General features: G+C 72.3%; 54 protein-coding genes and 1 pseudogene (2 of these 55 only partly in view). 30 read left to right on the top strand and 25 right to left on the bottom strand.

The window, feature by feature from the left end; genetic code table 11:
• Positions 1-430 carry the 3' portion of a MarR family winged helix-turn-helix transcriptional regulator gene (locus tag ABS735_RS19760; RefSeq protein WP_373903088.1) on the top strand. 53 nt of this gene lie to the left of the window's left edge, so 430 of the gene's 483 nt are visible here — the last part of the coding sequence; the start codon falls outside the window, past its left edge; its stop codon occupies positions 428-430.
• Entirely contained in the window at positions 427-2,148 is a 1,722-nt protein-coding gene (locus ABS735_RS19755) for an MFS transporter (protein ID WP_373903089.1), read from the top strand. The genes ABS735_RS19760 and ABS735_RS19755 overlap by 4 nt, the downstream gene beginning before the upstream one ends.
• Positions 2,149-2,165: 17 nt before the next feature.
• Here ABS735_RS19755 and ABS735_RS19750 read toward each other — a convergent pair whose 3' ends face one another.
• Positions 2,166-2,612: a hypothetical protein gene (locus ABS735_RS19750; protein WP_373903090.1), complete on the bottom strand. Its 447-nt coding sequence runs from the start codon at positions 2,610-2,612 to the stop codon at positions 2,166-2,168.
• Between the two features lie 151 nt (positions 2,613-2,763).
• Between ABS735_RS19750 and nsrR the strand changes: the two genes are divergently transcribed.
• Positions 2,764-3,210: a nitric oxide-sensing transcriptional repressor NsrR gene (nsrR, locus tag ABS735_RS19745; RefSeq protein WP_373903091.1), complete on the top strand. Its 447-nt coding sequence runs from the start codon at positions 2,764-2,766 to the stop codon at positions 3,208-3,210.
• 73 nt (positions 3,211-3,283) lie between these two features.
• Positions 3,284-4,480 (top strand): globin domain-containing protein, encoded by a 1,197-nt coding sequence (locus ABS735_RS19740; RefSeq protein ID WP_373903092.1) that lies wholly within the window; start codon positions 3,284-3,286, stop codon positions 4,478-4,480.
• Positions 4,481-4,553: 73 nt separating this feature from the next.
• On the opposite strand, the gene ABS735_RS19735 is transcribed toward ABS735_RS19740, so the two are convergent.
• Positions 4,554-4,904 carry a hypothetical protein gene (locus ABS735_RS19735; RefSeq protein ID WP_373903093.1) on the bottom strand — a complete coding sequence of 117 codons (351 nt, stop codon included), beginning with the start codon at positions 4,902-4,904 and terminating at the stop codon, positions 4,554-4,556.
• A 176-nt stretch (positions 4,905-5,080) separates the two neighbouring features.
• Here ABS735_RS19735 and ABS735_RS19730 point away from each other — a divergent pair, with 176 nt between their 5' ends.
• A complete protein-coding gene (locus ABS735_RS19730; protein WP_373903094.1) occupies positions 5,081-5,773 on the top strand; it encodes an adenosylcobinamide amidohydrolase in 693 nt (230 codons plus the stop codon).
• A gap of 73 nt (positions 5,774-5,846) precedes the next feature.
• On the opposite strand, the gene snpA is transcribed toward ABS735_RS19730, so the two are convergent.
• Complete coding sequence (gene snpA, locus ABS735_RS19725; RefSeq protein WP_373903095.1) at positions 5,847-6,536, bottom strand: snapalysin; 690 nt, start codon at positions 6,534-6,536, stop codon at positions 5,847-5,849.
• A gap of 215 nt (positions 6,537-6,751) precedes the next feature.
• On the opposite strand from snpA, the gene ABS735_RS19720 reads away from it, so the two are divergent.
• Positions 6,752-7,738 (top strand): LysR family transcriptional regulator, encoded by a 987-nt coding sequence (locus ABS735_RS19720; protein ID WP_373903096.1) that lies wholly within the window; start codon positions 6,752-6,754, stop codon positions 7,736-7,738.
• A 108-nt stretch (positions 7,739-7,846) separates the two neighbouring features.
• Entirely contained in the window at positions 7,847-8,614 is a 768-nt protein-coding gene (locus tag ABS735_RS19715; protein WP_373903097.1) for a PepSY domain-containing protein, read from the top strand.
• Between the two features lie 85 nt (positions 8,615-8,699).
• Here the strand turns inward: ABS735_RS19715 and ABS735_RS19710 are convergent, their stop codons facing one another.
• The 3 genes from ABS735_RS19710 to mdlC form a co-directional block, all read right to left on the bottom strand.
• Complete coding sequence (locus tag ABS735_RS19710) at positions 8,700-9,971, bottom strand: MFS transporter (protein ID WP_373903098.1); 1,272 nt, start codon at positions 9,969-9,971, stop codon at positions 8,700-8,702.
• A gap of 90 nt (positions 9,972-10,061) precedes the next feature.
• Positions 10,062-11,516 (bottom strand): benzaldehyde dehydrogenase, encoded by a 1,455-nt coding sequence (locus ABS735_RS19705; RefSeq protein WP_373903099.1) that lies wholly within the window; start codon positions 11,514-11,516, stop codon positions 10,062-10,064.
• 56 nt (positions 11,517-11,572) lie between these two features.
• Entirely contained in the window at positions 11,573-13,153 is a 1,581-nt protein-coding gene (mdlC, locus tag ABS735_RS19700; RefSeq protein ID WP_373903100.1) for a benzoylformate decarboxylase, read from the bottom strand.
• Between the two features lie 94 nt (positions 13,154-13,247).
• On the opposite strand from mdlC, the gene ABS735_RS19695 reads away from it, so the two are divergent.
• On the top strand, positions 13,248-14,186 hold the full coding sequence (locus ABS735_RS19695; protein WP_373903101.1) for a LysR family transcriptional regulator: 939 nt from the start codon (positions 13,248-13,250) through the stop codon (positions 14,184-14,186).
• 244 nt (positions 14,187-14,430) lie between these two features.
• Here the strand turns inward: ABS735_RS19695 and ABS735_RS19690 are convergent, their stop codons facing one another.
• Both ABS735_RS19690 and ABS735_RS19685 read right to left on the bottom strand, forming a co-directional pair.
• A complete protein-coding gene (locus tag ABS735_RS19690) occupies positions 14,431-15,402 on the bottom strand; it encodes a sugar ABC transporter substrate-binding protein (RefSeq protein WP_373903102.1) in 972 nt (323 codons plus the stop codon).
• A 61-nt stretch (positions 15,403-15,463) separates the two neighbouring features.
• Positions 15,464-16,603 (bottom strand): FAD-dependent monooxygenase, encoded by a 1,140-nt coding sequence (locus ABS735_RS19685; protein WP_373903103.1) that lies wholly within the window; start codon positions 16,601-16,603, stop codon positions 15,464-15,466.
• A gap of 362 nt (positions 16,604-16,965) precedes the next feature.
• On the opposite strand from ABS735_RS19685, the gene ABS735_RS19680 reads away from it, so the two are divergent.
• The 3 genes from ABS735_RS19680 to pgm all read left to right on the top strand — a co-directional run bounded on the left by ABS735_RS19680 (position 16,966) and on the right by pgm (position 20,274).
• Positions 16,966-18,030, top strand: coding sequence for an Lrp/AsnC family transcriptional regulator (locus ABS735_RS19680; protein ID WP_373903104.1), 1,065 nt, complete (start codon positions 16,966-16,968; stop codon positions 18,028-18,030).
• A 74-nt stretch (positions 18,031-18,104) separates the two neighbouring features.
• On the top strand, positions 18,105-18,533 hold the full coding sequence (locus ABS735_RS19675; RefSeq protein ID WP_373903105.1) for a hypothetical protein: 429 nt from the start codon (positions 18,105-18,107) through the stop codon (positions 18,531-18,533).
• A gap of 100 nt (positions 18,534-18,633) precedes the next feature.
• A complete protein-coding gene (gene pgm / locus ABS735_RS19670) occupies positions 18,634-20,274 on the top strand; it encodes a phosphoglucomutase (alpha-D-glucose-1,6-bisphosphate-dependent) (RefSeq protein ID WP_373903106.1) in 1,641 nt (546 codons plus the stop codon).
• 39 nt (positions 20,275-20,313) lie between these two features.
• Here pgm and ABS735_RS19665 read toward each other — a convergent pair whose 3' ends face one another.
• Complete coding sequence (locus ABS735_RS19665) at positions 20,314-21,510, bottom strand: cytochrome P450 (protein WP_373903421.1); 1,197 nt, start codon at positions 21,508-21,510, stop codon at positions 20,314-20,316.
• Positions 21,511-21,967: 457 nt separating this feature from the next.
• Here ABS735_RS19665 and ABS735_RS19660 point away from each other — a divergent pair, with 457 nt between their 5' ends.
• Positions 21,968-22,441: an ATP-binding protein gene (locus ABS735_RS19660; RefSeq protein WP_373903107.1), complete on the top strand. Its 474-nt coding sequence runs from the start codon at positions 21,968-21,970 to the stop codon at positions 22,439-22,441.
• Between the two features lie 763 nt (positions 22,442-23,204).
• Here ABS735_RS19660 and ABS735_RS19655 read toward each other — a convergent pair.
• Positions 23,205-23,756: a GNAT family N-acetyltransferase gene (locus ABS735_RS19655; RefSeq protein ID WP_373903108.1), complete on the bottom strand. Its 552-nt coding sequence runs from the start codon at positions 23,754-23,756 to the stop codon at positions 23,205-23,207.
• A 143-nt stretch (positions 23,757-23,899) separates the two neighbouring features.
• On the opposite strand from ABS735_RS19655, the gene ABS735_RS19650 reads away from it, so the two are divergent.
• From ABS735_RS19650 to ABS735_RS19635, 4 genes are all read left to right on the top strand, one after another.
• The gene (locus ABS735_RS19650; RefSeq protein ID WP_373903109.1) at positions 23,900-25,804 is read left to right on the top strand and encodes a SpoIIE family protein phosphatase; all 1,905 of its coding nucleotides are present in this window, start codon (positions 23,900-23,902) and stop codon (positions 25,802-25,804) included.
• Positions 25,805-26,067: 263 nt separating this feature from the next.
• On the top strand, positions 26,068-26,745 hold the full coding sequence (locus ABS735_RS19645; RefSeq protein WP_476755843.1) for a hypothetical protein: 678 nt from the start codon (positions 26,068-26,070) through the stop codon (positions 26,743-26,745).
• 112 nt (positions 26,746-26,857) lie between these two features.
• Positions 26,858-27,538, top strand: coding sequence for a class F sortase (locus ABS735_RS19640; protein WP_373903110.1), 681 nt, complete (start codon positions 26,858-26,860; stop codon positions 27,536-27,538).
• Between the two features lie 180 nt (positions 27,539-27,718).
• Positions 27,719-28,870 (top strand): SchA/CurD-like domain-containing protein, encoded by a 1,152-nt coding sequence (locus ABS735_RS19635; RefSeq protein ID WP_373903111.1) that lies wholly within the window; start codon positions 27,719-27,721, stop codon positions 28,868-28,870.
• Positions 28,871-28,951: 81 nt separating this feature from the next.
• Here ABS735_RS19635 and ABS735_RS19630 read toward each other — a convergent pair whose 3' ends face one another.
• Positions 28,952-29,980 (bottom strand): methyltransferase, encoded by a 1,029-nt coding sequence (locus ABS735_RS19630; protein WP_373903112.1) that lies wholly within the window; start codon positions 29,978-29,980, stop codon positions 28,952-28,954.
• A gap of 46 nt (positions 29,981-30,026) precedes the next feature.
• Positions 30,027-31,097: a right-handed parallel beta-helix repeat-containing protein gene (locus ABS735_RS19625; protein WP_373903113.1), complete on the bottom strand. Its 1,071-nt coding sequence runs from the start codon at positions 31,095-31,097 to the stop codon at positions 30,027-30,029.
• 144 nt (positions 31,098-31,241) lie between these two features.
• On the opposite strand from ABS735_RS19625, the gene ABS735_RS19620 reads away from it, so the two are divergent.
• Both ABS735_RS19620 and ABS735_RS19615 read left to right on the top strand, forming a co-directional pair.
• Entirely contained in the window at positions 31,242-32,036 is a 795-nt protein-coding gene (locus ABS735_RS19620) for a restriction endonuclease (protein WP_373903114.1), read from the top strand.
• Between the two features lie 74 nt (positions 32,037-32,110).
• Complete coding sequence (locus tag ABS735_RS19615) at positions 32,111-32,647, top strand: cysteine hydrolase family protein (protein WP_373903115.1); 537 nt, start codon at positions 32,111-32,113, stop codon at positions 32,645-32,647.
• A gap of 42 nt (positions 32,648-32,689) precedes the next feature.
• On the opposite strand, the gene ABS735_RS19610 is transcribed toward ABS735_RS19615, so the two are convergent.
• Both ABS735_RS19610 and ABS735_RS19605 read right to left on the bottom strand, forming a co-directional pair.
• Positions 32,690-33,181: a DUF5949 family protein gene (locus tag ABS735_RS19610; protein ID WP_373903116.1), complete on the bottom strand. Its 492-nt coding sequence runs from the start codon at positions 33,179-33,181 to the stop codon at positions 32,690-32,692.
• Between the two features lie 103 nt (positions 33,182-33,284).
• The gene (locus ABS735_RS19605) at positions 33,285-34,001 is read right to left on the bottom strand and encodes a FadR/GntR family transcriptional regulator (RefSeq protein WP_373903117.1); all 717 of its coding nucleotides are present in this window, start codon (positions 33,999-34,001) and stop codon (positions 33,285-33,287) included.
• Positions 34,002-34,138: 137 nt separating this feature from the next.
• On the opposite strand from ABS735_RS19605, the gene ABS735_RS19600 reads away from it, so the two are divergent.
• The 3 genes from ABS735_RS19600 (at position 34,139) to ABS735_RS19590 (ending at position 37,100) form a co-directional block, all read left to right on the top strand.
• Positions 34,139-35,068 carry a dihydrodipicolinate synthase family protein gene (locus ABS735_RS19600; RefSeq protein ID WP_373903118.1) on the top strand — a complete coding sequence of 310 codons (930 nt, stop codon included), beginning with the start codon at positions 34,139-34,141 and terminating at the stop codon, positions 35,066-35,068.
• A gap of 92 nt (positions 35,069-35,160) precedes the next feature.
• Positions 35,161-36,654, top strand: a complete 1,494-nt coding sequence (locus ABS735_RS19595) for a sialate:H+ symport family MFS transporter (RefSeq protein WP_373903119.1) — start codon at positions 35,161-35,163, stop codon at positions 36,652-36,654.
• A gap of 74 nt (positions 36,655-36,728) precedes the next feature.
• Complete coding sequence (locus ABS735_RS19590; protein ID WP_373903120.1) at positions 36,729-37,100, top strand: transglycosylase family protein; 372 nt, start codon at positions 36,729-36,731, stop codon at positions 37,098-37,100.
• 178 nt (positions 37,101-37,278) lie between these two features.
• Here ABS735_RS19590 and ABS735_RS19585 read toward each other — a convergent pair whose 3' ends face one another.
• The 6 genes from ABS735_RS19585 to ABS735_RS19560 form a co-directional block, all read right to left on the bottom strand.
• A complete protein-coding gene (locus ABS735_RS19585; RefSeq protein ID WP_373903121.1) occupies positions 37,279-38,601 on the bottom strand; it encodes an LLM class flavin-dependent oxidoreductase in 1,323 nt (440 codons plus the stop codon).
• Entirely contained in the window at positions 38,598-39,392 is a 795-nt protein-coding gene (locus ABS735_RS19580) for an ABC transporter ATP-binding protein (protein ID WP_373903122.1), read from the bottom strand. The genes ABS735_RS19585 and ABS735_RS19580 overlap by 4 nt, the downstream gene beginning before the upstream one ends.
• Positions 39,368-40,225, bottom strand: coding sequence for an ABC transporter permease (locus ABS735_RS19575; RefSeq protein WP_373903123.1), 858 nt, complete (start codon positions 40,223-40,225; stop codon positions 39,368-39,370). Before ABS735_RS19575 ends, ABS735_RS19580 begins: the two co-directional genes overlap by 25 nt.
• The gene (locus ABS735_RS19570) at positions 40,222-41,298 is read right to left on the bottom strand and encodes an ABC transporter substrate-binding protein (protein WP_373903124.1); all 1,077 of its coding nucleotides are present in this window, start codon (positions 41,296-41,298) and stop codon (positions 40,222-40,224) included. The genes ABS735_RS19575 and ABS735_RS19570 overlap by 4 nt, the downstream gene beginning before the upstream one ends.
• A 50-nt stretch (positions 41,299-41,348) precedes the next feature.
• On the bottom strand, positions 41,349-41,423 hold the full coding sequence (locus tag ABS735_RS19565) for a putative leader peptide (protein ID WP_352157278.1): 75 nt from the start codon (positions 41,421-41,423) through the stop codon (positions 41,349-41,351).
• An 86-nt stretch (positions 41,424-41,509) separates the two neighbouring features.
• On the bottom strand, positions 41,510-42,349 hold the full coding sequence (locus tag ABS735_RS19560) for an ABC transporter ATP-binding protein (RefSeq protein WP_373903126.1): 840 nt from the start codon (positions 42,347-42,349) through the stop codon (positions 41,510-41,512).
• Between the two features lie 199 nt (positions 42,350-42,548).
• Between ABS735_RS19560 and ABS735_RS19555 the strand changes: the two genes are divergently transcribed.
• Entirely contained in the window at positions 42,549-43,619 is a 1,071-nt protein-coding gene (locus tag ABS735_RS19555) for an SCO7460 family lipoprotein (protein WP_373903127.1), read from the top strand.
• Positions 43,620-43,654: 35 nt separating this feature from the next.
• On the opposite strand, the gene ABS735_RS19550 is transcribed toward ABS735_RS19555, so the two are convergent.
• Entirely contained in the window at positions 43,655-44,383 is a 729-nt protein-coding gene (locus tag ABS735_RS19550) for a S1 family peptidase (RefSeq protein WP_373903128.1), read from the bottom strand.
• Between the two features lie 172 nt (positions 44,384-44,555).
• The gene (locus ABS735_RS19545; RefSeq protein WP_373903130.1) at positions 44,556-45,308 is read right to left on the bottom strand and encodes a sulfite exporter TauE/SafE family protein; all 753 of its coding nucleotides are present in this window, start codon (positions 45,306-45,308) and stop codon (positions 44,556-44,558) included.
• A gap of 332 nt (positions 45,309-45,640) precedes the next feature.
• Here ABS735_RS19545 and ABS735_RS19540 point away from each other — a divergent pair, with 332 nt between their 5' ends.
• From ABS735_RS19540 to ABS735_RS19515, 6 genes are all read left to right on the top strand, one after another.
• A complete protein-coding gene (locus ABS735_RS19540; protein ID WP_373903131.1) occupies positions 45,641-46,828 on the top strand; it encodes an ATP-binding protein in 1,188 nt (395 codons plus the stop codon).
• Positions 46,825-47,226 (top strand): roadblock/LC7 domain-containing protein, encoded by a 402-nt coding sequence (locus ABS735_RS19535; protein ID WP_003971678.1) that lies wholly within the window; start codon positions 46,825-46,827, stop codon positions 47,224-47,226. The genes ABS735_RS19540 and ABS735_RS19535 overlap by 4 nt, the downstream gene beginning before the upstream one ends.
• Positions 47,223-47,600 (top strand): DUF742 domain-containing protein, encoded by a 378-nt coding sequence (locus ABS735_RS19530; protein ID WP_373903132.1) that lies wholly within the window; start codon positions 47,223-47,225, stop codon positions 47,598-47,600. The genes ABS735_RS19535 and ABS735_RS19530 overlap by 4 nt, the downstream gene beginning before the upstream one ends.
• Entirely contained in the window at positions 47,575-48,186 is a 612-nt protein-coding gene (locus ABS735_RS19525; RefSeq protein WP_373903133.1) for a GTP-binding protein, read from the top strand. Before ABS735_RS19530 ends, ABS735_RS19525 begins: the two co-directional genes overlap by 26 nt.
• Positions 48,183-49,532: a cytochrome P450 gene (locus tag ABS735_RS19520; RefSeq protein ID WP_373903134.1), complete on the top strand. Its 1,350-nt coding sequence runs from the start codon at positions 48,183-48,185 to the stop codon at positions 49,530-49,532. Before ABS735_RS19525 ends, ABS735_RS19520 begins: the two co-directional genes overlap by 4 nt.
• 342 nt (positions 49,533-49,874) lie before the next feature.
• Positions 49,875-50,948, top strand: coding sequence for a tryptophan dimethylallyltransferase family protein (locus tag ABS735_RS19515; protein ID WP_373903423.1), 1,074 nt, complete (start codon positions 49,875-49,877; stop codon positions 50,946-50,948).
• A gap of 107 nt (positions 50,949-51,055) precedes the next feature.
• Here ABS735_RS19515 and ABS735_RS19510 read toward each other — a convergent pair whose 3' ends face one another.
• The 3 genes and pseudogenes from ABS735_RS19510 to paaI all read right to left on the bottom strand — a co-directional run.
• Complete coding sequence (locus tag ABS735_RS19510; protein ID WP_373903135.1) at positions 51,056-52,354, bottom strand: flavin-containing monooxygenase; 1,299 nt, start codon at positions 52,352-52,354, stop codon at positions 51,056-51,058.
• Positions 52,355-52,465: 111 nt separating this feature from the next.
• The gene (paaK, locus tag ABS735_RS19505) at positions 52,466-53,812 is read right to left on the bottom strand and encodes a phenylacetate--CoA ligase PaaK (RefSeq protein WP_373903136.1); all 1,347 of its coding nucleotides are present in this window, start codon (positions 53,810-53,812) and stop codon (positions 52,466-52,468) included.
• 152 nt (positions 53,813-53,964) lie between these two features.
• A pseudogene (gene paaI / locus ABS735_RS19500) lies at positions 53,965-54,330 on the bottom strand (hydroxyphenylacetyl-CoA thioesterase PaaI); the annotation flags it as partial.
• Positions 54,331-54,542: 212 nt separating this feature from the next.
• Between paaI and paaA the strand changes: the two are divergent.
• Positions 54,543-55,529: a 1,2-phenylacetyl-CoA epoxidase subunit PaaA gene (paaA, locus tag ABS735_RS19495; protein WP_373903137.1), complete on the top strand. Its 987-nt coding sequence runs from the start codon at positions 54,543-54,545 to the stop codon at positions 55,527-55,529.
• On the top strand, positions 55,526-55,530 hold the 5' portion of the coding sequence (paaB, locus tag ABS735_RS19490; RefSeq protein ID WP_373903138.1) for a 1,2-phenylacetyl-CoA epoxidase subunit PaaB. The gene runs 289 nt beyond the window's last position; the window shows 5 of its 294 coding nt (coding positions 1-5); its start codon is at positions 55,526-55,528; its stop codon lies off the right edge, out of view. Before paaA ends, paaB begins: the two co-directional genes overlap by 4 nt.

Below are 55,530 nucleotides of genomic sequence, written 5' to 3'. Positions count from 1 at the left end.
GACCCCGGACGACCTGATCATCGCCATGGAGCAGATGATCCGGTACGTGCGGCAGAGCGCCCGGACCGGCGGTCTGAGCACCGCCGCCTCCTCGACGCTGGCCAGGCTGAGCCGCGAGGGCCCGCAGCGGCTGACCGAGCTGGCCAGGGCCGAGGGCGTCTCCCAGCCGAACATGACCCAGCTCGTCACGCGCCTGGAACGCGCCGGACTGGCCCGGCGCACCGCCGACGCGAGCGACGGGCGTGGCGTGCTCGTGGCGGTGACGTCCACCGGCCTCGAGGTCCTGGCCCGGCGGCGCGCCGAACGTGCCGGGGCCCTCCAGCAGCTCATGGAGGACATGACCGGGCCGGAACAGCAGGCCACCACCACCGCGCTCCTGGCCCTGGCCCGGGTCATCCACAACCAAACCTCGGAGGAAGACCGCACATGAGTGCACCAAGTGGAAAGGCCGCCAGTCCCTTCCGGCAGCCCAAGGCCGTCTGGGCCGTCGCCTTCGCCTGTGTCATCTCGTTCATGGGCATCGGCCTGGTCGACCCGATCCTGCCGGCGCTGGCCGACAGCCTCGACGCCACCCCCAGCCAGGTCTCCCTGCTGTTCAGCAGCTATCTGATCGTCACCGCCGTCGCCATGCTCTTCGTCGGCTGGGTCTCCAGCCGCATCGGCGCGAAGCGCACCCTGGTCACGGGCCTCGCCGTCATCGTCGTCTTCGCCGCCCTGGCGGGCGCCACCGGCTCCATCAACGGCATCGTCGGCTTCCGCGCCGGCTGGGGTCTGGGCAACGCCCTGTTCATCGCCACCTCACTCGCGGTCATCGTGGCCTCCGCCAGCGGCGGCTTCAGCGGCGCGATCATCCTCTACGAGACCGCCCTGGGCCTCGGCATCGCCGTCGGCCCCCTGCTCGGCGGCGAACTGGGCGGCATCAGCTGGCGCGGCCCCTTCTTCGGCGTCGCCGCCCTGATGGCCGTCGCCCTGATCGCCACCCTCGCGTTCGTGCCCGACCTGCCCAAGCCGAAACGGGTCACCTCACCACTGGCCCCCCTGAAGGCCCTGCGTCATCGAGGCCTGCTGACCATGGGCATCATGGCCCTGCTGTACAACTGGGGCTTCTTCACCATGCTCGGCTACGCCCCGTACCCGATGGAGCTGGAGGCCCACGAACTCGGCCTGGTCTTCACCGCCTGGGGCCTGCTGGTCGCCGCCTTCAGCGTCTTCTTCGCCCCCCGCCTGCAGGCCCGGTACGGCACCGCACCCGTCCTCTACGCCAACCTGCTCGGCCTCGGCATCGTCATGGCCGTCATAGCCGCCGGCGTCACCGCCCCCACCACCGTGATCGTCGCGGTCATCGTCAGCGGCGCCTTCATCGGCATCAACAACACCCTCACCACCCAGGCCGTCATGCTCGTCTCCCCGGTCGAGCGCCCCGTGGCCTCCTCCGCGTACGGCTTCCTGCGCTTCATCGGCGGCGGCCTGGCCCCCTATGTCGCCGGAAAGCTCGCCGACGCCACCGACCTGAGCGTCCCCTTCTACCTCGGCGCCGCCACCTTCCTCCTCGCCATCCCCGTCCTGGCCAGCGGCCACCGGCTGCTCCGCCGGGCCGAGACGGACACCGGCGAAGGGGAAACCGTCTCCCCGACGCTGACCCCCGTCGGCGCCCCGGCCGCGACCGACGCGCCGCCCGTGGTCGTGGCCGTCGGCACCCACCACGAGGCAGCCGCCGTCGTGGACGCCGCGGCACGTCTCGCCCGCGACACCGGAAGTCCGCTCGAGGTCGTCCACGTACGGCAGACCGCCGTCGTCGAGGAACAGGCCGCCGACACCGAGACCGACGCGGAGGCGCAGGCCGCCGTCACCGCGCACCTCGACCGGCTCGGCGGCCTCGGTGTCGCCGCCACCGGCCAGATCCTCACCGGCATCGGCGACCACGCCGCCGCGGGCCGCGCCCTGGCCCGGCACGCCGCCGAGGTGGGGGCCCGCACGGTCGCGGTCGGCCGCTCCCCGCGCGGTCCGCTGACCCAGTTCGCCGACGGCAGCTTCACCAGCGCCCTCACCCACGCCGCGACCTGCACCGTCGTCCTCGTCGACCCCGACGAGGAGCCGCGCCCGCTGACGGCGCGGTCCCTGACGGAGTTGCGCGCCGAGGCACGCTGAACGCCGCCCGCCGCCGATCAGGTGCCGTCGCCGCCGTCGAGCGGCCTTCTGAGCCGGTCGGCGGCCTCCGGCGGCTGGATGCGCATGCCGGGACGCCGGCGGTGCACGGTCAGGTACGTCACCCCGTCCGGCCCGGCGAGCACGGCCCGGGTCGAGCCGTGCGGCAGCCAGGTCAGGGCGCCCGCGCGCAAGGGGTGCTCGCCGTCGGCGGAGTCGAGGCGGGCCCCACCGTCGAGGACGAGGAGCAGGACGTCGAGGTCGGGCTCGGTGTGCGCGTCCACCCGGCCCCCGGCGGGGAGGCGGACGACGTTGGCGTCGAGCTGCCGTCCGGGTTCCGCCAGCTTCCACAGGGCGCCGGCCGGTGCGTCGCCGCCCAGGGACAAGAGCTCCGCCGTGTCGCACAGCAACCGGGGGAGGGGGGAGTCCGCCGCCGTACCGGAGGAGCCGCTGTCTTCCACTGCCATCAGGTGCCGCCGATCCGTGTGCCCAACCGTGCCTGATACGCCGCCCTCTTGAGCGGTGTGCTCCGGGTGCGGCCGCTCCAGTGACGCACTGCACAGGGCCCGTACCCCGGGTAAAGGCGAATCTAGCATGCGTATTTGGTAGCTTCCTGGTGTGCGGCTGACGAAGTTCACCGACCTGGCGCTGCGTTCCGTCATGCGCCTGGCGGTCGTGAGAGACGGTGACGAACCGATGGCCACCCGAGAGGTGGCCGAGGTTGTCGGTGTGCCGTACACGCACGCGGCGAAGGCCATCACCCGCCTGCAGCACCTGGGCGTGGTGGAGGCACGGCGCGGTCGCGGCGGCGGGCTGACGCTGACCGGCCTGGGGCGGCACGCCTCGGTGGGCTGGCTGGTGCGGGAGCTCGAGGGCGATGCCGAGGTGGTCGACTGCGACGGTGACAGTCCGTGCCCCCTGCGCGGGGCCTGCCGGCTGCGCGGCGCCCTGCGTGACGCCCAGGAGGCGTTCTACGCCGCGCTCGACCCCCTGACCGTCACCGACCTGGTGGCCTCGCCGACCGGCCCGGTTCTGATCGGCCTGACGGAGCGCCCCTCGGGATGAACGGGCGGTGGTCCGCAAGACCGCCGAGCTGTGCCCCAAAACACGAATATCATCTACCAATTAAGGAGTCGCTGTGCTCTCCGAACAGTCCGTTCCCGTGGTCCGAGCCACTCTTCCCGCCGTGGGGGCGGCCATCGGTGACATCGCCGACGTGTTCTACCGCAAGCTCTTCGACGCCCACCCCGAACTGCTGCGGGACCTGTTCAACCGCGGGAACCAGGCCAACGGCGAGCAGCAGCGGGCCCTGGCGGGCTCCATCGCCGCGTTCGCCGGCATGCTGCTGGAGAACCCGGACGAGCGCGCCGACGTGATGCTCTCGCGCATCTCGCACAAGCACGCCTCGCTCGGCATCACCCCCGACCAGTACACGGTCGTCCACGAGAACATCATGGCCGCCATCGTCGACGTGCTCGGCGACGCCGTCACCCCCGAGGTCGCCCGCGCCTGGGACGAGGTCTACTGGCTGATGGCCAACGCGCTCATAGCCCTCGAGGCCCGGCTCTACGCGGAGACGGGCGTCGAGGCCGGAGACGTCTGGCGGTCCATGGAGATCGCCGACCGGGTGGAGGAGAGCGCCGACGCGGTCTCCCTCGTACTGCGGCCGGCCGACGACCGCGCCCCGGCCCCGTTCCGTCCGGGCCAGTACATCAGCGTCCAGGTCGAACTGCCCGACGGCGCCCGGCAGATCCGCCAGTACAGCCTGTCCGCCGCGCCCGGCCGGCCCGACTGGCGGATCACCGTCAAGCGTGTCCAGGGCGACGGGCAGCCCGACGGCGAGGTCTCCTCCTGGCTGCACGCGAACGCCCGCAAGGGTGACGTGCTGACCACGTCCGCGCCGTTCGGCGACCTGGGCCTGGCGGAGCACGACGGCCCGCTGCTGCTGGCGTCCGCCGGCATCGGCGTCACCCCCATGCTGGCGATGCTCGACCACCTGGCCACCGCGGGCGCCACCCGTCCGGTGACCGTCGTGCACGCCGACCGCACTCCCGACCACCACGCCCACCGGCAGGAGCAGTTCGAACTCGTACGCGCGCTGCCCGACGCCCGGCTCCACCTGTGGTACGAGGAGCCCGGCGACCAGGCACCGGAGGCGTCCACCGGCCGCGCCGACCTCACCGGCATCGACCTGCCCGAGGGTCTCACGGTCTACCTGTGCGGCCCGGTGCCCTTCATGCGCGCGGTCCGCGGCGACCTGCTGAGCCGCGGGGTGCCCGCCGAGGCCATCCACTACGAGGTCTTCGGCCCCGACCTCTGGCTCGGACAGCAGTGACCAGTGGTGACGGAACGGCGGCCGGGCGCCCGGACCGGGGCACCCGGCCGCCGCGGAACTCCCGTACGGGGCGTTAGGCCGCCGCGGTGAACGCGGTGCTGATCGCGGTGTCGACGCGGGCGTGCACCACCAGGCGCGGACCCGAGCTGTCGGCGTTGTTCTCCAGCAGCCGCCGGACCGGCGCGCTGTGGGTCACGACCGACATCAGGACGTCGAGCCGCCCGCACCACTGATGTGCCCGGAGCACCGCGCTGACCGCGGCATGGCCGGCGGCCCGCTCGGTCAGGACGATGACGACCGGGCTCGGCTGATGGGCGTCGACCAGGTTGGTGATGTGTGTGGTCAGTGTGGCCCGCCCGTCGATCCCCGGGTCCTGGTCCACCGTGATGACCAGGACCCCATGCTCCAGGGTGTGGGACAGCATCGCGGCCTCCGATCCGTCGCCTGGTGGCGAAGTTGTGTTCAGTGAAGGTGCCCGAACCCGGGTCCGCAATGCGCCCCGCGACCGACCGGGTGGCCGGCCGCCGTGTCACCGGCGCTGAGTACGATCGTCCGGTCCGCCTCCGACCTCCGCCGATCGCCGCTGGGAGCCCCCGACCCGTGCCCGCCCTCCTGCCTCCGCCCCGCAGCGGGGCCGCCCGCCTGATGGACCCGGAACACCTCACACGGGTGGAGGACGGCGAACGGCTGCACGCCCTGCTATGGCGCCCGGGGCCGGGCTGGCGGATGGTCAGCAGCGCCGTGCTGGGCGGCGGGCTCGCCGAGCGCGCGTGGGTGCTCAACGCCCAGGTCGCCCACGGCTACCGGCGCACCGACCCCGCACGGCACCTCGCCGGCCTGGCCCGTGCCGCCGGCGCCCGCGGGCCCGGCGTGGGCCTGATGACGGCCGCCGACGTGTCCGCCCACGGCCGTGCGCGGGACGGCGGGGCGGAGGCCGTGGCGACCGCCGGCGTCTCGGTGCGCGGCTGGGCGGCCGGGCCCGAGGAGGGCGCCGCCGGAGTCGCGCCGCCCGGAACGATCAACATCGTGGCCGCGCTGCCCGTCGCGCTGAGCGACGCCGCCCTCGTCAACGCGGTGATGACGGCGACCGAGGCCAAGGTCCAGGCACTGCTGGACGCCGGTCTCGACTGCTCCGGCACCCCGACCGACGCGGTGTGCGTCGCCGCCAGGACTCCGGGCGACGGCGCCGAGGTGCACGCCTTCGCGGGCCCCCGCTCCGAGTGGGGCGCCCGGCTCGCCCGCGCCGTCCACCGGGCCGTACGCGCGGCGCTTCCCGCCGCCGCGCACCCCTGACCGGAACGGGCGTGGGCACACGTGCGTGTGGGCGGCCCGGCCGGGCCGCCCACACGGATGTCCGTCGCCGACGTCAGCGCTGGGAGGTCTTCTCCAGCGCCTTGTCCAGGGCGGCCTGGAAGCCGTAGGCCCACAGCTGGTTCACCCGGCTGCGCTCGTTGGAGTTGGGGTAGGGGTTGGTGCAGGACGGGCCGGGGCCGCCGCCCGACATCAGCTCGCTGCACGGCCCGGAGTAGTGGTCGGGCAGGCCGAGCACGTGCCCGGTCTCGTGGGCGGTCACCCGGGTCGAGTCGTACTGCTGGTTCTGCTGGTAGTCGAGGAAGATGTAGCCGCTGCCGTGCCCGTCCGTGGAGGCGTACGAGCCGCGCGAGTCGTTGCCCTCGTAGTACGCGAAGTCCGCGCCGGAACTCGACTCCGCGAGCCGCACGTTGGACACCGAGCTGTTCCAGATCTGGGCGGAGCGGGATATCTGCGAACGGAAGCTCGGCGCGTTGGTGGCGCTGTAGTAGACGGTGACGGCCGCGGCGGCCGACGGCGACGGGTTGGCGGCGCGCTTCTTGGCGACGGACTTGACGACCGCCTCGAAGAACGCACGGTTGGCGGCCGCGTCCTCGCCCGAGCCGGCCGAGGGCAGGTAGCCGACCTGGGCCGCCCGGACCGGCTCCTGGGGCGCCGCGGCCGTCGCGGCGGGACCGGTGCCGAGGACGGCGGCCGTCAGGCCGAGACCGACCGCGGTGGACAGCAGGGGCAGGCTGATACGCATCGATGACTCCTTGAGTGGGGGAGTGGGGAGAAGTCGTCACCGGTGAGTGTGGAGCGCCCATGAGCCCGCTGTGATGATGGCAACAGGTGATAGGACGGGGCTATCACCCGCCGTCCGGTCACTCGTTGCGGCTTTGACCAGAGTGCAGAACTCGCCCTGATCCGCCGCCTTTTGTTCACCTGGCGCAACCAACTGTTCCGCCTTACGCTCCCTGCATGGAGCTCGAGGTGAGGCACCTACGCGCACTGTGCGCCATCGCCGACGCCGGCAGCCTGCACCGGGCGGCACGCCAACTGGGCGTCGCCCAGCCCACGTTGAGCACCCAGTTGGTTCGCATCGAACAGGCCCTGGGCGGCCCCCTGTTCGTCCGGGAACGCACCGGCTGCCGCCCCACCCCGCTCGGCCGCACCGTGCTCGGCCGGGCCCGTCCGCTGCTCGCCGACATGAGCACCCTGGTCCGCGAGGCCCGCGCCGCCGCGGCCGCCGGTGACAGCAGGCTGCGGGTCGGCTCCACGGCCAGCCGCGCCCTGGCCGGCTGGCTGCGCCGGCTCAGACGGCCGGGCCTGGAGCCCACCCTGCAGATGGACGTCTCCGCCAACGCGCTGCTGCGCCGGGTCACCGACGGCCAGCTCGACGTGGCCTTCGTGCACGAGGTCGAGGGCAGTGCCCTGCACATCCCCGAGGGCCTGCGGGTGCGCGTCCTGGTCGAGCGCGAACCGCAGTTCGTCATGCTGCCCGCCGACCACCCCGCGGCCGTCCGGCCCGTCGTCCGGCTCGCCGATCTCGCCGAGGACCGGTGGATGGTCGACCCCACCGTCGACGGCGAATGGGACGGCGTGCACCGCATGCTGCGCGCCGTCGGCCTCAACCCCCGTGTGCAGCACGGCGACTACCACACCGCCGCCTCCCTCGTCGCCACCGGCGAGGTCGTCACCGTCTGCCAGCCCAGCTCCCAGTCCCGCCCCGACATGGCGGTACGGCGTCTGTACGGCGACCCCCTCGGTGTGCGTCTGCTGCTGGCCGCCCGTACCCGGGCCGAGCTGGACGCCGTCTTCCCCGCCCTGGAGGACGCGTACTGGGAGGTGGCCCGCCAGTCCACCGCGTACCGGGAGTGGCTGGAAGGGGGCGGGATCCGGACGCTGCCCCGATGCCCGGTGGCCGCCACGGGCACCGGCCGGGTGGAGTTCGTGCGGGCCCGCTGAAGCCTCCGCCGGCCCCGCTGCCCACCGGGCCGCCTCACCCCCGGCCAATGGGGTGATTTTCATACCGGCCCGGTGTGTCTGCGTGACGGAACGGTTACGGACAGCACCATGAGCTCTGCACGACGACTTCCCCCCTTGCGTTCGCTGGCCGTGGTGGGTGCCCTGGGCGCCTCCGCCCTGCTGCTGACGGCCTGCACCAACGCCGATACGAACCGTTCCAGCGTCGCGGAGGCGGCCCAGACCGAGTCCGCCTCCCCGACCGCCACCGATACCCAGTCCGAGTCCCCCTCCGGCTCTCCGTCGGCCTCGATGAACGAGGACCAGACCGAGCGCAAGGAGCTCGTCTCAGCGACGAAGGTCACCTGGGACAAGGCGGCCGACACCGCCGTCAAGGAGGTCCCCGAGGGCAAGCTCGTGGACCTCGAACTCAAGCGCACGGAGGGCGACGCCACCGCGTCGCCGACGGGCTCGGCGACCGGCTCGGCCAGCCCCAGCATGCCCAACCCCGCCCCCAGTGAAGGCGCCCCGGAGTGGGAGGCCGAGGTCGCCCAGTCCGACGGCACCCTGCACCGGATCGACATCGACGCGGTGAGCGGCAAGGTCTTCCGCTCCCAGGTCGACCCGGACCAGGACGCCGACGACAAGACCCAGGTGACCGACTGGCTGGACAAGGCCAAGCAGACGCCGGAGCAGGCGGTCAAGGCGGCCACCGAAAAGGCCAAGGGCACCGTCACCCACGTCGAACTCGGCGACACCGACGACCAGCAGGTGGTCTGGGGCGTCGACGTGGTCGACAAGGGCAACTGGAACAAGACCTCCGTCGACGTCGACGCGGCCAACGGCAAGGTGCTGAGCCAGAAGGTCGACAAGGACTGAGACACAACCCCCGCACACCCCCAGACACCGACGGGAGCAGCGGGCCGCGCGGCCCACTGCTCCCGTTCCTCATGCCGTCAGGACGTCACCCGGCCGGTGCGGCGGGTGCCGCGGGCACCGCGGCCTCGGTCGGCTCGCTCCCACCGCCGCGCGGCAGCGTCAGTACGGCCAGGAAGCCGAGGACCGCCACCGCAGCGAAGAAGTAGAAGCCCCACGGGTGACCGACACCCGAGGCGACCAGCGCGCCGGTGATCGACGGGCCGACGATCGAGCCGATCCGGCCGATCCCGGACGCCGAGCCCAGCGCGGTGCTCCGCACGGACGCCGGGTAGAAGTGCGTCACGTAGGCGTAGACGAGCACCATGGCCGAGAAGACGAACACGCCGGTGAAGAAGACCACGACGTTGAGCAGCAGGTCGCTCTCCATCTTGATGCTCAGGCACGCCAGCATGGCCACCGAGACCGCGAACCAGACCATGGTGGTGCCCTTGATGCCCCGCCGGTCGGCGACGAACCCGCCGAGGACCAGACCGACGACGCCGCCGACGTTGAGCACGAGGAGCTGGGTCACGGCCGTCGGCACGGGGTAGCCGGCGTCGTTCATCAGCTTCGGCAGCCAGGTGTTGAGGCCGTAGACCAGCAGCAGGCCCATGAACGACGCGACCCAGATGCCGATGCCCGCACGCAGGTACGCCGGCTTGAGCAGCTCGGTGAACGGCACCCGCTGCGCCCCGTCCTGCTTGGCCCGCACGAAGGCCTCCGACTCCGGCAGCTTGAACCACTGGATCGCGGCGATCACGAGACCGACGACGCCGAGCAGGTAGAAGAGGATCTGCCAGTTGTCCGTCACCTGCAGCGCCAGCAGCGAGGTGAGCACCGCACCGGTGTGGTAGCCGGTCATCGTCAGGGTGCTGGCCCGCGCCCGGCGGCTGGCGGGCATGTGCTCGGCCATCATCGTGAGCGAGACCGGCATACAGGCGCCCAGGCCCAGACCGGCGAGGAGGCGCAGCGCGGCGAACATCGCGACGGAGTTCGCCAGCGGCACCACGATGGTGAGGACCGAGAAGAGCACGACCGAGCCGATGAGCAGGCGACGCCGGCCCAGCCGGTCGGCCAGCGGGCCGACGCAGACCGCGCCGATGGCGACGCCGACGAGCGAGAGCGTCGCGATGGTGGTCGCGTCGCCCGCGGTCATGCCGAGATGGTGGGTCTTGAGCAGGGTGGGGATGATGGCGCCGAGGACGACGAGGTCGTAGCCCTCGAGCAGGACGGTGATCCAGCAAAGGATCACCGTCCACGTGCCGCTGACGGCGCGGCCGGTCTGCGCGGGCGCGCCGGACGTGGTGGTGGAAGCCATGACGACTCTCCCCCCGGGGGACGGGTGTGAGTGAGCGGAGCCGGACCGGCCGGGGCGGCCGGGTGGAACCGGTACGGGTGACCGGAGGGATCAGAACGGGTAGTCGGCGATGTCCGGGCGGACCGTGAGCCACTGGGTCTCGGTGAACGCCTCGACGTTGGCCGCGGCACCACCGAAACGGGAGCCGGTGCCCGACGCCTTGACCCCGCCGAAGGGGGCGTTGGGCTCGTCGCTGACGGTCTGCTCGTTGATGTGCACCTTGCCGGAGTCGATCCGGTCGGCGAGCTTCATCGCCGTACCGACGTCGCCGAGGATGCCGACCGACAGCCCGTACTCGCAGTCGTTGACGATCCGCGCGGCCTCCTCCGGAGTGGAGAAGGAGATAACGGGGGCGACCGGGCCGAAGATCTCCTCGCGCCAGGCCGGCATGTCCGTCGTCAGACCGGTCAGCACGGTGGCGCGGTAGCCGGCGCCGTCGATCTCGCCGCCCGCGGCGACCTTCGCGCCCGCCGCGACGCTGTCGGTGACGATGCCGTGCACCCGCTCCAGCTGCCGGCGGTCGATGATCGGACCGAGCGCCACGTCCTCCCGGGCCGGGTCACCGACCGGCAGGGCCTCGGCCTTCGCGGCGAGCGCGGCGGTGTACTCCTCCACCAGCGACTCGTGCACGATGTGCCGGCCCGTCGTCATGCAGATCTGCCCCTGGTGCAGATACGAGCCGAACGCCCCCGCCGAGGCCGCCTTCGCCACGTCCGCGCCGGGCAGCACGACCAGCGCGTTGTTGCCGCCCAGCTCCAGGTGCGCCCGCTTCAGCAGCCGCCCGGCCTGCTCGCCGATCGCCCGCCCGACCGGAGTGGAACCGGTGAACGAGATCACCCGGACCTCGGGCGCCTCCACGACCGCCCGGCCGACCGATCCGTCGCCCGGCAGCAGGTGCAGGACACCGGCCGGAAGCCCGGCCTCCTCGAAGATCCGGGCGATGACGACGCCGCCGCCGACCGCGGTGCGCGGGTCCGGCTTGAGCAGTACGGCGTTGCCGAGCGCCAGCGCGGGTGCCACCGAACGCAGGCCGAGGATGAGCGGGAAGTTGAAGGGCGCGATCACGCTGACGACACCGGCGGGACGGCGCCGGGCGAGCGACCAGCGGGCGTCCTCCGAGGTGAGCACCTCACCCTGCGGATGCGTCGGAAGCCCGGCGCACTCGAAGCACTCGCCGATCGCCAGCCCCGCCTCGAAGTTCGCCTTGGACCGCACCGAGCCGGCCTCGCGCACCAGCCAGTCCTCGATCTCGGCGGCGTGCTCGGTGAACAGCTCACCCGCGCGCCGCAGCACGGCGGCGCGCCGCTGCGGCGAGGTCGCCGCCCACTCGCGCTGGGCCTCGGCGGCCCGGGCGGCGGCGCGGTTCACGTCCTCGGCCGTGGCCAGGCCCACCGTGCCGAGCCGGTCGCCGGTGGCGGGCTCGGTCACCGGCTGCTCGGTGGGGGAGTCCTGCCAGCCTTCGCTGTAGAACTTCCCGCCCCAGACGTCGCTGTCCAGGAGTGTCATCGTCTTCCCTCTCGTCGGGATCTTCGGTCGGGATCTTCGGTCGGGTTCGAGTCGGTTCAGGAGGGTGTGGTGAGCGCGGTGTCCACCTGGATCAGACGGGGGTGGTCCGGCGTCTCGGCGAGTGCGGCGCGCAGCTCCGCCGCCCCGCCGACGTGCTGGGCCCGGACGCCGTAGCCCTCCGCGATGCGGGTGAAGTCGAGGCCCGGGATGTCGAGACCGGGCGCGTCCGGCACCCCGAGCAGCCCGCCGAACCAGCGCAGCGCCCCGTACGTGCCGTTGCGCAGCAGGACGACGGTCAGCGGGACGCGGTGCTGCGCGGCCGTCCACAGGGCGGTGATGCCGTAGTTGGCCGATCCGTCCCCGATCACGCCGACGACGGGCCGGCCGGGCTGCGCCATCGCGACGCCCACCGCACCGGGCAGGCCGAAACCGAGTCCGCCGGCCGCCGGGAAGTAGTAGGAGCCCTGGCGGCGCAGATCCATCTGGCGCCACCACGCCGCATTGGTCGACGTCGACTCGACGACGTACGCGGTGTCCTCGGGCATCTCGTCGCGCAGCGCGGCGAAGACCTGCTCGGGGTGGAGCCCCGGTCCCTCGGCGGTGAGCGGCGCCGGCACGGGCCGGTAGGGATCCGCGGGCTTACCGGCGGCGTCGAGGGACTCGAGGAGTACGTCGATGACGGCGCCCGGGTCGGCGACCAGCGCCTCGCCCATCGGCGCCCGCGCGGCGGCGGAGGCGTCCTCGGTCACCTGGATCAGCCGGGTGCCCTCGGGCAGGTACCGGCCGGGCAGGTGCTCGTGGTAACGGAAGACCGGCGCGCCCAGCACGAGCACCAGGTCGTGGCCCTCGAAGGCCTCGGAGACCGGCGCGATCCCGGCGGGCAGCACGCCCCGGAACTGCGGGTGCCGGTTGGGGAACGGCAGCCGGAACTGCGAGGGCGCCGCCCACACGGGCCCGCCGAGCCGCTCGGCCAGCCGCACGGCGTCGTCGAAGCGGTCGGCCGAGTCGATGTCGCCGCCCAGCACGAGCGCGGGGCGCCGGGCCGAGGCGACCTGCTCCACGAGCCACCGGCGCTGCTCGCCGCCGGGCGCCGAGGCCCGCAGCACCTGCCGGTCGAGCACGGCCAGGGCGTTGTCGTCGACCTCGGCCGACCAGTCGTCGTACGGCACGGACAGATACGTCGGCCGGCGCTGGAGCCGCGCCTCGAAGAGGGCCTGGGCGAGCGCGCGCGGCACGTCCCCGGCACACGCCGGTTCCGCCGCCCAGCCGACCAGCGGCTTCATCAGGGCCGGGGCGTCGACGCTGGCCAGGTTCGCCTCGGGGCCGATGGCGGGGCGCACCTGCTGCCCGGCCACCACCACGAGCGGCGTACGGGAGGCGACGGCGTTCGTCAGCGCCCCCATCGCGTTGCCGGAACCGGAGGCGGCGTGCAGGTTGACCAGCACCGGGCGGCCGGTCGCCTGGGCGTACCCGTCGGCCATGCCGACGACGGCGCCCTCGTGCAGGCCGAGGACGTAGCGGAAGCCGTCGGGCAGCTCGGCGAGGAAGGGCAGCTCGTTGGAGCCCGGATTGCCGAAGACGGTGGTGAGCCCCTGGCGCTCCAGGAAATCGTGGGAGACACGACGCACGGATGGCACGGACGTTCCTTTCGAAGTGACGTGGCACACGCTAGGCACCCCGCGACATGGGCACCAATAGATGTTTCGCCACTCCGATATAGAGTTCTTCGATATGGGCACCTTCGATCTCAACCTGGCCCGCGTCTTCGTGCTGCTCTACGAGACCGGCAGCGTCACGGCCACCGCCGAGACGCTCCACGTCACGCAGCCCACCGTCAGCTACAGCCTGGGCAAGCTGCGACGGCACTTCGACGACGAGCTGTTCCGCCGCAACGGACGCGGGCTGACCCCCACCGCCGGCGCCCGGCGGCTGTACCTGCCGCTCCAGCGCGCGCTGGCCGAGATCGACGGGACGGTCCGCCAGGGCGACCTCTTCGACGCCGGGACCATGTCGGGCCGCTTCACCATCGCCCTGTCCGACCTCGGCGAGGCGACCCTTCTGCCGAGGCTCGTGGCCGCCGCGCGCGAGCGGGCACCGGGGGTGTCGTTCACCGTCCGCCCCTTCGACGTGGAGGACGCCGAGGGACAGCTGCGCCGCGGCGACCTCGACGCGTTCGTGGCCACACCGGTGATCACCTCGCACCTGACCGTGCGCATCCCGCTCTTCCGCGAGCGCTACGTCCTGATGGTCGCCGCGGACCACCCGCGGGTGCGGGGCGACGAGGTCACGGCGGAGGACCTGGCGGCGGAGCACCACGCGACGGTGTTCGGACCGAGCGGCCACGTCACGCCCAGGGCCCTGCTGGGCGCACACGGGCTCCTGGAACGGGTGGCCGTGGACGCCACCCGCTTCTCGATGCTGCCCTACCTGCTGGAACAGACCGATCTGGTGGCCATCGTCCCCGAGTACGTCGGCGAGGTCTTCACCGCCTCCCACCGGGTGCGCCTGGTGCGGCTGCCGTTCGAGACCGAGCCCATCGAGATCGCCCTGTACGCACGGCACGAGTCCTCGCGCAGCCCGGCGCAGCGCTGGCTGGTGCAGTTCATGGCCGAGGTGCTGGGCGAGCAGGTGAGCCCGGCCCAACTGCCGCCGACCGCGGCGGTGACGTGACCGTCACCGGCCCTGCCCCCAGCCAGTGGTTCCGGATGACGGCGCGACCGACTCCTTAGGCCCCGAACCGCGCCCGGCCAACGACGCGTTGGACTTCCTGCCCTACTGCAACGGCGTCCACTACGACGTCGACCCGGGCCGCCGTCGCCTGATCCACCGCTCGCCGCCGACGGGGACCCTGCCGACGGCACCCTGCCGACGACCACGGGAGTTGCCCGGCCCGCGCCGGTGACGGCCGACGTCGTCACTCGGGGCAGTACTCCGGAGCCTTGTCCACGTTCTCCTCGGTGATCAGGGTGAGCGGGATCCGAGTGATCCGGTCCGGCTTCTCGCCGCCGGCCGTTTCCCCGTCCTCCCCGCCGAGCAGGGCGACCGTGTTCCTGATCGCCGTCTCACCGATGACCTTCGGGGAGTTGGCGACGGTCGCGGACAAGCGCCCGTCCCGCACGGCGGCGAGCCCCTCCTCCGTACCGTTCTCGGTGACGATCCGCACGTCCTTCGCGCCGGCCGAGTCGAAGGCGTCGCGTGCGGCGAAGGCCATGTCCTCGTTGGCGACGAAGACGTAGTCCAGACCGGGGTGGGCCTGGATCATGTTCTCGGCGACCTCCCGCGCCTTGACCGGGTTGAACATGCCGGGCTGGTTCGCCACCACGGTGGCGTTGTCGGGCAGGGCCCCGGTGAAACCGGAGACCATCAGGTCGGACGAGGCCCCGGGGGAGCCCGCGACCACCCCGACCTCGACCGGTCTGCCCCCGGCGTCCTCGGTGACCCATCCGGCGTCGAGGGCGCCGAGCCGCTTCAGGTCGACGGCGGCGGCACCGAGGATGTCGGACGCGTCCTCGGTGACCAGCGAGGTCAGATAGATGGGCACGCCCGCGGCCTTCGCCTTGGCGATGTCACCCTCGAGCGCGTCGATGTTCACCGTCTGCACGACCAGTGCGTCGACGCCCCGCGAGATCATGTCCTCGATGTTGGCCAGCTCCTTGCCGGCGTCCATCTGCGAGTTGGCCGTGTTGAGCGTGACCTTCCGTGCCTTCGCCTCCCGCTCCACGGCCTTCTGCAGGCAGGTGGCGAACCCACTGGTGTCACCGTTGACGAACCCGATGGTGAGCGAGTCGCGGCCCCCCGATCCGTCGGCGCAGCCACTCAGGGCCACTGCGCCGCCGACGGTCACGGCGACGGCCAGCCGTCTCAGCGTGCACGCGGAAACTGTCATGGTGAACTGCCTTTCACTGGACGAGCTGGACGTGAAGTGGGTCAGGAACCGGCGGTCACCGTCAGACGGGCAGGACCATCGTCTGCAGCACGTGCTGGGTCAGACCCGCGTGGTCGAAGTCCGGGTGCGCGGCCGGGTCCATCTCGTACTCGCCGATCGCCACCGACGACTCCACGACGAGCCGGCAGCGCTCGTAACGGCGTTCGGTGTAGGCGTGGAATGCGTCCGCGTAACTGCCGTGCGAGGAAAGGGACTCGGCGAGGACGACGCCGTCCTCGACGGCCTGGGCCGCGCCCTGACCGAGATGCGGGGTCACCGCGTGCACCGCGTCGCCGATCAGCACGATCCGGCCGCGGTGCCAGGGCGCCGGCGCGATCAGCCACTCCTCCGGCCGGAACACGATCCGCGCGGGGGCGTCGATGTACTTGTCCCGGACCCGCCCGGTCAGCCCGCCGAACGGAGCCAGTCGTTCACGCAGTTCGTCGGCCATCTTGTCCTGGTCCAGCCAACGGCCCTCCTCCCAGGTGGTGTTGTAGAAGAGATAGGCCAGGTCGGGGCCGATCGGCACGAACCCTGCCAGGCCCTCCGGACCGTGCTGGAGGATGATCCGGTCGATCTCCGGCTCCCGGGGGATGTTGAGGCGGAAGGCGGACTGGCCGAGGTAGACCGGCTTCAGGTCCTCGCTCAGCACGTACGGCCGCACCTTCGAGTACACGCCGTCGGCGCCGACGACGAAGTCCACCGTGTTCGAGGTGCCGTCGCTGTAGGCGACCTCCACTCCGTCCGGTCCGTCGGTCAGCGTGGTGAAGGTCTTGCCGTACTCGACGGACACGCCGGTTTCCGTGGCCCTGTCCGTGAGGATCCGGTGCAACCGGGGCCGGGTCAGGCCGTTCATCGGCGGCAGCGCGGAGCCCGGGATCCTGGCGCCGGGCATCTCCCGGATCAGGTTGCCGTCCACGTCGAGCAGCTGCCCCCATGCCGTGGTCGAGTAGCCGGCCGCCAGACACGCCTCGGCGCAGCCGATCGCGTCCAGCGCGCGCAGGGCGTTCACCGGCTGGATGATGCCCACGCCGTACACCGACGAGTGGAGGTCCTCCTGGAGCTCCACGACATTGACGTCGTACCCGATCCCGCGCAGCGCGATGGCGGTGGACAGGCCACCGATTCCGCCGCCGACGACGAGAACACTGCCTCGGTTCATTTCAACCACCTAGCGTCGTTCGTCCGGCCCCGTGCGGAAGTGCCGGGAGCCGATCCGTGGCGAACGTAACGGCCCTTTCGGCAATCGGGAAGCAGTGGGGAACGCACGGTTAACTTGCGTATCCAATGCCTTGCTCATTCCTCCGTAATGCGCTCCCGGTGGATTTCCCTCACTCCGGAATGTTCCTGTGACCTGGTCTTTCTCTCCTGGGGTGACGTCCTTGGAATCGTCGGGCGACGGAAAAGGCGATTTCTTCGCGGTCGGGTGTCGGATTTCCGTCGTGGTGGTGCAGGCGGCTGGTTCCGGGCCTTGGGAAAGGCGCACGGTGAAAACGAGATCATTCGATTACGATGACGATGACAATGACGATGAAGATGACGCTGACGGTCCGGCCGCGCCGTCGCCCTCCGACCAGCCGCCGGCCGTCCTTCGGCCAGCAGGAGAAGCCAGTGGTGCCCCCGCCCTCCACCCTCGACACGCTCGACCTGAAGCTGCTCCAGGCCCTCGAACTCGACGGGCGGGCGCCTTTCAGCCGTATCGCCCAGGTCCTCGACGTCTCCGATCAGACGGTCGCGCGACGCTTCCGGCGGCTGCGCACCACCGCCAACCTGCGGATCACCGGCGTCGTCGACGACAGCCGGCTGGGCCGCTCCACCTGGATCGTCCGGATGGGCTGCGCCCACAAGGCGGCCGGGCGACTGGCCGCCACGCTCGCGGCGCGGCCCGACACCCACTACGTCGACCTGGCCGCCGGCGGCACCGAGGTGATCTGCGCGATCACCCCCCGCAGCAGACCCGAACGCGACGACCTCCTCCTCGAACGACTCCAACGCACCCCCCACGTCACCTCAGTCGACGCCCACTGCGTCCTGCGCCCCTACTACGGCAACTCCCTGCGCTGGCTGCGCAAGATCAGTGCCCTCGCACCGGACGAGGAGAGCGCGCTGCGCACCCCGGCCCCCGCCCCCACCGCGGAACCCGCCGCCCCGGACGGCACCGACCGTGCCGTGCTGGAGGCACTGCGCCGCGACGGCCGCGCCACCCTCACCGAACTCCAGTCGGCCACCGGCCTGTCCGAGACGGCGGTGAAGAAGCGCCTCGAACGGCTGCGCGGCACGGGCGTGCTCCACCTCGCCGTCGAATACGACCACGAACCCCTGGGGCAGGGCGTCGAGGCGCTGATCTGGCTGACCGTCGCACCGCACGCCCTGGCCAAGACGGGGCAGACCGTCGCGGGTCACCCGGCCGTGCGGTTCGCCGCCGCCGTCACCGGACGCGCCAACCTGGCGCTCTCGGTGCTGTGCCGCACCACCGACGAGCTCTACACGTTCCTCAGCGAGACGATCGGGGCCGTGCCCGACGTCCACACCGCGGAGACCGTGCTCACCCTGCGGCGCGTCAAGACCCTGACGACGGAGCATCCTTGAGCACCCGCGCCTGCCGTCGCCCGTGCGGCGGGACGTCCGCGTTTGCCGACGCGGTGAGGGGCAAGGCGGTGTCCATGAGCGATCCGAACAAGGACACGAACAACAAGCCCACCAGCACGCGGACCGCCGAGTCCAAGGCGCGCGGCGCCGCAGAGAAGGCGACCGCGCCCGCCTCACGGGCGGGACAGGCCGCCGCAGGCAAGGCAGGTGACGCCGCGTCGGCTGCCAAGGCCGGCGCCCAGCGTTCCGCCGACGCCGCGAGCGGCGCCGTCCAGACGGCGGCCAAGGGCGTCGTGGCCGGCCGCCAGGCCGTCGTCACCGCCTCCGGCCAGGTCGCGGCCACGGCGAAGACCGCGTGGACCGTCATCGCCCACCGCAAACTCGTCGCCGTCGGCGTGGGCGCCGGCCTCACCGCCGTGAGCGCCGCGTCGTACGCCGTGGGCCGCCGCGCCGGACGGCACACGCACGGGCCCCTCACCCGTCTCACCGGCGGCCGGATCTGACACCGGCCGGAACGCACCGCGCCACTGCCACCGCCGCTGCCCGGACAGGGGAAGATGGGACCCGCGAGCGAAGTCCCGACCGACGCGGAGGAGTGGGCGCATGCAGCACGACCGAGCCGGAAAGCCGGCCGGCCCCGAGGACCTGATCGACGTCGCCCGGCTGGTGACGGCGTACTACGCCCTGCACCCGGACCCGGCCGAGCCGGGGCAGCGCGTGGCCTTCGGGACGTCCGGGCACCGGGGTTCGTCCCTGGCGGCGGCCTTCAACGAGGACCACATCGCCGCCACCAGCCAGGCCATCTGCGAGTACCGCTCCGCACAGGGCACCGACGGCCCGCTCTTCCTGGGCGCCGACACCCACGCCCTGTCCGAGCCCGCGCGGGTCACCGCGCTCGAGGTGTTCGCCGCCAACGACGTGAGCGTCCTCATCGACGGCGCGGACGGCTACACCCCCACGCCGGCGGTCTCCCACGCCATCCTCACCCACAACCGGGGCCGCACCTCGGGCCTCGCCGACGGTGTGGTCGTCACCCCCTCGCACAACCCGCCCGCCGACGGCGGCTTCAAGTACAACCCGCCGCACGGCGGCCCCGCGGGCTCGGACGCCACCTCATGGATCCAGGACCGGGCCAACGAGATCATCACGGCCGGGCTGAAGGACGTACGCCGTGTCCCCTACGCGCGGGCGCTCGCCGCGCCCGGCACCGGCCGCTACGACTTCCTCGACGCCTACGTCCGCGACCTGCCCAGCGTCCTCGACCTCGACGCGATCCGCTCGGCCGACGTGCGCATCGGCGCCGACCCGCTGGGCGGCGCCTCCGTCGCCTACTGGGGCCGGATCGCCGAACAGCACCGCCTCGACCTGACGGTGGTCAACCCGCTCGCCGACCCGACCTGGCGGTTCATGACGCTGGACTGGGACGGCAAGATCCGCATGGACTGCTCGTCGCCGCACGCCATGGCCTCACTCATCGAGCAGCGGGACCGCTTCACCATCGCCACGGGCAACGACGCCGACGCCGACCGCCACGGCATCGTCACCCCCGACGGCGGCCTGATGAACCCCAACCACTACCTCGCCACCGCCATCGCCTACCTGTACGCCCACCGCACCGACTGGCCGGCCGAGGCGGGCGTCGGCAAGACGCTGGTGTCCTCCGGCATGATCGACCGGGTCGCCGCCGACCTCGGCCGGCGGCTGGTCGAAGTACCCGTGGGCTTCAAGTGGTTCGTGGACGGGCTGGTCGACGGTTCCCTCGGATTCGGCGGCGAGGAGTCCGCCGGGGCGTCTTTCCTGCGCCGGGACGGCTCCGTGTGGACCACCGACAAGGACGGCATCATCCTCGCCCTGCTCGCCTCCGAGATCACCGCCGTCACCGGCAAGACACCCTCCGAGCACTACGCCGCGCTCACCGCCCGCTTCGGCGAACCCGCCTACGCCCGCATCGACGCCCCCGCGACCCGCGAGGAGAAGGCCCGCCTGGCCAAGCTGTCCCCGGCCCAGGTCACCGCCGACACCCTCGCCGGGGAACCGGTCACCGCCGTGCTCACCGAGGCGCCGGGCAACGGTGCCCCCATCGGCGGCATCAAGGTGACCACCGAGAACGCCTGGTTCGCGGCCCGCCCCTCCGGCACCGAGGACGTCTACAAGATCTACGGCGAGTCGTTCCGCGGCGCGGACCACCTCCGGCAGGTGCAGGACGAGGCCAAGGTCGTCGTCCTCGGCGCCCTGGGCGGCTGACGGCGTACCGCCGACCCCGTACCGGAGTCCCCGGGCCGGTCAGCCACGGCCGGCCTGGGGGAGCGCCACGGTCAGGTCGCGGATCTCGTAGCCGTCGATGGCCTCCTGGAACGTGACACGCGGTGCCCCGCTCATCCGGACGCCGTCGAGGGCGAACAGGCGGCTGAGGAACACATCGGTCTCCAGCAGGGCGATGTGCGCCCCGGGGCACCGGTGCGGCCCATCGCCGAAGGAGAGCCCCGCACCGACCGCCTCGGCGCGGTCCGGCCGGACGAGCAGCGGGTCGTCGCCCACGGCCTTCGGGTCGGCGTTGGCGTCGTCCACGTGGACCTCGACGTACTCGCCGGGGCTCACCGTCACCGGTCCGTCGGGGCAGAGCAGCTCCAAGGACTCGGTGACCCGCCTGCGCAACCGCCCGATGACGGGCTCCAGCCGCAGCAGCTCCTGGAGGACGGCGAGGCGCCCCGCCTCGTCCGCCGACCGGTAGTGGCCGAGCAGCTCGGCGTCCGAGAACAGGTGCCAGGCGGCCAGGCACACGAACTCGCGCGTGGTGACCATGCCGGCCGCCGCGAACGTCAGGCACTCACCGAGGATCTCGACGTCCGAACAGCCCTCCGCGATCAGGTGGGAGATCAGGTCGTCGTGCTCACGGCGCCGGTGCGCGCGGATCGCGGGGCGGACGTCGGCCAGGTGGATGCGGAGCCAGTTGGTGTTCTGCCGCACCAGCCAGTACAGGCCCCGGAGACTGGTCAGTCCGGGCTCGCCGAACTCCTCCGGGAAGAACCGCTCCAGCCTGCGACGGATGCCGGGCCTGCTGTACCGCAGGCCGACGACCTCGCTCACCACGCCGATGGCCAGACCGAAGGCCAGATCGGAGAGCGGGGCCCGGCCGGCCGAGCGCAGGGCAGCCAGCTGCTCCTCGGCGATCCGCACCATCAGTTCGCGGTAGTGCTCGTCCACCCGGCGGGGCGTGAAGTAGCGGGCGGTCTGCCTGCGGTGCTCCCGGTGCTCGGGGCCGTCCCGGTAGAGCACGGGCCGGCGGACGCGCGGCGGGAGCTTCTCCACCGTCTCGATGCCGAGACCGGCCTGCACGGTGCCCGGTCCGCGCAGCAGGGCCCGCGCGACGGCGAAATCGTGCACCTGCCAGGTCCCGTCCGCCGCCCGGCCGACCGGGCACGTCGGCCCGGCCCGCCCCCGGCCGGCCTTCCGCGCGGAGACCCGTCCGTCCTGCACCACGTGGCCACCCCCCACTTCGGCCGCGCGGCCCCCGTGGCCACCCGGCTCGACGACATGGTCAACAGGATCGGCCACGCGCCCGACGCTGACCAGCCCCGGAAACCGCCGAGTCGACACCCCCGGATCGGGTGCGCCGTTCGGGTCGCCGTGCGAGGCTCCGTTGAGGAACGTGAACAGATCGACTACGAGTGGTCCTGCGCCGGGACACTGGCCGCGTGGGCCCCGGACCACCCCACCGATCCGGACCGTGCGCAGGCACTCGAGGCGGACACCGCCCATCGCGACGGGTGCTGCCGGGCTACCGGGACTCCTTCGGCTTCCTCTGTCCGGTCCTGCGCCCGACGGACGCCTGACGCCGCTGTCACGGAGGGTCCGTGTCGAGGCGGGTGATGTTCGCCGGATTCGGGGGTAGACGGGCTGGCGTAAACGGTCAAGGCTCAGGAAGAGGGCGGATCGGATGGACGGGGCTGCCCACATCGGGGACCGGCTGAGAGAAGTGCCGGTCAAGGTTTCGGCGGAGTACGAGGGCATTCCCGGCGACATCGCCCGGGGCCGGGAGCTGGCCCGGGGGTTCCTGGCACGAGTGCGGGCGGCGCAGGGGGCCAGGGTGTCCGACCGCGCGGTGGATGTGGTGCAACTGGTGGTCAGCGAGCTGCTGACGAACGCCTGCAAATACGCGCCCGGCCCCTCGACGGTCGATCTCGAGCTGGCCGAGGACCGGGTGGAAGTCACGGTGTGGGACAGCGAGCCGGTGCTGCCCGTGCCCGAGACCCCGAACCCCGACCGCGTCGGCCGGCACGGGCTGGAGATCGTCATGGCCGTCTGCCAGAGCTTCGAGGTGCACAGGGAACCGGTCGGCAAGCGCATGAGGGCCGCGGTGCGGCTCGCCGACGACCTGCAGACCGCGGCCCCCCTCGGCCGCTCGGCCTGACCCGCCCGCGACGGCACGCCATCCGCGTCCGCGGAGACAGGCCCCAGCGTCCGCGGCGACACGCCACTCGCCCTCCGCGGCGGCACGCCACCCGCCTGCGCGGCGACACGCCACTCGCCCTCCGCGGCGGCACGCCATTCGTGTCTGCGGCGGCAGGCCACTCGCCCTCTGCGGCGGCACGCCATCCGCCTGCGCGTCGACACGCCACTCGCCCTCCGCGGCGGCACGCCACTCGCCCTCCGCGGCGGCACGCCATTCGCGTCCGCGGCGGCACGCCACTCGCCCTCCGCGGCGGCACGCCATCCGCCTGCGCGGCGGCAGGCCACTCGCCCTCCGCGGCGGCACGCCATTCGCGTCCGCGGCGGCAGGCCACTCGCCCTCTGCGGCGGCACGCCATTGGTGTCTGCGGCGACACGCCACTCGCCCTCTGCGGCGGCACGCCACTCACCTCCGCAACGGCGCCCACCGGCGCGTCGCGGCCCCACGGAGTCGCCGTTCCCCGCCCGAAGCCGCATCCGGGCACCACGACGACGCGCCGCACCCGCTGAGGTGCCGACCGCCGCCGACCGCCGTCCGGCCGGTGCGCCGAGTCCACCGCGGTTCGTGGCGTCGCTCACCGCTCGCCGCACCTCCCGCCGTACGGCCGCCGATGCGCGGTGTCGTGACCGGGACCGGCGCTGCCGGCGGTCCGAGCCGCTCCGCCTTGCCACACTGGCGGCCGGGGCGCCACGCATCCCGGCCGGCTGCATCGGGCGGCCCCCGCCTACCGCCCGCCGGGCCGATGGTCCCCGGCCCGGATCCGGTACACGACGCAGCGGCGCAGTGGGCCCTCGGGGATCTCCGGGTCGTCGAAGTCGTCGGCCGGGTCGTGGGTCATGCCGATGCGGTCCATCACCGCCCGGGAGCGCAGATTGCCGGCCGCGGTCACCGCGAGCACCTCCGGCGGCCCCAGTCTCTCGAAGGCGTGCGACACCACCGCTCGCGCGGCCTCGGTGGCATAGCCGTGCCCCCAGGCCGGGCGGGCCAGACGCCAGCCCGCCTCCACGCCGGTGAACGGCATGCCCTCCTCCACGGGATCCAGCCCGGCGAACCCGATGAACTCGCCGGTGGCGGCGATCTCCACCGCCCACCAGCCCCAGCTCCGCCGGTCCAGGTCAGCCTGGAAGCGGGCCACGGACGCCTCGCTCCGCTCCCGTGTCAGCACTTCCGGGAAGTACGCGCGGACCACCGGATCGGCGTTCATGGCCGCCCACGGGTCCAGGTCGGACGCCCGCCAGCCGCGGAGCACAAGACGATCGGTTCGAAGTTCGGACATCACGTGAACGTACGGGGAACCGGCCGGACGGAGCGACCCGTTTACGTGATCCGGCCCTCCCCCCTTCGGCCGCGTGGAGCGGTTCATCCGCGCCCGCCGGGGGAACCTGGCGGGATGGACGGCATCGGAAGGCTGTGAGGGTCGTGACGTCACGCTGGGCGGGCCACCGGGACGGCGAGGAACCAGGGCACGACGAGGCGGACGGCGCACCGGAGTCCGCGGAGCCCGACTTCCCCCGTGCCGTCCTGCGCGCCCTCGGCGCCGGTGTGCTCACCCTCGGTCCCACCGCCCGGATCACCTCGGTGAACCCCTGGGCCGAGCAGCTGCTGGGACGCTCGGAACAGGAGATGCTCGGGCACGACGCGCACGACCTCCTGCACCGGCACGCCGACGGCAGCCCCGTGCCGCGCGAGCGGTGCGCGCTGCGCAGCCCCCTGCACGGCGTGCCCGCCGAGGAGGGGAGCGACGAGTACTTCCAGCGGGCCGACGGCACCACGGTCCCCATCATCTGGGCGACCACCCCCCTCGTCCGCGAGGGACGACAGGAAGGGCTGGTCCTGGTCTTCCACGACTTCAGCCTGCACCGCACCACCGCAGAGGAGACCGAGGCGCGGACCGCCGCCCTGGAGGCCCTCACCGCCCAGCTGCACCTGGTCGCCGAGGTCTCCACGGTGCTGGTCCCCACCGAGCGCACCTCCACCACGCTCCGCCGTCTCGTACGGCTGCTGGTGCCGGAACTGGGCCAGTGGGCGGCGGTCGACGTCTACCAGGGGCAGTCGGACGTACTGGAACGGGTCGCCGTCCGCAGCAGCACCCAATCGGACCGGGCCAGATCACTGCACGGGCCGATGACCTCGCTGCCGGACCAGGCCCGCGCCGCGCTGACCCTGCTCATCAAGGGCGACCGGCCCGTCCCGCTGAGAGCCGAGGAACTGTGCCGGGACCCGGAGCACCCGCTGTCCGCCACCCACCGGGTGCTGTTCGAACGGCTCGGCGGCCACGCGGCCGTCGCCATCCCCCTGCGCACCCGGCAGCGGTCCTACGGAATCCTGACCGTGGCCCGTGCCGGGGAGCGCCCCGCGCACACCGAGGCCGAGGTCGCCCTGCTGGCCGACATCGGCCGCCGCGTCGGGCTGGTCCTGGACAACGCCCGGCTCTACCACGAGCAGCAGAACGTCGCCGAGACCATGCAGCGCCAGCTCCTGACCCCTCTCCCGCAGGTCGACCACCTCCGGATGGCCGCCCGCTACTGGCCCGCCGAGAGCGCCATGGAGGTCGGCGGTGACTGGTACGACGCCTTCCTCCTCGGTGACGGTGTCATGGCCCTGGTCATCGGGGACGTCGTCGGGCACGACCTGCAGGCCGCCGCCCACATGGCCGAGGTCCGCAACATGCTGCGCGCCCTCGCCTGGGACCACCAGGAGCCGCCCAGCGTGATCATGCGTCGCCTGGACGAGGCCGTGACCAACACCAGCGACGCGCCCATGGCCACCCTCGTCTTCGCGCGCGTCGAAGGCGCCGAAGGCGGCCCCTGGCGGCTGCACTGGGTCAACGCCGGTCATCCTCCGCCCCTGCTGATCACCCAGGACGGCGGGACCCGCTTCCTGGAGGGCGGCCACGGCCCGCTCATCGGCATGAGCGCCACCCTGCGCCTCGGCCTGGACTGGCCCGACACACGCGAGGAACTCCCGCCGGAGAGCATCCTCCTGCTCTACACCGACGGTCTGGTGGAGAGCCGCGAGCGCCCGATCGACGTGGGCATGGACCAGCTCCGCCACCACGCCGGCGTGCTGGCCCGGCGGCTGGACAGGTGGAGCGTCGACGACTTCTGCGACGAGCTGCTCGCGCGTATCGCGCCCCGCGGTGACGACGTCGCCCTGCTCGCCCTGCGCCTGCCCGCCGCCGGCATGGGTGCCCCCGGCGACACCGAACCGCCCCCGCCGCCCCAGTCCGGGCACAGCGAGGCCACCCCCGACCGGGCTGCTCCCGGCTCCCGCCGCCAGGAGCCCCAGGTGCAGGACCCGACCCACACGGACCCGGAGGAGTAGCGGCCCCGGAGGGTGAGCGGGTGCGGGTGACAGGCCGTCGCAGGACGACACCTCGTCCGGGCCGACCCAACTGCACTGCTGCCGGGTCCTGTTCGTGCCACCGCCGGGAAGCTGCCCCGGCACCCGAACGGGCGGGGGGTTCACCCGGCTGAGCGGCTTGAGTGGTGCGAGACGGGCGGCAGGCTGACGGTGATTCACGTCGGGGCCGGGTCACCTCAGCTGACGAAGCACCAGCTGCCCGGTCGTGACGGAAGGAACCTCAGATGCGTTCTGCTCGCATGCTCCTGACCACGGCGGCGGCCTCGGCCGTCTTCGTCCTCGGCGCGCCCGGCGCCTACGCCGCGGTCGGTGGCGACTGGGACCACGACGACTCTTCCTACAGCAAGGAGCACGACGACGGAAGCAAGCACGACGAGCCGCGCGGCGGGATGCACACCGGCGGTGGCGCGCTGGCCGCGGTGAGCGAGGGCGACTGGGACCACGACGGTGCCTCCTCCGGCAAGGAGCACGACGACGGAAGCAAGCACGACGAGCCGCGCGGCGGGATGCACACCGGCGGTGGCGCGCTGGCCGCGGTGAGCGAGGGCGACTGGGACCACGACGGTGCCTCCTCCGGCAAGGAGCACGACGACGGAAGCAAGCACGACGAGCCGCGCGGCGGGATGCACACCGGCGGCGGTGCGCTGGCCGCGGTGAACGAGGGCGACTGGGACGGCGGCGGCCGCGAGTCCAAGGAAGGCGGCTCGCAGACCTACAAGCAGGACGAGGGCGAAAGCTCCAGGGGCGGCGGCGACCACGAGAAGCCGCACGGCGGGATGCACACCGGCGGCGGCGGACTGGCCACGCCGACCACGACCGCGGGCGGGCTGGCCGTCCTGGCCGTCGCCGCGACCGGCCTGTACGCCGTCCGACGCAAGAAGTCGGCCGACGGAGTGGCGTAAGCCGTGCCGGGCGCGATAGCAGCCGGGCCGCCACCCAGGAACCACGGGGCGGCCCGGCTCGCCCCGCCCACCGTGTCCGCCCCGCCGCCGTGCCCCAGTGAGGTCGTCACCGATGCCAGTCCCCCCTTCCGCCCCAGCCCCCGCCGACGACGAGACTTCGGCCGGTGAGGGGTCCCGCTCCGGTCTGATGGTGCTGTGCGCCGTGGCCCTGCTGATCCTGGCGGTGAGCCTGGTCGGCGGCAACGACACGTCCGCCGACTCCTCCCGCCCCCCGCTGCCCGCGCGGCCCGGCACCTCGGCCTCGTCCGTCCCGCCCGCGACCGGCGCGGCGGGATCCGCCCTGCCCCGGTCGAAGCCGGTGCGCCTGCTGATCCCGGAGATCTCCGTCGACGCCCCCTTCACCGACCTCGCCCTCAACGACAAGGGGCAGCTCCAGCCGCCGCCGGCCGGTGACACCAACCTGGTCGGCTGGTACGCCAAGGGCGCGTCCCCCGGCGAGAAGGGAACCTCGATCATCGCCGGGCACGTGGACACGAAGACGTCGGCCGCCGTCTTCGCCCGCCTCGACCAGCTCGACAAGGGCGACAAGTTCCAGGTCGAGCGCGCGGACGGGCGCAAGGCGACCTTCGTGGTCGACAGCCTGGAGACCTTCGCCAAGGACGAGTTCCCCAGCGAACGCGTCTACGGCGACGCCGACCGGCCCGAGGTGCGGCTCATCACCTGCGCGGGCGACTACGACCACAAGGCCAAGGACTACACGGACAACCTGGTCGTCTTCGCACACCTCACCTGAGGCACCTCACCTGAGGCACCTCACCTGAGGCCGCGCCCACCGGCCGTCCGCGGTGCCGGTCACCCGCGCAACGCACACGGGTCGCGCGCCGTCGGGGCCGGGCACAGGATCGAGGCAAGCCGGCGTCGCATCACCGCGGCCGACGTTCAGTTCCGCCCCCGCGAAGGAGATGTGCGCAGGATGACCACCACGCCCACCCCTGCTTCCGAACCGCTGACGCGACAGCTGTCGCACCAGGTCTCCCAGTCCGTCTTCGACGGCTCCCGACTCCGCGTCGTCCTCCTGGTCGAGGTCTACGACGGAGCCCAGCAGCAGTTCCTCGAGACGTACGAGAACCTGCGCAGCCACGTCGAGTCCGTCCCGGGACACATCGGCGAGCAGCTGTGCCAGTCCATCGAGAACCCCTCCCAGTGGCTCATCACCAGCGAGTGGGAGAGCGCCCCGCCGTTCCTGAACTGGGTGAGCAGCGAGGAGCACGTGCGGATGGTCAAGCCGCTGCACAGCTGCGTACGGGACACCAGGTCGCTCCGCTTCCACGTGGTCCGCGAGACCGGCCACTCGGAGACGGGCGCCGAGACCGGCCGGGGCGGACTGCAGTCGGAGCCCCGCGTCGGCGACGGTGTCATCCGGCACGCGCTCACCTTCACGGTGAAGCCGGGCAGCGAGGAAGCGGTCGGCAAGATCCTCGCCGACTACGCCTCGCCCGAGCCGCGGGTCGACGACACCACCCGGCTGTGCCGTACGTCCCTGTTCCTGCACGGCAACCGGGTGGTGCGGGCCATCGAGGTGCGCGGCGACCTGCTCGCGGCCCTGCGGCACGTGGCCGAGCAGCCCGAGGTGCGGGCCGTCGAGGAGGCCATCAACCCGTACCTGGAGCGGGACCGGGACCTCGGCGACCCGGAGTCCGCCCGGGTGTTCTACACGCGGGCGGCGCTGCCCGCCGTCCACCACGTGACCGCGGGGGAGGAGAGCGGGGCGGCGCAGCGGCACGCGCTGTCGTACCCGGCCCGTCCGGGCTGCGGCATGCGGCTGGCCCAGCTGCTCGCCCAGCACGACGAGACGGCGGCGGACGATCCGCGCAGCCCCGTCCTGTGCAGCACCATCTTCCAGCGCGACGACGTCGTGGTGCGGCTGGTCGACGTACGGGGCGACCTCCACGACGGCGATCCAGCGGTGACTCTCGGTCTTGCGGACCCCGGCCGGGTGTCCGAGCTGACGACCCTTCTGGACGGCTTCACGGACGCCGGCTCCCCGACGGGCGGCGGACTCGTCCGCGCTCTCGAGGGCGCCCGGATGGAGCTGGTCACCGACCGGCGCGCGCCGGACGCCTGAACGGCCCGCACACACGCGTCGGCCGCCGGACCGCCACATCGCGGTTTCCGGCGGCCGACGCGTGTGCGTCCGCGGGTCGGCTCACTCAGGCACGGTGCAGTCGAAGGCGTGCAGGTACGGGTTGACCGGGCGGATGTCGTCGATGACGAGGCCCGCGTCGGTCAGCCTGCCGACCATGCTGTCGGTGGTGTGCTTGGCGCCGCCTACGTTGAGGAGCAGCAGCAGGTCCATGGCGGTGCTGAACCGCATCGAGGGGGTGTCGTCGACGAGGTTCTCGATGACGACGACCCGGGCCCCGGGACCGCCGGCCGCCATGACGTTGCGCAGGGCGCGGGCGGTGCTGTCGTCGTCCCACTCCAGGATGTTCTTGATGACGTACACGTCGGCCCGCACGGGGATGGCCTCGCGGCAGTCGCCCGGCACGATGCGGACCCGGTCCGCGAGCGAACCGCCCTCGCGCAGCCGGGGATCGGCGTTCTCCACCACCTGCGGCAGGTCGAGCAGGGTGCCCTGCATGGCCGGGTACTTCTCCAGCAGGCTCGCCACCACGTGACCCTGGCCGCCGCCGATGTCGGCGACCGAACTGCTCGCCGACAGGTCGAGGAGCGCGGCGACGTCCTGGGCCGACTGCCGGCTGGACGTCGTCATGGCGCGGTTGAAGACCTCGGCCGACTGGGGGGCGTCCTCGTTGAGGTAGGTGAAGAACTCCTTGCCGTACAGGCCCTCGACGACGTTGGAGCCGGTGCGCACCGCCTCGTCGAGCAGGGGCCAGGCGTCCCAGGTCCACGGTTCGGTGCACCACAGGGTGATGTTGCGCAGGCTGTGCGGGTCGTCCTCGCGCAGCAGACGGGACATGCCGGTGTGCGCGAACGTCCCGCCCCGGTGCTCGGTGAAGACGCCGTAGCAGGTCAGGGCGCGCAGCAGCCGGCGCAGCGGCTTGGGCTCGGTCTTCACCGCGGCCGCGAGGTCCTCCACGGCCATGGGGGTGTCGCCGAGCGCGTCGGCGACGCCGAGCCGTGCGGCCGCGCGGAGGGCGGCGGCACATGCCGCCCCGAACACGAGCTCCCTCAGCCGCATGGGCGGGGGCGGGGCAGTCTGTGCGGTCGTCATGTGCCGCGTTCCTTCCTTCTTCGGTCCACGGGTGGTTACGGCCGGCTCAGCACAGGCCCGCGGGCTTGGAGGCGCCGCAGGTGTTGCGGGTGAAGGTGTTGCTCTTGGCGGTGTCGCCGGTCCCGGCGTCGACCAGATCGGCGGGGGAGTTCTCTCGCAGCCGGTTGCCGTTGATCTCGTTCTCCGAGTTGGCGGCGCCCACCATGCTCGAGGCCAGGACGATGCCGCCCGACATCGACGACTTGCCCGAGTTGCCCTCGACCGTGTTGTCGGCGACCAGGACCTTCTCGACGCCGGTCAGGACGATGCCGGAACCCTGGAGTGCCTCCAGCCGGTCGGTCTTCGGGCACGACTTGTTGTTGCGCACGACGCGGTTGTCGCGCACGACCAGGTCACCGGCCTTGGGCGCGTTCTCGTCGCCGACGACGAAGACGCCCGCGCAGTTGCCGGTGATGTCGTTGCCCGCGACGGCGAGGTTGCGCAGGCGCCGCACGGTGACGCCGATCCGGTTGCCCTCGAGCCGGTTGTGCGCGACGAGCGTGCCCTCCGTGTCCGCGGCGCCCTCCTCGGTCTTGACGGTGTTGGCGAGGAAGATGCCCGCGTCGCCGTTGTCGCGGGCGGTGTTGCCGCGGATGATGCCGTGGACCGACCGCTCCTGGGCGATGCCCCAGACGCCGTTCTTCGCCGCGTTCACGTTCCGGACCGTGAGCCCGTCGGTGGCCATCGAGAACACACCGGTACGGGTGAACCCGGTCACCGTCAGGTCGGAGACGGTGATGCCCTTGACGTTCTCGTCCTTCGTGCCGATCACGCAGATGCCGTTGCCGCCCTCGGCACACGTGTTGGCGGCCGCCTTCTCGGTGCTGGGCTTGATGACCGTACTGCGGCCCATGCCCCGCAGGGTGAGCCCGGGGGTGCTCACCTTGACGCTTTCGTGGTAGGTGCCGGTGGTGACGAGGACGGTGTCGCCCGACTTGGCGGCGTCCACCGCCTTCTGGATCGACTCTCCCGGGTGGACCACGTGGGTCATGGGGACGGAGGACGCCGGAGCCGCACCGAGCCCCGTTCCGATCATCGCTGCGGTGCACGCAAGGTACACGACATGGCATTTCTTCATATTCCGAAAGGTATGCCCGAAATATTCCCCGACGGCTGGGATGAGCCATCCGACGGCGTGTCATGAACGGGCGCTGAACCGGTGGTTCTTGGGCACAAGGCCTACGTGATCTTCATGTCGGCCACCCGGGGAGGAGCGATCACCATGACCGTGCCTGAACGCCGTGTCCGCGACAGACGCGTGAGGCGTCGCTTCGACCTCCGGGCGACCACCGTGACGTTCGGTCTCGCCGCCATCGCCCTGGTCCTGGTGGGATGGGTCGTGCGCATGGCGTTCGACGTGGCGCAGCGGCGACCGGTCTGGGTGTTCGTCCTGGCGATCGGCGCGGTCGCGGCCGTCCTCCTGCGCCGGCGTGCCCGGAGCCGGAGCTCCGCCGGGCGGACGGCCCTCCGTACCACCGACGCCCTGGCGGCGGCCACGGCGACGGCACTGGACGAACTGGAGGAGGGGCGCGCGGCGGAACGGGTGGAGTACGCGCGCGGCGAGGAGACCACGGTGGTCGCCCCCGTCGAGCACGAGGAGCTGGATCCTTACGAGTTCGAGGAGGCGATAGCCGACCTGTGCCGGCGGGACGGGTGCGCCGAGGTCGAGGTGGTGGGCGGGGCGGGCGACCTCGGCGCCGACGTGCTGGCGGTGGCGCCCGACGGCCGGCGGATCGTCATCCAGTGCAAGCGCTACAGCGAGGACAACAAGGTCGGCTCCCAGGACCTCCAGCGCTTCGGCGGCACCTGCTTCACCGTGCACGACGCCGACGTGGCGGTCCTCGTCGCCAGCACCGACTTCACCGCACCGGCCGCCGACTACGCCGAGCGGTGCGGAATAGTCTGCGTGAACGAGGAGCGGCTGCGCGACTGGTGCGAGGGCGGCGGACCGGCGCCCTGGGAGCCGCCCGGGCCCGAGCAGGACGGGCCGGAGCCTTCCGACCGGGCCTCGTGGTGAGCCGGGCGGCTCACCCGCCCGCGGTCGGCGGGTGGAGCGGGGTTTCCGCGCCGCGCGGTGGCAACCTGGACGGCATGGGCAAGACCGCGCTGATCGTCATCGACATGATCAACACCTACGATCACCAGGATGCCGAGTACCTGATCCCCGCCGTGGAATCCGTACTGCCGAAGGTGACCGGCCTGCTGGACCGGGCGCGGCGGCAGGGCGTCCCCGTGATCTACGTCAACGACAATTTCGGGGAGTGGCGCTCGCACCACGGCGAGATCCTCGACAAGGCCCTCTCGGGGCCGCACTCCCGGCTCGTCGAGCCGCTGAAGCCAGACGAGTCCTCTCTCTTCGTGGTCAAGGCGCGCCACTCGGTCTTCTTCGAGACGCCGCTGACCTATCTGCTCCACCAGCAGGGAATCGACCGGCTCGTGCTGTGCGGGCAGGTGACCGAGCAGTGCGTGCTCTACTCGGCGCTCGACGCCCACATCCGCCATCTGCAAGTCATTGTGCCGCGGGACGCGGTCGCCCACATCCACGCCGATCTGGCGGACGCGGCGCTGCGCATGATGGAGCGGAACATGGGCGCCCGGGTGTGCGACAGCGGCGAGTTGTGGACGTGAGACGACCCGCCGCCACGCGGTGAGCGAAGCCGGTGCCCGGCGTCAGGTCCGCAGGCTGCGCACGGGCAGGACGACCTGCGCCGCCGTGGAGAGCGTGTCCTCGTGGTTGGCGAAGGCGGCGACCGCCGCACCGTCGCCGGGCTCGCCCCCGGACCAGGGGCGGGTGGCGAAGACGAGACAGGCGTACCCCCGTTCGTCCACCGCCGCCCGCCACTGCGGGGTGGGGACGAACTGGGCGTTGACGCCCGGCATGGTGAGGGCCGCCGCACCCGGTACGACGAGCAGGCCGACCGGCAGGTCGGGCAGGACGGTGCCGTCGAGGACGGTGTCGCCGCCCACGGCGATTCCGGAACGGCTCAGCAGCCCCTCGACGGCGGCCGGGGTCGCCTCCGGGCCGCCCTCCCCGTCGCCCAGGGAGCAGGCGAGGAGGAAGGGGACGTCGCCGTCGGGCGTCTCACGGCTCCAGGACATGATGACGAGCGTTCCGAGATCGGCGGTTCGCAGGGGACGCGGGGCAGTGGAGATCGAGGTCACCGCGAAACCGTAAGCGCGCGCGGGGACGCACCTGCCCGGCCGTCACCCGACTGGACGACACCCTCGCGTTTCTTCACACGAACGAGGGGTGCCCGCCGGCCGCTCAGTGCTGTGACAGCCGACCGCGGATGTCGTCGAAGTGCCGGTGCACGGCCCGCTCCGCGGCCTCCGCGTCGCCCGCGCGCACCGCGTCGACGATCCTGGCGTGCATACGGGCCAGTTCCTCGCCGTCGGCCGCCGAGCCGAGCCCCCGGGCCTGGGCGCGCACCCGGTGGAAGGCGCTCCAGAAGGCGTCGAGCAGTTCGCTGAGCAGATCGTTGTCCAGTGAGCGGTGCAGCACCCGGTGGAAGGCGCGGTCGGTGCGGGCCGCGATCTCGCCCGCCTCGTGCACCTCCGTGTGCATCGTCTCCACCAGCGCGTCCAGCTCGGCCAGGTCCTCCTCGGGGAGCCGGCCGGCCAGTTGGTGCATCAGCCCCGCCTCCAGCGCCTCGCGCAGTTGCAGCAGTTCGAGCAGGCTGCCCTGACCCCGGCGGTGCCCGACCACCGTGCGGAACGCCATGGCCTCGGTCATCGGCTCCAGCGACATGGTCCCGACGTAGGTCCCGAAGCCCCGCCGGATCTCGACGATGTGCATGGCCTGGAGGGACTTGAGGGCCTCCCGCAGCGAGTTGCGGCTGACGCCGAAACGCTCCATCAGCTCCGTCTCGGTGGGCAGCGGGTCGCCCGGGCCGAGGCCCTGTTCGACGATCAGCTCCTTGACCTTCTCCTCGGCGTCGGCGGCGACCGAGCCCATGTGACGTCCCCTCTCGACCCTTGACATCGCCTGCTCCGTCGTGTGTGACTCTAACAGGACGTGGGACATCCTACGTCCCCCGTCACGTCTGCCGTCACCAGGGGCTCGGCGCGCTGCTGCCCGCCGCCGCCCCGGGACGGGGACAGCACGACCTGGAGTACCGCATGCCCATCCCCACGCCGCTGAGCGGCGTCGTCCCCCCGGTCATCACCCCCCTCACCCCGAAGGGCGAGGTGGACACCGCCTCGGTGCGCCGGCTCACCGAGCACCTGATCGCGGCCGGTGTGCACGGCCTGTTCCTGCTGGGTTCCAGCGGCGAGGCCGCCTACCTCACCGACGCCCAGCGGCTGACCGCCCTGGAGACCGCCGTGGACGCCGCCGCGGGCCGCGTCCCGGTCCTCGCCGGGGTCATCGACACCACCACGGCCCGGGTCCTGGACCGGGCGGCCGACGCGGTCCGGGCCGGTGCCGACGCGCTCGTGGCCACGGCGCCCTTCTACACCCGCACCCACCCCGTGGAGGTCGCCGGCCACTTCCGGCGCGTCCGCGAGGATGCCGGGCTGCCGCTGTTCGCCTACGACATCCCCAGCGCCGTGCACACCAAGCTGCCCCGCGACGTCGTCCTCGACCTGGCCGGCGACGGCACCCTCGCCGGGCTCAAGGACTCCAGCGGCGACGAGGGCTCCCTGCGCCGCCTGCTGGTCGAGCTGCGCCGCCGCGCCCCCGGCTTCACCGTGCTCACCGGCTCCGAACTCACCGTCGACGGCGCGCTGCTCGCCGGCGCCGACGGCGTCGTGCCCGGCCTCGGCAACGTCGACGCCCACGGCTACGTACGCCTCTACGAGGCCGCCCGGGCCGGCGACTGGGCCGCGGCCAGGGCCGAACAGGACCGGCTCGCCGCCCTGTTCGCCCTCACCGAGGCGGGCGACCCCGCCCTGATGGGCGGCAGTTCCAGCGCGCTCGGCGCCTTCAAGGCCGCCGCCCACCTGCTGGGCCTCATCGACTGCCCGGCCACCGCCGCACCGCAGGTACCGCTCGACGCGCCGGCCGTGGCCCGGGTCCGCGACCGGCTCACCGAGGCCGGCCTCCTGTGAGCCGGTCGCGGACCGGGCCGGTGACCGCCGAACCCGGCCCCGCCCGCCGCTCCCGTCCCTGACGCGCGTCTCCCCACCCGCATAGGATCGCCATGTCATCTGCGCGCACCACCCCGACCTTGCCGCCCTGGTACCGCGAGATCACCCGGGAGAAGTGGAAGTCCTTCTTCGCCGCCTGGATCGGTTACCTCCTCGACGGCTTCGACTTCGTCCTCATCACCCTCGTGCTGACCGAGATCGCCGACGACTTCGGGCTGTCGACCGTCGAGTCCGCCAGCCTCGTCTCCGGAGCCTTCATCACCCGCTGGCTCGGCGGTGCCGTGCTCGGTGCGCTCGGTGACCGGTTCGGCCGCAAGAGTGCCATGGTGGCCAGCATCCTGCTGTACTCGGTCGGTACCTTCGCCTGCGGCTTCGCCTGGGACTACACCAGCCTGTTCACCGCCCGCCTGCTCATCGGCATGGGCATGGCCGGCGAGTACAGCGCCAGCGCCACCTACGTCCTGGAGAGCTGGCCCGCCCGGCTGCGCAACCGCGCCTCCGGATTCCTCATCTCCGGCTTCTCGCTGGGCGGCGTCCTGGCGGCCGAGGTCTACGAGCACGTGGTGCCCGGCCACGGCTGGCGCTGGCTGTTCTACATCGGCCTGTTCCCCGTCGTCGTCGCGCTGTGGGTACGCCGCGCGCTGCCCGAGGCCGACGACTGGGAGGCGCGGGTGGGGGCGACCGGTGAACGGCCCAACCCCTTCCGGCCGCTGTTCGCGGGACGCCGCCGGCGGACGGTCAACACGGTGCTCGCGGTCGTCGCCACGGGTTCGCTCTTCGCGGTGTTCACCCCGCTCGGCGCGGGCGCCGTGCCGGTGCTCTCCGTCCTGGCGACGGCCTGTCTCGTCGCCTTCGCGGTACAACTGGGCGGCCGCAAGCGGTGGGTGCTGTTCGTCGCGCTCTGCGTCACCGTCTTCTGCGCCTTCCTCTACAGCTGGCCGGTCCAGGCGCTGCTGCCCACCTACCTCAAGACCGAGCTGGGCTTCACCCCGGCACAGGTCAGCGACGCGCTCTACTACGCCGGGTTCGGCACGATGGCGGGCTGCATCGTCACCGGCTTCATCGGTGACCGGTTCGGCACCCGCAGGGCCTACGCCTGCACCCTGGTGGTGGGCATCGCCTTCGTCTTCCCCGTCTTCGCGATCCGGGACAGCCAGCTCCAGCTGGGCATCCTGCTGTTCCTGATGCTCGCCTGCATGCAGGGCATCTCCGGGCTGCTGCCCAAGTTCATCGCGGGGCACTTCCCGACCGAGACCCGGGCCGCGTCCCTGGGCTTCACCTACAACGTCGGCGCGCTGGGCGGCGCCGTCGCCCCGGTGCTCGGCGCCAAGCTGGCGTCGACCATGTCCCTGGGCCAGTCGCTGGCCGTGCTGACCTTCTCGCTGACCCTCGTGGTGATCGTGCTGATCGGCTTCGACGTCCCGAGCCGGCTCAACCGGCTCGTCGACAAGGAGGCGGTCCCGGACTACCTCGCCGCCCGAGCGGTGGTGCCGGACAGCCCGGGGCGCATACGGTCGGCGCCGTCAACCGGTGGCGGGGCTGGGTGATTCGGTGCTCCGACTGGCCCAAGGCGGGGTGGTCCTGTGCGGCGACGACCGGTCACCTGATGTAACAGTCTCTTATGATCTGTAGACGAAACGATCGTCAGAGCGACGTGCGCGGTTCGCGTGGCCGCAGGATCCGAATCCGCACCGCCGCGGTGACCCTGGTCGCCGCCACCGCCCTCGGCGCGACCGGCCAAGCGGTGGCCGCGCCGTCGGCGCCCCTGCGCACCGACTGGGACGCCATCGCCGCGTGCGAGTCCAGCGGCAACTGGCAGGCGAACACCGGCAACGGCTACTACGGCGGCCTGCAGTTCGCGCGGTCCAGCTGGATCGCGGCCGGCGGCCTCGAGTACGCCCCGCGCGCCGACCTCGCCAGCCGCGCCGAGCAGATCGCCGTGGCGGAACGCCTGGCCCGGATCCAGGGGATGGGCGCCTGGGGCTGCGCCTGACCACGACCGCCGTCCGTGCCGGTTGACCGGGGTAACCCGTGGGCGTGCACTTGCGGCCGATCACCGCCGCTCCCGTTTTCCCCGAGCGGCGGACGGGCAGTGCCCCCGGCGGGGGAGCCGAGTGGCGGTCCCGGACGTTGCGTACGCCGATACGTCCGGGACCGCCGCCCCGGGCCCCTCAGCGGACGGGTTCCGCGGCCGGCCGCGGCAGACCGTAGTGCTCGCGCAGCGTGGTGCCCTCGTACGCGCCGCGGAACAGGCCCCGCTGCCGCAGGATCGGCACCACCTGGTCGGCGAAGAGGTCGAAGCCACCGGTCAGCCAGGGCGGCATGATGTTGAAGCCGTCGGCCGCCCCGTGCTCGAACCACTCCTGGACCTGGTCGGCGACCTGCTCGGGCGTGCCGGCCACCACGCGGTGACCACGGGCGCCCGCGAGACGGTGCAGGAGCCGGCGGACGGTGGGCTGTTCGCGGTCGATGATGTCCAGGACCAGCCGGAAGCGGCTGCCGTTGCCGCGCTCGCCCCGGGTCTCGATGAGCTGCCGGGGCACGGGACCGTCCAGCTCGGCGGCGCTCAGCTCGAGACCCAGCAGGCGCTGGAGCAGCTGGAGCGAGTACTCGGGCTGGGTGAGGTCGTCGAACTCCTTGTGCAGCGCCCGTGCCTCCGCCTCGGTCGAGCCGATGAACGGGCTGATGCCGGGCAGCACGATCACCCGGTCCGGATCGCGGCCCAGCGCCGCGGCCCGCGCCTTGAGGTCGGCGTAGAACTCCTGTCCGCTGCGGAGCGTCTGGTGCGCCGTGAAGACGGCCTCGGCGTACGCGGCGGCGAAGGAGCGGCCGTCCTGCGACGACCCGGCCTGGACGTACACCGGACGGCCCTGCGGGGAGCGCGGGAGGTTCAGCGGTCCGCGCACCCTCAGGTGGTGGCCCTTGTGGTTGATCTCGTGGATGCGCTCGGTGTCGGCGAACAGACCGGTCTTCTGGTCGACGACGAGTGCCTCGTCCTCCCAGCTGTCCCACAGCTTCGTCACGACGTCCACGAACTCCCGTGCGCGGTCGTACCGTTCGGCGTGCGCGGGATGTTCGTCGAGGCCGAAGTTCCCGGCGGCCTGCGGGGCGCCGGTGGTGACGATGTTCCAGCCCGCCCGGCCCCCGCTGAGATGGTCGAGCGAGGAGAAGAGACGGGCCAGGTTGTACGGCTCGGTGTAGGTGGTCGAGGCGGTGGCGATCAGGCCGATGCGTTCGGTGGCGGCGGCGAGGGCCGACAGCCACGTGAAGGGTTCGAGCCGGAAGCGGCTGGCGTAGCGCACGTTGTCCGCCAGGGACGGGCCGTCGGCGAAGAACACGGCGTCGAAGGCGGCCGCCTCGGCCCGGCGGGCGAGGTCCTGGTAGAAGCCGATGTCCAGGATGCGGTCGGGATCGGTGCCGTGGTGACGCCAGGCGGCCTCGTGGTGCCCGCCCGGGTAGACGAACAGGTTCAGGTGCAGTTTCCGGGCGCTCATGCGGCCTTCTCCTCGTCGTTGCCGTCGTTGCCGTCGTTGCCGTCGACGCCGCCGGAGGTGTCCACTCCCAGCCGCGCCAGCAGCCGGCCGCGCAGGGCCGCGTACGCCGAGCCGCCGTGCGGGCGCGGCGTCGGCAGCTCCACGGGAAGGTCGGCCGCGATCCGGCCCCGGTCCAGCACCACCACCCGGTCCGCGAGCGCGATGGCCTCGTCGACGTCGTGGGTGACGAGCAGCACGGCGGGCCGGTGCCGCTCGCACAGCCGCCGCAGCAGCGCGTGCATTTTGGTCCGGGTCAGTGCGTCCAGCGCGCCGAACGGTTCGTCGGCGAGCAGCAGTCGAGGTTCGCGTACCAGAGACCGGGCGAGCGAGACGCGCTGCTGTTCACCACCCGACAGCTCCACGGGCCAGGCGCGTTCGCGCCCGGCGAGCCCGACCTCGGCGAGGGCGTCCCTGGCCCGGTCCCCGGCGAAGGGGCCGGGCAGGCCGAGGACGACGTTGCCGAGCAGCCGCTTCCAGGGCAGCAGCCGCGCGTCCTGGAAGACGACGGACACATGGTCGGGCGCGGTCAGGCCGCCGCTGCCCGATACCTCGTGGTCGAGCCCCGCCAGGGCCCGCAGCAGCGTGCTCTTGCCGGAGCCGCTGCGGCCGAGGAGCGCCACGAACTCACCGGGTGCGATGGACAGGTCGAGCCCGTCCAGCACCCTGCGTGCACCGAAGGAACGCACCAGGTTCTCGATGCGGACCGCCGCGCGGTCCCCGGTCGTCTTCAGCCCGCCAGCGTGCGCCGCCATGACAGGGCCCTCCTCTCCACGAGCCGTACGAGTGCGTCGGAGACCAGGCCGAGCAGGCCGTACACGACGAGACCGACGATGATGACGTCGGTCTGCCCGTACGTCCGCGCCAGCTCCATCATGTAGCCGATGCCACTGGTGGCGTTGACCTGCTCCACCACCACCAGGGCCAGCCAGGCCGAGGTCACCGCGAAGCGCATGCCGAGCAGGAAGCCGGGCAGGGCGCCGGGGAGGACGACGTGCCGGACGAAGGCGAACCGGCCGAGGCGTACCGTCTCGGCGAGTTCCGCGTAGCGGCTGTCGATGGTGCGCAGTCCGTTGTGCGTGTGGATGTAGACCGGCACGAGAACACCGAGGGCGATCGTGACGACCTTCATCGTCTCGCCGATGCCGAACCAGAGGATCAGCAGCGGGATCAGGGCCAGGGACGGAATGGACCGCTTGATCTGCACCGGCCCGTCGATCAGGGCCTCGCCGACGCGGCTGAGACCGGAGACGAGCGCGAGCACCAGCCCGGCCGCGACGCCGAACAGCAGGCCCAGGAGGGCCCGTTGGGCGGAGGTGCCGAGGTGGGACTGGAGTTTGCCGCTGTCGACGAGCTCGCCCGCGGTGCCGGCGACGGTCCACGGCGCGGGCAGACTGCGGACGTCGAAGAGGCCGAGTCCCGAGCCGGCCGCCCACAGCGCGAGCAGCAGCACGGGGCCGATCGCCCAGCCGTACGGGACGGCCCTGCCCGGGCCCGGGCGCCCGCGGCGTGAGTGTCGGGGGCGGACCGCGACCGGTGCGGGAGGCGCCGCCGCAGGCGCCTGCTTCTCGAAGGTCGTGGTGCTCATGACGACGTCCCCTCACCGGCGACGGCCTGCGCGGCCACCGCCTCGTAGCGGCGGTCGAAGAGCAGGTCCGCGTCGAAGGGCTCACGGTCCTGTTCCTCGGCCAGCAGGTCGATGGTCTGCTGCTGCCGGTGGATGGCCTCGGTCCAGTCCGCCGGCAGGTCCGGATGACCGACACGCCGCACGAGGTATTCGCCGTCCTCGCGGCTGAGGCCCTGGTCCTTCACGTAGTAGCCCGCCACCCATTCCTTCGGGTGCCGGTCGATCCATATCTGCGCACGCGCCCAGAACTTCACCAGTTCGCGGACGGCAGCCGACTTGTCGGCGTCGGCGACGGATTCGGTCAGCGCCCACAGATGCGCCGGGTCGTCCCGTAGGCCGTGCTTGATCGTCGAGCCGCCCTCCTTTCCGTAATTCGCCAGATAGCGCTTGATGTTGACGTCCGCGATGGGGGCGGCGTCCACCTGGTGGTTCCCCAATGCCGTGGGATAGACGTCACCGGTGCTGGCGAGTTCGACGAGTTCGACGTCCTGCTGGGTGAGCCCGGCCTTGTCCAGGATGCGCAGCACCAGCGCGCCCTGGGCCTGTCCCGGGCTGTAGGCGATCTTCTTCCCGCGCAGGTCCGCGAGGGTCCTGATGCCGGAGCCCGGGGCCGTGCCCAGTTCGTAGACGGGGTTCTCGAGGGGATCCGTGCGGAACTTCACCGCCACGAGCTTCGTGTCCAGGCCCGTCCAGTGCGCGTTGATCGACGGGATGTCCGCGGCCGAGCAGACGTCGAGGGCGTCGGCGCGGAAGGCCTCGGAGCACTGGGGGCCACCGCTGATGTTGGCCCACTTCACCTTGAAGGGCAGGCGGTCGATCTGTCCCGACAGTTCGAGGGCGACCTTGAGGTCGGGCGCCCCGACCGTGAGTGTGGTGTCGCGGGCGACCGCGGCCGGGATCCGTTCGTCCGAGAGGTCCCGGCCGGCCGTCGTGGACTGTGCCGGCGTCACGCAGGACGTGAGGACGAACGGAAGGGCCAGTGCGGCCAGGAGGGAAAGGCGCCGGAATCCGGGCATGCGTGTGCGAGAGGTCATTACGGCCTTCACGGGATACGGGAGAAAAGGGGGCAGCCGGGCGGTGGGGTTCAGCTACACACCGCGGTCGCGACGCGCATCAGATCGATGGCGCGCCGCTTCGTGAACTGCCGGGATTTCCGCATGCCGTGGACGCTAACCAGGGGGTGAAACCCGGTCAAGGCCTACCCGGCGGCTCCGCCGGGACCGCAACGACACCTTCGTGGGCGTGTCATGTTCCGGAAACGCTTCGGCCCGAATAGGCCGACCAGCGGCCGTCGCGCCGGGCCACCGTGATGTCCCGGCCGAAGCAGGCGGTCAGCAGGGAGTCGGTCAGGACCTCGCCCACCGCACCCCGGGACAGGATCCGGCCCTCGCGCAGCAGCAGGGCGTGGCTGACGGCCGGGAACAGCTCCTCCAGGTGGTGGGTGACCGTCACGGTGGCCAGCTGCGGCCGCCCCTCGGCCAGCTGGTGCATCGCCTCGACGAGGTCCTCGCGGGAGGGCAGGTCCAGGGCGTTGAACGGCTCGTCCAGGAGCAGCAGGGCCGGATCGGCCATCAGCGCCCTGGCGATCAGCACCCGCGCCCGCTGCCCGCCCGAGCAGACCCCGTACGGCCGGTCGGCCAGCTCCTTGACGCCCAGCTCGGTCAGCAGGTCGCGGGCGCGGAGGCGGACCTCATCGTCGTACGTCCGCCACAGGGGCTGCACGGTGCCGCTGTGGCCGGTGAGCACGACCGCGTGGGCGGTGAGGTCCTGCGGCACCCGCTGGGCGGAGTTGACGTGGCCGATGCGCGCCCGCAGCTCGCGGACGTCCACCCGGCCGAGCCGGCTGCCGAGGACCTCGACCGTGCCCGTGGTGGGGTGCATGAGCGCGCCGAGCAGCCGCAGCAGGGTGGTCTTCCCGGCGCCGTTGGCCCCCAGCAGCGCCCAGTGCTCGCCCGGCCGGACCGTCCAGTCGACGCCGTCGAGGATCAGCTGGTCCGTGGTGAAGCGGCGCACGCTCACGTCCCGGAGGCGGAGCACGGCCGCCTCGTGCTCGTTCACCCGGGAGTTGGCTGTCTGGCCGGTCATGCCGTGGCTCCTTCGCGCGCGGGACACCCCTCGGTCGGTCACCGTGCACAGTAGATGTACTCACCACGCGCCTGCCGGACCGTCCGTTTCCTGGACGGTGAGCGGCGGCACTCAGCGCGCGGATGAGTCCCCGTACTCATCCGCGGCACCGGGCCCGGCTCCTATCGTGACGGCGTCGGTGGGACACGGAGAGGGAACCATGGGGCGTCGGCGCACGGCACGGGGGAGCGGACGGCGACGGACGCGGCGCGTCGGCGGGAGCCTGGTGGCGCTGCTGGCCGGGCTGCTGGTCACCGGCTGTGCGGCGTTCGACACGGACGACGACGTACGGCGGGCCCGGGAGCTCGCCGACGAGCTGTACCCCGGCGAACTCGACGTCGTCGACGCCCGCATCCTGTTCCCGGAGACCACCGGCTCGGAGGTCACCCTGTCGATCGCCGACGACCCGTACGCGGCCGTCAGATTCCGGGTGGACGCGGCCAAGGACCGCTGCGACGGCGGCCCGGACTGCGCGGACGCCCTCCGCAAGGCGGTGGACCGGGCCCGGCGGGAGGCCGGGCAGCTGCGCGCGATGCGCGAGGCCTTCGACGGCTGCGGGCACCCGGTCCTCGCCACGGACGAGAAGCTGACGGCCCCCTGGATCGAAGCACGGGTGACCGACGAGACGCTGGACGACGTCCTCACCCGCGTCGGCGCCTGCGCACAGCGCTGGGTCACGGCCCGCGCGGAGCAGGACCCCCGGGTGGCAAAGGGCTGGGTGACCGTCAACGTCGCGGCCCCCGGCACGGCCGACGGCCTCCCGGCCGCGAAGAGCGCGCTGCCCGCAGTCCTGCGGTTCACGCACGGACCGAGGCTCGCGGCCCTGGCGGGCAGGCCGTACTACGTGGCCGCGTACCCGGTCGGGGACGACGCCGGCCGCACCGTCGACGCGGCCTCCGCCGGCCTGCGGATCGTGTCGCCCTTCGAGGAGAGGCAGGCCTTCTCCCGGCGGATCGACGCGTCGGTCCTGCCCGCGCTGCGCGCGACGTACCCGGACGCCGTGACGAGCGGCGGGGCGGGTACGGGGGTGTGGCGACTGGAGCCGGGGACCGTCCACCGTATGCGCGGATACGTGCTGTTCTGCGAGCGGCCGCCCGCCGACGGCAAGCAGTGCTTCGGGGATCTGGCGGCCCTGGTGACCTCGGATCCGAAGGGCCGGGACGCCGAGGTCGTCCGGGTGCTCACGGACATCCGGGACGAGCACGGGGTCCTGCGCCTGCCTCCGCAGTGACGGAGGCAGGCGCAGGACCCGGAGGGCGGGAGGGGTCAGACGCCCGCCACCGACTGGATCCAGGAGCGGTAGGCGGTCACGTTGGTGTACGCCGTGGTGGTCTGCCGGTCGCTGGTCGAGGCGACGCCCACCTGGACACCGCCGGCCATCATCGGACCGCCGGAGTCGCCGCCCGCGGTGATGCCGTCGACGGGGCGCGCGCATATCGCCTGACCGTAGTAGGCGTCGTAGCAGCCCTGGGTGACGCTCACGTTGGCGACCTTGAGGTACTGGGACTGGCAGTTGATCTCCGAGCCGCACCGGGAGGTCGCTCCCCAGCCGTAGACCTGTACGGTCTGGCCGACCCGCACCGTGCCCGGCTGCCCGAGCTGCGCGTAGGTCGCGGAGACGGAGCGGTCGAGCCGGACCAGCGCGAGGTCGGCCGAGGGGCTGGTGACGGTCTGGACGCCGTTCGCCACCGTGCCGCCGGAGCCCTGGTCGAGGCTGCCGATGCGGAAGGCGAGGTTGCCGCCGCTGACGCAGTGCTTGGCGGTGAGGATCCAGGTGGGGGAGATGATGGTCGAGGTGCAGGTCTGGGTGCCGTTGGAGAACAGCCTGGCCGCCCAGGGCGCGTTCTGCGCGTAGCCGCCGCCGATGATCGGCTGGGGGCCGCCGTCACCGGGCCGGGGCTCGGCCGCCGAGGCGCTCGGGGTGAGCGTGAGGGCGGACAGCAGCGCGGCCACGAGAGCGGCCAGCAGGGCGGGGACGAGTCTCGTTGTTCGCAAGGCTCCTCGATTCCGACGACACGCGCCTGGGCGCGTGCTGATGTGTGGGGGCGCCCACAGCATGTCGGGACCGGCCACCGGCCGAACAATCCCGGCTTCGCATAACGCGGCGTTATGCCCCAGGGACGGCGCAGGCCGGGGAGCCCACCGGTGTTCGGGGGCCGTACGGGCTCTAGCGGAGCAGCAGTTGTACGAGGGCGATCGTGCCGACCGTGACGACCAGTATCCGCAGGACCGTGGGGCTGAAGCGGCGGCCTACCTTGGCACCGACGTAGCCGCCGAGGCCCGAGCCGACCGCGAGGAGCCCGACGGCGGTCCACTCGAAGTCCGCGGCGAAGAGGAAGAAGAGCGCGGCGACGGTGTTGACCACGGCGGAGAGGACGTTCTTGACGCCGTTGAGACGTTGCAGGGGTTCGTCCAGGAGCATGCCCATCAGGGACAGGTAGATGATCCCCTGGGCGGCGGTGAAGTAGCCGCCGTAGACGCTGGCCAGCGTCAGGCCGGTGAGGAGCAGCGGGCCGCCGTCCCGGCGGGGCGAGGCGCCGGTGCGGGCCCGGCGGCGCTGGACCAGTCTGCCGATCTGCGGCTGGAACGCCACCAGCAGCAGGGCGAGACCCACCAGGACCGGCACGATCGTCTCGAAGGCGTCGGCGGGCAGCATCAGCAGGAGCGTGGCGCCCGCGAGGCCGCCCAGCAGCGCCCCGGAGCCCAGCTTCAGGACGCGCCGGCGCTGGCCGCGCAGCTCCGCGCGGTAGCCGATGGCCCCGCTGATGGAGCCGGGGATCAGGCCGAGCGCGTTGGAGACGGTGGCGGTGACCGGCGGCAGCCCCGTGGCCAGCAGCACGGGAAAGGTGATCAGGGTGCCGGAGCCGACGACGCTGTTGATGGCACCGGCCCCGACGCCTGCCGCGAACACGGCAGCCATGGCCTCCGGTGTCACCCCGTGCCGCCGCGCGCCGGACCCGTACTCGGCCGGAAGGTGTCTTGTGCATCTTTCACGGGGCCGACTGTACCCACCGCGCCGATCGGTGTGTTTGCCGGTCTCAACCGGTCGTGTACAGGCACTTATTGACGTTAATTCACCTGATCATGCGGTGATACGATCACCGCGTTTGCGGAGCGGGCGGATGGGTGAAAGACGGCATCCCCGACGTAAGGGGCAGCCCGGGCAGCTACCCCGGTGCGGGCAGTCCACCGGACCGCCCGCACGGACGGGAATTCAGCAAGCCGGCTGTCAGTCGCCTGAAGAGAGTCTGTATGACGGAATACACAGGGAACCCCTTGCTCTGGGTCGCCCTCGTCGCCCTCGTCGCCGCCGCCGTGCTCATCAGCCGCCAGCGCAGGGCGGCACGGGCGTTGCGACAGCAGATCCAGGGGCTCAGGGATCACTACACCGAGCTGGAGAGCGATTACGGGAAGTCGGTGCAGGCCGCCCAGGAGCGGGCCGAGGACGAGACGAAGACGGTGCTGAAATCCGCCATGCGGACTCTTCAGGGCCTCGCCGCCGAACAGCAGCTGGTGCTCTCCCGGCTGCAGAACAAGTACGGCGACTCGGCCCTCCTCCAGGACCTGCTGGAGATCGACCACACCAACTCGCAGTTCGGCCGGCGGGCCCAGTCCATCGCCGTACTGTGCGACGGCTGGCTCGGCGGGCGGCGCGACACCGCCTCGGTGTACGACGTGGTGCGCAGCGCCCAGGGACGCATCCGGCACTTCCGCCGGGTGGACATCCTCTCCCAGGTCGACTTCGGCATCACCAGCCGGGCCGTCGAGCCCGTCGCCCTGGCCCTCGCCGAGCTGCTCGACAACGCCACCAGCTACTCCAGCCCGGACACCGTCGTCGAGATCAACATCCGGACGGTGCCCAAGGGCATCTGCGTCGTGGTCGACGACGCCGGTGTCGGCATGAGCGACGAGGAGCGGGCCCGCGCCGACAAGCTGCTCGCCACCGAGCGCGCCTCGGGCGTGGCGGGGCTCGGCAACCCGCCGCAGTTCGGCTTCGCCGTCATCGGCCTGCTGTGCGAACGATTCGGCTTCGAGGTGTCGGTGGACTCCTCCTCCCCCTACGGAGGTGTACGGGCGGTGGTCCTGCTGCCGCACGAACTGCTCACCGCCATGCCGGAGAAGAAGGCCCCCGCCTCCGCCCCGGCCGCCCGCGGCACGGCCCGGCCGGTCCTCGACGGCGGACCGGAGGCCGCGCTCGCCTCCTCCCAGACCGGCGACGGTCTGCCCCGGCGCCGCCGCAAGCGGCCGATGGCCATCGTGCCCGGCAGCGCGTCCGCCCCGCGCGCGACGGGCCGCTCCGACTCCGAGCAGGCACAGGTCATGGGTGCCTTCCAGCGCGGAACGCAGTCCGGCCGGGTCACCGAGCCGGGCAGCCCGGACAACGGCGGCCGGACGAGCGAAACACCTGGTGCAAGCAGCGAAGGACATGAGGTCTCGTGAACGACGATCTGTCATGGATGCTCGACAGCGCCCTGGAGATTCCAGGCGCCCTGCACGCGGTCCTGATATCCGCCGACGGCCTGCTGATGGCCCGGACGCAGGACTTCGACAAGGACGACGCCGACCGGGTCGCCGCGGCGATGAGCGGCGTGCAGTCGCTCAGCCGCACCCTCGCCTTCTTCTGTGAGGACCCCAGCCAGACCTGGCGGCAGACCCTGGTCGAGTTCGACGGCGGCTGGGTCTTCCTGATCTCCGCCGGCGAGGGCGCCTACCTCGGCGTGTCCGCCTCCCCGGAGGTCGACATGGCGGACATCACCTTCCGGATGCAGCAGCTCGTGGCCCAGCTCGGCAAACGGCTGACGACGCCGCCGCGCGAGAACCTGGGCGCCCGCTCGTGACCGGCCACGACGGCTGGCAGCCCGAAGCGCCGGAATTAGTACGGCCGTACGTCATCACCAAGGGCCGCGGCCTGCCCGACGAGGACGACCTCTCCCTCATCACCCTGGTCACCGCCTCCGCCGAGCAGGCGCAGCGGCCGGCCCGGCTGTCCCCCGAGGAGCAGAGCCTGCTCGACCTCTGCTCCGCCGGCTACCTCTCGGTCGCCGAGATCGCCGGACACACCCATTTCCCGCTGGGCGTCGTGCGGATCCTGCTGGCCTCCCTGATGGAAGGCGGACACCTCACGACCCGCCCGCCGGTGGCCCGCGCCCGCCTTGCGGACCGAGAGATCCTGGAGGAGGTGCTCAATGGGCTCCGCGCCAAGTTTGGGTGAGCGGGACTACGTACGCGAGGGAGCGTCCCAGACGGCGGTCAAGATCCTCGTCGTCGGACACTTCGCGGTGGGCAAGACCACCCTCATCGGCTCCATCTCCGAGATCGAGCCGCTGTCCACCGAGGAGACGATGACGCAGGCCGCCGAGTCGGTCGACGACCTCAAGGGGGTCCAGGGCAAGACCACCACCACGGTCGCCATGGACTTCGGCCGCCTGACCATCAGCGACCGCGTCGTGCTCTACCTCTTCGGCACCCCCGGCCAGCAGCGCTTCGTGCAGATGTGGGAGGACATGGCCCGCGGCGCGCTCGGCGCCCTGGTGCTGGTCGACCCGGAGCGGCTGGCGGACTCCTTCCCCGTGATCGACCTCATCGAGCACTACGGGCTCGACTACGCCATCGCCGTCAACCACTTCGACGGCGCGCCGCTGCGCGACGAGCGGGCGCTGCGCGAGGCGCTCGACCTGCTCGACGACACCCCCGTCGTCACCTGCGACGCCCGCGACGAGAAGTCCTCGGCCGCCGCACTGACCACCCTCGTCCGCTACTTGCTGGACCGCACCCGCCAGGAGCTGGGAGCAACATGAACGCACATGACACCGCCCCGGTGCCGCCGCCCGGCTGCCCGGCCCACGGCTCCGGCGCCCGGGTGCCGCTGCACGGGCCGGAGTTCGCCGCCGACCCCCAGGCGTACTACGAGTACCTGCGCCACTACGGGGCCGCGGCCCCCGTCGAACTGGCCCCGGGCGTCGAGGCGACCCTGGTCACGGACTACGCTGCGGCGCTCCAACTGCTGCAGGACTCCGGCACCTTCCGCAAGGACGCACGCCGCTGGCGGGCCTTCAACGAGGGCAAGGTGAGCCCGGACAGCCCGGTCGCGCCGCTGCTGGCCTACCGGCCCAACTGCATGTTCGCCGACGGGGCCGACCACCTCAGGCTGCGCCAGGCGGTCACCGACAGCATGGCGCGGGTGGACACCCGGCGGCTGAGCCGCAGCACCGAGCAGATCTCGGGCTACCTCATCTCCCAGTTCGCCGCCCGCGGTTCGGCCGACCTGCTCGGGGACTACGCCAAGCAGCTGCCGCTGTTCGTGTTCAACGAACTCTTCGGCTGCCCCGCCGACATCGGCGACCGGGTGCTGTTCGGCATCTCCGGCATGTTCGACGGCGTGAACGCCGAGAAGGCCACCGCGGTGCTCTTCCAGGCGGTGGGGGAGCTGGTCGCGCTCAAGCGGCGCAAGCCCGGCGACGACGTCACCTCCTGGCTGATGCGGCACGAGGCGGGCCTCGACGACGAGGAGATGGTCCACCAGCTCGCCCTGCTCCTCGGCGCGGGAGCCGAGCCCCTGCGCAACCTCCTCGGCAACACCCTGCACCGGCTGCTCACCCACGAGCGGTACGCCCGTGAGGGCGGTCTGATCGACGAGGCGCTCGACGACACGCTGTGGGAGAACCCGCCCATGGCCAACTACGCCCCGCACTACCCGGCCGCGGACACCGAACTGGCCGGACAGTACCTGCAGGCGGGCGACCTCGTCCTGGTCAGTTTCGCCGCGGCCAACACCGGCCCGGCCCTCAAGGCGTCCCGCCAGGCGGGCAGCAACCGGGCGCACCTCGCCTGGAGCGCGGGCCCGCACGCCTGCCCGTCCAAGGAACCGGCCCGGCACATCACGGTCACGGCCGTCGAGCACCTGCTCAACGAGCTGCCCGACGTCGAACTCGCCGTCCCCGAGGACAGCCTGACGTGGCGTCCGGGGCCCTTCAACCGGGCGCTGGCCACGCTGCCGGCCCGGTTCACCCCGGTGCGCCCCGCACGGCGGGCCGAACCGGGGCAGGCCACCGCGGCGGCCGGGCGGGAGGAGGCGGCGAACGCGGCCCGTCCGGCCGAACACAAGGGCATGTGGAGCCAGTTCCTCAACTGGCTGACACGGTGATCTGCGCAACACCTCCCCAACCCGCCCCATTCGCATGAAGATCGAACGGCACGGGTAGTGAGCAACGCGGTACTCAAGTTGCTTACGAGTCAAAGGAGGTGTCGTGGACCACATATCCACGAACGCCGCTTTCCCGGCGCCGGACCCCCTGATACCCGCCTCCCGAGGCGGGTATCACTTTGTGCGGCTTCGGCCGAGGACGGGCCGGTGACCGCCGCACCGACGGGCACTGACCCGCGGCGCACACCGACGGGCACTGACCCGCGGCGCACACCGACGGGCACTGACCCGCGGCGCACACCGACGGGCACTGACCCGCGGCGCACACCGACGCTCGGCTCCCTGACAAGCGGTCAGCTGCGAAGACTCGGCGCGGTCGCCGGCCTGTCCCGGGCCGACGTCGAGACCTACGCACAGGTCCTGACCGACTCGCTGGGCCCGGTGGCCGAGCGGCCGCTGAGCCTGCCGCCGCCCACCCGCACCTTCCTGTCCGACGACCACACCCCCGTGGAGTTCTCCCTCTCCTTCCGGCCGGACGCGGCACCCTCCATGCGGGTGCTCGTGGAACCGGGCTGCGGCGCAGACAGCCTGGCTCACAACGGCCGGGTCGGACTCGAGGCGATCCGGACCATGGCGCGGCGCTGGCAGTTCACCACCGACGTCCTCGACGAACTCCAGGACCTGTTCCTGCCGGCCGTTCCACAGGGCCCCCTCGCCCTGTGGTGCGCGCTGGAGCTGAGGCCCGGCGGCGTACCCAAGGTCAAGGTCTACCTGAACCCGTCGGCAGGCGGGGAGGAACGTTCCGCCGCGACGGTGCGCGAGGCCCTGCACCGGCTCGGGCACCGGCAGGCCTTCGACAGCCTGCCCCGGGGCGCCGGATATCCGTTCCTCGCCCTGGACCTCGGGGACTGGGCGGAGCCCCGGGCGAAGGTGTACGTGCGGCACGACAACCTCACGGCCGGCCAGGCCGGGCGCCTGTCCCGGATGGACTCGGGTCCCGGTCCCGCGGCGGTCGAGGGGTTCTTCCGCACGGCCGCGGGCCTCGGCCCCGACGTGACGGGGCTCGGCAGGCGGCCCGGCCTGTCCTGCCACTCCTTCACCGACACCGGCACCGCACGGCCGAGCGGATTCACCCTGCACATCCCGGTCAGGGACTACGTCCGGCACGACGGGGAGGCCCTGGCCCGGGCGTCGAGAGTGCTGTGCCACCACGGCATGGACGCCTCCGTGCTCGACCACGCCCTGGCGGCCCTCACCGAGCGGCGGCCCGAGGACGGGGTGGGCCTGATCGCCTACCTGGCCCTGGCCCACCAGCGGGACCAGCCGCCGCGGGTGACGGCGTACCTCTCCTCGGAGGCGTACGCGGTCCGGCCGCCGGTCGTGGAGACCGTCCGCCGGCCGCTGCCGGTGTCCTGAACGGATCGTCCGTCGCGACAGGGCTCCCGGTGCGATCCACCGGGAGCCCTGGTCACGGTCGTGGCCGGGCGCCGTCGCGGACTGTGCGGCGGCGCCCGGCGGGACACTCACACGGGCAGCGACTCCCGGAACTCGGCCAGGTACGGGCCCACGTCGACCTGGATCGAGGCGCCCTGTGTCCGGCCGTATCGCTGGACGATGCCGGCGAGATACGTGCCGATCTCCTCGCGCATCTTCTCCGCCGGGGGCAGTGCGGCGGCGCCGTCGATGATCCGGGCCACCCACTGGGCCTGGGCCTCCACCAGACGGGTGATCGCGCCGACGGGCCGCACCAGCCCGACGAAGTACAGACCGGGCCGGTCCGCCGGGACGACCCGTCGGTACAGCTCGACCGAGCCGTCCGCCGACACCGGGCAGCCGGCGGGCAGGAACGGGAAGGTCATGTGGAAGCCGGTGCAGTAGACGACCGCGTCGGCGGTCTCGGAACTGCCGTCCGTGAACACGACCCGGTCGCCGTCGAACGAGGCGATCGCGGGCTTCGGGGTCACCGCCCCGTGCCGGATCCGGCTGAGGATCTCGTCCGAGAGGGTGGTCGCGGAGGAGAAGACCGGGTGGTCGGGCTCGGGCAGGCCGTAGTCCGACAGTCTGCCGCGCGCCACCAGCAGGGCCTGCTCCACCCACTGGCGCCGCTCCGCGAAGGACATCTCGTTCCACCAGGGGGCTTCGGCGATCTCGTCGACCGACATGCCGAAGAGCTGCTTCGGCACGATGTGCAGCCCCCGGCGCACCGACAGCAGGGTCCGCGCCGCGTGCCGGGACAGGTCCGCCGCGATGTCCACCGCCGACGCGCCGAGGCCCACCACGACGACGCGCCGTCCGGCGAAGTCGGCGCCGTCGCGGTAGTCGAGGGAGTGAAGAATCGTTCCGGCGAAGGAATCGGCACCGGCCGGAAGGGGATCGGGCAGGGCCGGGTCGGTGTGGTGCCCCGAGGCGACGACCACCCGCTCGAACCGCCGCGAGGTCTGCGCGCCGTCCGCGCCCCGGCTGACGACGGTCCACATGCCGTCCGCGTCCTGGCGGACGGACACCACCTCGGTCCGCAGCTCGACGTGGTCGAGCAGGCCCGCCCACTGGGCGAAGGACCGCAGGTAGGCGGCGACCTGACTGTGCCGGGGGTAGAGCGGGTAGGAGGACGGCATCGGGAAGTCCGCGTAACCCGTCAGCTGCTTGGCGGTGTTCAGGTGCAGGGTCTGATAGCCCGGGCCCCGCTCGCCGGCCTCCGGCTGACGCCAGATCCCGCCGACACCGTCCGCCTTCTCCAGGCAGACGAAGGGGATGTCGCGCTCCTTCAAGGCACGGCCCACCGCCAGCCCCGACAGGCCTGCACCGATCACACACACACGCACGGGATGTCCCCCCAGGATGTACTCAACCTCCCCCGATCGTGCTTTTCCTGCCCATCAGCATCACCGCGCACACCAGTACGGTCGAGGAACAGACGTGTCGGTGATCACGTTTCACGCGCCCCGCAGGTCCCACACCCGGCGGATCTTGCCGACCGAGCGCTCCAGGGTCTCCGGGTCGACGACCTCCACCTCGACGGTGACCCCCACGCCGTCCTTGACGCCCTGTCCGATCACTCTCGCGGCGGCCTCGCGCTGCTCGGGACCGGCGTCGGGGCGGGCCTCGACCCGGACGGTCATGTGATCCATGCGGCCCCGTTCGGTGAGCCGTATCTGGAAGTGCGGGGCGACGCCGGGCGTGCGCAGCACGATCTCCTCGACCTGGGTGGGGAAGACGTTCACCCCACGCAGGATGATCATGTCGTCGCAACGGCCGGTGACCTTGCGCATCCGGCGGAAGGCGGGCCGCGCGGTGCCCGGAAGCAGGCGGGACAGGTCGCGCGTGCGGTAGCGGATCACCGGGAGCGCCTCCTTGGTGAGGGAGGTGAAGACGATCTCGCCCTCCTCGCCCTCGGGCAGCACGGCGTCCGTGAGCGGGTCCACCACCTCGGGGTAGAAGTGGTCCTCCCAGATGTGCAGCCCGTCCTTGGTCTCGACGCACTCCTGCGCCACACCCGGGCCGATCACCTCGGACAGGCCGTAGATGTCGACGGCGTGGATGTCCATGCGCTCCTCGATCTCGCGCCGCATCTCCTCGGTCCACGGCTCCGCCCCGAAGATGCCGACCTCGAGGGAGCTGGTGCGCGGATCGACGCCCTGCCGCTCGAACTCGTCGAGCAGGGTGAGCATGTAGGACGGGGTGACCATGATGATCTCGGGCCGGAAGTCCTGGATGATCTGCACCTGACGTGCCGTCATGCCACCGGAGGCCGGAATCACCGTGCAGCCGGCGCGCTCGGCGCCGTAGTGCGCGCCGAGTCCGCCGGTGAACAGGCCGTAGCCGTAGGAGATGTGCACCTTGTGGCCCGGGCGGCCGCCGGCGGCGCGGATCGAACGGGCTATGACGTCCGCCCACATGGACAGGTCGTTGTCCGTGTACCCGACGACGGTGGCGCGGCCCGTGGTGCCGCTGGAGGCGTGCACGCGCCGCACCTCGGACATCGGGACGGCGAACATGCCGAAGGGGTAGGTGTCCCGCAGGTCCGCCTTGGTGGTGAAGGGGAACCTGGCCAGGTCCGCCAGGCTGCGGCAGTCCTCGGGCGTCACCCCGGCGGCGTCGAACTTCTTGCGGTACAGCTCCACGTTGTCGTAGGCGTGCCGCAGGGTCGCGCGCAGGCGGTCGAGCTGGAGCTCCCTGAGCTGCTCGCGGGACAGGCGCTCGGCGTCGTCCAGCAGGTCGTGGGGGAGTGGCTCGCCCGGTCGGGGTGCCGGGGCGGCCCCGGTCGTCGGCTCGCTGCTCATCGCGACTCCTTCGTCGTCGTGCCCGGCGTCTCGCGCGCCGTGTCGTCCCGCGCACCGCGGCCGCGTCCCTCCGCCCGAGCACCGCGGCCGTCTTCGTCGTCCCTTGCGCCGCGGCCGCCTCCGTCGTCCCTTGCGCCGCGGCCGCCTCCGTCGGCCCGTACGCTGCGGCTGCGCCCGCGGAACTCCGCGATCAGCTCCTCGCCGCGCCGCACGCTCACGTCGTAGATCCCGCTGCGCCCGTAGCGGGCACGCTCCTCGGCGCGGGCCACGAGCACGTCGCCCTCGCGGGCCGGGGCGACGAAGACGATGTCGGCGCCGGCCGCGACCGTCACGGGTCCGTGGCTGTTGCAGGCGCAGGCGAACGCGGTGTCGGCGAGCAGGAACACGAAGCCGCCGTGGGCGATCCGGTGCCCGTTTACCATCGCGGGGGTGACGGTCATGCGGACCGCGGCGGTCCCCTCGCCGTGCTCGACCAGTTCGATGCCGAGCCCCCGTGAGGCCTCGTCCGCGGCGAACATCACCTCCGCGGGCGTCCGCTCAGTGGCCTGTGACAACCTTCCCACCACCTTGTCTCCCGACCGACCATTCGGTTAGCACTCGGCAGGCCAAGTAATCCAGCCACGCCACGGCGCTGTCAAGAGTGTGACCGGCGGCGGCCCGGCTCTTGCCCGGCGCGCGGAAACACGTCACACTGATACCGAACGAATGGTCGGTTGGGAAGCTGGTGACGATGACCACGACACACGCCGCCGAGGCGCCGCCCCCGGACGCACCGGACGGACTCCAGGAGCACTTCGACGCGACGATCGCGCGCGACCAGCGCATCGAGCCGCGGGACTGGATGCCCGACGGCTACCGCAAGACGCTGATCCGCCAGATCGCCCAGCACGCCCACTCGGAGATCATCGGCATGCAGCCCGAGGGCGAGTGGATCACCCGGGCGCCGTCGCTGCGCCGCAAGGCGATCCTGTTCGCCAAGGTCCAGGACGAGGCGGGCCACGGGCTGTACCTGTACTCGGCGGCCGAGACCCTCGGCGCCGACCGCGACGACCTCACCCAGCGGCTGATCGAGGGTCGCCAGAAGTACTCGTCGATCTTCAACTACCCGACCCTCAGCTTCGCCGACGTCGGCGTGATCGGCTGGTTCGTGGACGGCGCCGCGATCTGCAACCAGGTGCCGCTGTGCCGCAGCTCGTACGGGCCCTACGCGCGCGCGATGGTGCGCATCTGCAAGGAGGAGTCCTTCCACCAGCGGCAGGGCTACGAGCTGCTGATGACCATGATGCGCGGCACCGAAGCCCAGCGCGAGATGGTCCAGGACGCGGTGAACCGCTGGTGGTGGCCGTCCCTGATGATGTTCGGCCCGCCCGACGACGCCTCGCCCAACTCCGCGCGGTCCATGGCCTGGAAGATCAAGCGGCACAGCAACGACGAACTGCGCCGCCGCTTCGTCGACATGACCGTCCCGCAGGCGGAGAAGCTCGGCGTCACCCTGCCCGACCCGGAGCTGCGCTGGAACGAGGAGAGCGGGCACCACGACTTCGGCACCCCCGACTGGGAGGAGCTGATGCGCGTCATCAAGGGCGACGGCCCCTGCAACGACCGGCGGATGGAGCGGCGGCGGACCGCTCACGAGGAGGGCGCCTGGGTGCGCGAGGCGGCCACCGCCCACGCCGTCAAGCAGGCGGCCCGCGCGGAGAAGGGAGCGGCGGCATGAG

Source organism: Streptomyces sp. MMCC 100 (assembly GCF_041538145.2).
Taxonomy (GTDB): domain Bacteria; phylum Actinomycetota; class Actinomycetes; order Streptomycetales; family Streptomycetaceae; genus Streptomyces.
Note: the sequence above shows the minus strand (reverse complement) of the source record. Positions and strands in the feature narration are given on the sequence as shown.

Excerpts from the sequence above, each read along its gene's own strand:
- ABS735_RS19755 (WP_373903089.1), top strand. The coding sequence starts at position 427 with ATGAGTGCACCAAGTGGAAAGGCCGCCAGTCCCTTCCGGCAGCCCAAG.
- ABS735_RS19750 (WP_373903090.1), bottom strand. The coding sequence starts at position 2,612 with ATGGCAGTGGAAGACAGCGGCTCCTCCGGTACGGCGGCGGACTCCCCC.
- ABS735_RS19735 (WP_373903093.1), bottom strand. The coding sequence starts at position 4,904 with ATGCTGTCCCACACCCTGGAGCATGGGGTCCTGGTCATCACGGTGGAC.
- snpA (WP_373903095.1), bottom strand. The coding sequence starts at position 6,536 with ATGCGTATCAGCCTGCCCCTGCTGTCCACCGCGGTCGGTCTCGGCCTG.
- ABS735_RS19720 (WP_373903096.1), top strand. The coding sequence starts at position 6,752 with ATGGAGCTCGAGGTGAGGCACCTACGCGCACTGTGCGCCATCGCCGAC.
- ABS735_RS19715 (WP_373903097.1), top strand. The coding sequence starts at position 7,847 with ATGAGCTCTGCACGACGACTTCCCCCCTTGCGTTCGCTGGCCGTGGTG.
- ABS735_RS19710 (WP_373903098.1), bottom strand. The coding sequence starts at position 9,971 with ATGGCTTCCACCACCACGTCCGGCGCGCCCGCGCAGACCGGCCGCGCC.
- ABS735_RS19705 (WP_373903099.1), bottom strand. The coding sequence starts at position 11,516 with ATGACACTCCTGGACAGCGACGTCTGGGGCGGGAAGTTCTACAGCGAA.
- ABS735_RS19695 (WP_373903101.1), top strand. The coding sequence starts at position 13,248 with ATGGGCACCTTCGATCTCAACCTGGCCCGCGTCTTCGTGCTGCTCTAC.
- ABS735_RS19690 (WP_373903102.1), bottom strand. The coding sequence starts at position 15,402 with ATGACAGTTTCCGCGTGCACGCTGAGACGGCTGGCCGTCGCCGTGACC.
- ABS735_RS19685 (WP_373903103.1), bottom strand. The coding sequence starts at position 16,603 with ATGAACCGAGGCAGTGTTCTCGTCGTCGGCGGCGGAATCGGTGGCCTG.
- ABS735_RS19680 (WP_373903104.1), top strand. The coding sequence starts at position 16,966 with ATGACGATGAAGATGACGCTGACGGTCCGGCCGCGCCGTCGCCCTCCG.
- ABS735_RS19675 (WP_373903105.1), top strand. The coding sequence starts at position 18,105 with ATGAGCGATCCGAACAAGGACACGAACAACAAGCCCACCAGCACGCGG.
- pgm (WP_373903106.1), top strand. The coding sequence starts at position 18,634 with ATGCAGCACGACCGAGCCGGAAAGCCGGCCGGCCCCGAGGACCTGATC.
- ABS735_RS19660 (WP_373903107.1), top strand. The coding sequence starts at position 21,968 with ATGGACGGGGCTGCCCACATCGGGGACCGGCTGAGAGAAGTGCCGGTC.
- ABS735_RS19655 (WP_373903108.1), bottom strand. The coding sequence starts at position 23,756 with ATGTCCGAACTTCGAACCGATCGTCTTGTGCTCCGCGGCTGGCGGGCG.
- ABS735_RS19645 (WP_476755843.1), top strand. The coding sequence starts at position 26,068 with ATGCGTTCTGCTCGCATGCTCCTGACCACGGCGGCGGCCTCGGCCGTC.
- ABS735_RS19640 (WP_373903110.1), top strand. The coding sequence starts at position 26,858 with ATGCCAGTCCCCCCTTCCGCCCCAGCCCCCGCCGACGACGAGACTTCG.
- ABS735_RS19635 (WP_373903111.1), top strand. The coding sequence starts at position 27,719 with ATGACCACCACGCCCACCCCTGCTTCCGAACCGCTGACGCGACAGCTG.
- ABS735_RS19630 (WP_373903112.1), bottom strand. The coding sequence starts at position 29,980 with ATGACGACCGCACAGACTGCCCCGCCCCCGCCCATGCGGCTGAGGGAG.
- ABS735_RS19625 (WP_373903113.1), bottom strand. The coding sequence starts at position 31,097 with ATGAAGAAATGCCATGTCGTGTACCTTGCGTGCACCGCAGCGATGATC.
- ABS735_RS19620 (WP_373903114.1), top strand. The coding sequence starts at position 31,242 with ATGACCGTGCCTGAACGCCGTGTCCGCGACAGACGCGTGAGGCGTCGC.
- ABS735_RS19615 (WP_373903115.1), top strand. The coding sequence starts at position 32,111 with ATGGGCAAGACCGCGCTGATCGTCATCGACATGATCAACACCTACGAT.
- ABS735_RS19605 (WP_373903117.1), bottom strand. The coding sequence starts at position 34,001 with ATGTCAAGGGTCGAGAGGGGACGTCACATGGGCTCGGTCGCCGCCGAC.
- ABS735_RS19600 (WP_373903118.1), top strand. The coding sequence starts at position 34,139 with ATGCCCATCCCCACGCCGCTGAGCGGCGTCGTCCCCCCGGTCATCACC.
- ABS735_RS19595 (WP_373903119.1), top strand. The coding sequence starts at position 35,161 with ATGTCATCTGCGCGCACCACCCCGACCTTGCCGCCCTGGTACCGCGAG.
- ABS735_RS19590 (WP_373903120.1), top strand. The coding sequence starts at position 36,729 with ATGATCTGTAGACGAAACGATCGTCAGAGCGACGTGCGCGGTTCGCGT.
- ABS735_RS19585 (WP_373903121.1), bottom strand. The coding sequence starts at position 38,601 with ATGAGCGCCCGGAAACTGCACCTGAACCTGTTCGTCTACCCGGGCGGG.
- ABS735_RS19580 (WP_373903122.1), bottom strand. The coding sequence starts at position 39,392 with ATGGCGGCGCACGCTGGCGGGCTGAAGACGACCGGGGACCGCGCGGCG.
- ABS735_RS19575 (WP_373903123.1), bottom strand. The coding sequence starts at position 40,225 with ATGAGCACCACGACCTTCGAGAAGCAGGCGCCTGCGGCGGCGCCTCCC.
- ABS735_RS19570 (WP_373903124.1), bottom strand. The coding sequence starts at position 41,298 with ATGACCTCTCGCACACGCATGCCCGGATTCCGGCGCCTTTCCCTCCTG.
- ABS735_RS19560 (WP_373903126.1), bottom strand. The coding sequence starts at position 42,349 with ATGACCGGCCAGACAGCCAACTCCCGGGTGAACGAGCACGAGGCGGCC.
- ABS735_RS19555 (WP_373903127.1), top strand. The coding sequence starts at position 42,549 with ATGGGGCGTCGGCGCACGGCACGGGGGAGCGGACGGCGACGGACGCGG.
- ABS735_RS19545 (WP_373903130.1), bottom strand. The coding sequence starts at position 45,308 with ATGGCTGCCGTGTTCGCGGCAGGCGTCGGGGCCGGTGCCATCAACAGC.
- ABS735_RS19540 (WP_373903131.1), top strand. The coding sequence starts at position 45,641 with ATGACGGAATACACAGGGAACCCCTTGCTCTGGGTCGCCCTCGTCGCC.
- ABS735_RS19525 (WP_373903133.1), top strand. The coding sequence starts at position 47,575 with ATGGGCTCCGCGCCAAGTTTGGGTGAGCGGGACTACGTACGCGAGGGA.
- ABS735_RS19520 (WP_373903134.1), top strand. The coding sequence starts at position 48,183 with ATGAACGCACATGACACCGCCCCGGTGCCGCCGCCCGGCTGCCCGGCC.
- paaK (WP_373903136.1), bottom strand. The coding sequence starts at position 53,812 with ATGAGCAGCGAGCCGACGACCGGGGCCGCCCCGGCACCCCGACCGGGC.
- paaA (WP_373903137.1), top strand. The coding sequence starts at position 54,543 with ATGACCACGACACACGCCGCCGAGGCGCCGCCCCCGGACGCACCGGAC.